Below are 54,964 nucleotides of genomic sequence, written 5' to 3'. Positions count from 1 at the left end.
CCTTGCTTCCGAGGGGCCGTCCACACATGCGCTCCGGCCGGGGAGGACGGCCGAAATCGGAGCGCCGCAGTCGGCAGATCGTGACTCCGCAAGGGGAGAAGGGGACTTCGGGGCGAAGGCAGCGACCGATCGGTGCGCCGCGATCTCGTCTCGAGCCGGTCGCCCCGCCTCACCGGCAGTTCAGATAGCGGGCGAAGACCCAGCCGAGGGGGTCGCCGCGGGTTCCGGTCATGTCGGAATCGTGGATGAAGGCCCAGGGCTTGCCGTTGTCGGCGGCCATGTCGCCCACCCGCACCCAGACGCCGTTGGCGATCTGGCCGACGACACGGCCGTTGGGGGCGGTGCGGACGTTGAGCAGTGTGCCGGTCGGGTCGGCGACGACGCAGACCGAGCCGCGCGACTGCGCCGCGACCGGTGTGGCGAGGGCGATGCCGGCGACGGCGGCGAGGAGGAGTGTCGAAATCTTCATGGCGGCCTCCCGGGAACGCGGCGGGCGAGGCGAGCCCTTGGGGCTCGGGTCGAGCGTGCCGATGCTACGCCCGCGATGCTGAGGGCGTCCAGGGTCGGGCCGGTTGGTTTCGCGTCGGGCGCGTGGTCGAGCGCAAGCAGCACGATGAGCGCAATGCGCGCCGGAGCTTCCGGTCCTCCGAGCGCTGATCGTGCTATGAGGTCGACATTCGAGGGAGGCGGCATTGCCAAAGGCAAGGCTGCCTCTTACCTTTTGTCGAGCGTTCGGAGTTTGCCGAGCATATTGGTTCGCAGCAGATAGCCGAATCGGGAGGATGAAATGGCGAAGTCGTCGGATACGACCGGTGCCAAGAACCCGAAGACTGCACGGTGGACCACGCGTGACTCCTCATCGGGACGCTTCATGGACACCACTCCGGGAGGAGGCGTCGTCAAACATTATTCAATGCCGGATGGAACGATCGTGCCTCGGCTCAAGCCCGGTGTCATCGATCGAGCGAATGCGGCATTGAGGTCGAAATGAGTGACGAAGGCGGTGGCGATCATATAGTCGGCGTGAGCCGCAGTTTGAAGAAGCTTTCAAGCGATCGTGACGATATTGTAGGCCTGATCGCCTATGGTCTTTTCAAGTATGAACAAAGCGAATGGGCCGACAAGACGCGCCCTGCGAGGGATGCCGTCGATAGGCACCACGAACAGCTGCAGTCGACCCGCATCGAAAGTTTGCGCTCCAATGCTGAATTGCGCCTGACCAAATGGGCTAATTCGCTCGAAGAGCAATGGCGAGAGCAGCAGTATCAGCTTCTAGCTCGAAATGTGTTCGAAGAAGCTTCGGATGACATCATTCGAACGGTCGAGAAGTCTTCGAGTTTCTGGAAGTCCGTCGGGGCCAGCGTCGTGGCTTGGTTCGCCAGCATCGTGCTCACTTTAGTCGTTGTTCTCATCTGGTTCGCACCATCGTTGCAAGAGATGATCAAGCGCGCGGTGAATTGACCATGGCCCAAGGCACCGGCGATCCGCTTCGCCCTCGTTCGACCGACAACGCCGTCTTCGGTCCCGTCTCCGGCGGATCGGCGGAGCCCACCTACGGCGGGGCGCTGTCGTTCATGCGGCGGCGCTATTCACGTGACCTCGCCGGCGTCGACATCGCCATCCTCGGCATTCCCTTCGATGCGGCGGTCTCCAACCGCACCGGCTCGCGCTTCGGGCCGCAGGCGATCCGGCGGGCCTCGGCGATTCTCGACGGCGATCCGCAGTATCCGTTCCACATGGACCCGTTCGAGGTGTTGACCGTCGTCGACTACGGTGACGTCTCCTGGGACTACCAGCGTCCGTGGGTGGCGCACGACTGCATCCATGCGCAGGCGAGCGAGATCCTCGCCTCGGGGGCGAAGCTCTTCTCGCTCGGCGGCGATCATTCGGTGACCTACCCGCTGCTGGTGGCGCACGCCGAGAAGCACGGGCCGCTCGCCATCGTTCATTTCGATGCGCATCAGGACACCTGGGGCGACGAGGGGTTCGCCGGGCCGGGGCACTGGACCGACCACGGGGCCTTCGTCCGGCGCGGCGTCGAGGCCGGGGTGATCGATGCGAAACACTCGATCCAGATCGGCATCCGCACGCATGCGCCGCGCGACTGCGGGCTGGAGATCGTCTGGGGCTGGGAGCTCGAGACCGACGGCATCCGGCGGGTGATCGAACGCATCTACGATCGGGTGGGGGCGGCCAAGGCCTATCTCACCTTCGACATCGACTGCCTCGATCCGGCCTTCGCGCCGGGCACGGGGACGCCGGTCGCCGGCGGGCTGACGAGCCGCGAGGCGCTCGCCATCCTGCGCGAACTCGGGCGTCTCGATTTCGTCGGCGGTGACGTCGTCGAGGTGGCGCCGCCGTACGACCACGCCGACGTGACCGCGATCGCCGGGGCGGCGGTGGCGCAGACATGGCTCGGGCTCGAGGCGGAGAAGCGGCGGCGGCGGTGAGGTCCACCGCCCCTCGGGTTCATCGCTGTTCGCCGTGGGCGGCGTAGCGTGCGTGCTCGAAGCGGGCGGCGGCGAACATGAGCTGCGCCAGTTCGACGTAGCCGAGAAGGGTGTCGGGCTTCTGGAACACGCAGTCGGCGCCACGTTCCTGGGCGGCGCCGTGGATCTCGGGTCGGTCCGACGTGGTCAGCACATAGGTCGGCAGTTTGCCGAGGCGCAGATCGGAGCGCAGCACCTCGAGGAAGCGCATGCCGTCCATCACCGGCATGTTGAGGTCGACGACGATGAAATCCGGCAGTTCTCCGACGATGTCGCCGCGGCCGACGGCGCGGATCGCCTCCCATCCGTCACCGTAACGCGACACGTAGACTGTGGTTCCGGCGAGCGCCGACGCGCGGATCAGGGCGCGCTCCAACAGATAGGCATCGTCGGGATCATCCTCGACGATCAGCACGTTCTGCGGCTTTCGCTGTTCGCCGGTCTTTCCCACGGCCGCTCCCTCCCTACGTATTCTCCCTTATAAAATGTCACATCTACGGATCACGCAAGGGAAACCGCGTGCGGGTCGCAAAAGAACCGAGCCGGGATGCAACCCTTGCGGAGTGTCGCAACGGGCGTGGCGCGCGAAAGGGAGGGAATGGGGATGGACGACATGTTCCGCCTCGCGGTCGAAGCCTGTCCGGCAGCGATGATTCTGGTCGATGCCGAGGGCGTGGTCCGGCTGGTCAACGAGGAATGCGAACGCATGTTCGGCTACGGCCGCGGCCATCTCGTCGGGGCTTCGGTCGACATCCTGGTGCCGATCGGCGAGCGAGATGGGCATCGGGCGCGGCGCGGCATCTTCGCCGGGCATCCTTCCAAGCGGCGGATGGGCGAGGGACGCGATCTGCGCGCCACGCGCGCCGACGGGTGCGAGTTTCCGGTCGAGATCGGCCTCACCCCGATCGCCGGCGTCGGGGTTCTCGCCTTCGTCGTCGACATCGCGGCGCGTGTGGATGCGGAACGCGCCATCCGCGGCTACACCGAGCAACTCGAACAGGCGAACGAGAACTTGGCGCGCTTCGCCCATGTCGCCTCGCACGACATCCAGGAGCCGCTGCGCAAGATCGCCGCCTTCGCCGACATGTTGAAGACGGCGCTCGCCGCTGCCGACACGGTCGAGGCGACCTATGCCGCCGACGTGATGGCGGCGTCGGCGCGCCACGCCCGCCGGCTGGTGCAGGACGTGCTCGCCTTGGCGACGCTGCACGAGACGCCGCTCGAGCGGCGGCGGGTTCGGCTCGCCGCGATCGTCGACGTGGTTCTGGCGGCGCTGTCGCAGACGATCGCGGAGGAGGGGGCGCGGGTCGAGGTCGACGTCGGCGAGGCGACGGCCGACGCCGATCCCGCCAAGGCGGAGCGGCTCCTCGCCAACCTGGTCTCCAACGCCCTCAAGTATCATCGGCCGGGCGAGGCGGCGGTGGTGCGGATCACCGCCCGGCGCGCGGCCGACGGTGTCGTGCATCTCGCCGTCGCCGACGAAGGCGTCGGTTTCCCGTCCCACCGGGCCGGTGAGATCTTCGCACCCTTCAAGCGGTTGCATCGTCGCGAGGATCATCCCGGAACCGGCATCGGCCTCGCCATCGTCAAGTCGATCGCGGACGACCACGGCTGGAGCATCGCCGTCGAAGCGGCGGAAGGGAAGGGCGCGCGCTTCGACGTCCGCCTCGGTTCGCCGCCGGAGGAGGGCGTCGGGCGCGGTGGTGGGTAGCCGGCGGGCTCTTCCCCTCGCCGCCGAAATCCGTCATACCGGCGCGCGGAATTTCTTCGCGAAGGATCGAGACCGATGTCCGAGACGATCAACGTCGCCATCCTCGGCGCTTCCGGCTACACCGGGGCGGAACTGCTCCGGTTCCTGCTCGTCCACCCGAAGGTGCGCATCGCCGCGTTGACCGCCGACCGAAAGGCCGGTTCGACCATGGCGGAAGCCTTCCCGCAGTTCATCGGGCTCGATCTGCCGCGTCTCGTCACCATCGCCGAGGTGGATTGGGACGGCGTCGATCTGGTGTTCTGCGCGCTGCCGCACGCCACCACCCAGGAGGTGCTGAAGACGGTGCCGGCGCGGATCAGGATCGTCGATCTCTCCGCCGATTTCCGTCTCTCCGACCCGGCGGCCTACGAGTACTGGTACGGCCACGCCCATCAGGCGCTCGAGCTGCAGAAGGAAGCCGTCTACGGCATCACCGAGTTCGCCCGCGAGCGCGTGGCGAAGGCCCGTCTGGTCGCCAATCCGGGCTGCTACACCACCTGCTCGCAGCTTCCGCTCATCCCGCTCCTCGAGGCCGGTGCCATCGATCCGGACGAGATCGTCATCGATGCGGCGTCGGGCGTCTCGGGGGCGGGGCGGTCGGTGAAGGAGGCGAACCTCTTCACCGAGGTGTCCGAGGGCTATCACGCCTATGGTGTCGGGCATCACCGCCACATGGCCGAGCTCGAGGAGGGTTTCTCCCGCGCCGCCGGGCGGCCGGTGGTGGCGTCCTTCACGCCGCATCTGGTGCCGATGAACCGCGGCATGCTGGCGACGATCTACGTTCGTTGCGTCGGCGAGGCGACGCCGCAGTCGCTCGCCGAGATCCTCGACAAGCGTTTCGCCGACGAGACTTTCGTCAAGGTGCTGCCCTTCGGCGCGGTGCCGCAGACGCGCCACGTGCGCGGCTCCAACCGGGCCTACATCTCGGTCGCCAAGGACCGCCGGGCCGGCCGGGCGATCGTCATGTGCGTCATCGACAATCTGGTGAAGGGCGCTTCCGGCCAGGCGATCCAGAACATGAACGTCATGATGGGCTGGCGCGAAGACCTCGGGCTCGAGGCGGTCGGCGTCTTCCCCTGATCGAGAACGGCATCCGCGAATTCTTCCGAGAGGGCGACGGCGAAGTCGCCCTCTTCGCGTTCGGGGGGCGTCCTCGATCGTGAACGCACGGCCCGCCGCCGGCGACGCGGGCGGTTCGTCGTCTCGGGCGGCTCGACGGGCGGGCGAGAGCGTGCCACAGATGGCGGGTTCGGTGCCCGCGTCAGTGGGAGAATCGGGAACGCGGTGGAACTCCGCGACGTGCCCAACACCGTGAAGGGGGACTTCTCCGGCCGCGCCGGCAGCGCGATCCGCCACGGGGCGAGAGCTTCGGAAGGCGCCGGAGAGGGGAGATCCTCAGTCGGGAGACCGGCCGGACACGACAGGGATCCTCGCGCGGACGGCGAGGCGACCGCGCCGCGCTTCGAGGGGTCCACCGATGCCGCGCCACTCCGTTCCGCCGCGCGCCGATGCGCCGGCGTCGCCGTATTCGTCCGTCTCCGCCGCCATGTCTCCGCCGCTCGACTTCGTCGAGGCAGGGCCCTTTCCGGAGGCCGATCGCGCCGCCGTCTACCGGGCGATCGAGACGCGGCGCGACGTGCGCAACGAGTTCCTGCCCGATCCGATCGACCCGGCGGTGCTGCGGCGTCTGCTCGAGGCCGCGCATCGGGCGCCGTCGGTCGGCTTCATGCAGCCGTGGAACTTCGTCGTGGTGCGCGACCCGGCGGTGCGCGAGCGGGTGCACGGGGCGTTCACCCGGGCGAACGCGGCGGCGGCCGATCTCTTCGGCGATGCCGCCGGCGAGGCCTACCGGCTGCTGAAGCTCGAGGGGCTGCGCGAGGCGCCGGTCCACATCGTCGTCACCTGCGATCGCGACCGTTGCGGTCCGGTGGTGCTGGGGCGCACCCACGACGCGGCGATGGATCTCTATTCCTGCGTCTGCGCGGTGCAGAACCTGTGGCTGGCGGCGCGGGCAGAGGGCATCGGTGTCGGCTGGGTGTCGATCTTCGAGAAGAGTGATCTGCGCGAGATCCTCGGGATTCCCGAGCGGATCGAGATCGTCGCCTATCTCTGTCTCGGCAAGGTCGAGAAGCTGCATTCCTCGCCCGAGCTCGAGCAACGTCGCTGGCGGGCACGGTTGGCGCTCGACGAACTGGTGTTCGAGGACGGTTGGGGACGGCGAGGGTGAGGCCTACGGGCTGCGGCACCCCCGAAACGCCGAAGGGCGCCTCGGGGCGCCCTTCGTTCGATGCTTCGTGCGATCACGCCTTGATCTTGACGTAGGAGCCGGGCGCGTCCTCGATGGGCTTGAGCTTCTTGCCGCCGGGTTTGCGGGCGGGGACCGTCTCCGGGGCGAGCGAGGTGAGCCAGGCCTGCCAGTGCGGCCACCAGGTGCCGGGCGTTTCGGTGGCGCCGGCGATCCAGTCCTCGAGCGTGCCTTCCGGCTTGCCGTTGGTCCAGAACTGGTACTTCGGCTTGCCGGCCGGATTGACCACGCCGGCGATGTGACCGGAGCCGGCGAGGACGTATTGGACGTCGCCGCCGAAGTACTTGCAGCCCTCGAACACCGAGCGCGCCGGGGCGATGTGGTCTTCGCGGGCGGCGAGGTTGTAGACCGGGACCGTCACCTTGGAGAGGTCCAGCTTCACCCCGGCGAGTTCCATGCGGCCCTGGGAGAGGTTGTTCTCCAGGTAGCAGTTGCGCAGGTAGTAGCTGTGGTTCGTCGCCGGCATCCGCGTCGAATCGGAGTTCCAATAGAGCAGGTCGAAGGGGAAGGGCTCTTTGCCCTTCAGGTAGTTGTTGATGAAGTAGGGCCAGATCAGGTCGTTCGAGCGCAGCATGTTGAAGGCGGTGGCCATCGAGCGACCCTCGAGGTAGCCCTTGGCGCGCATCTTCTCTTCGATCTGGGCGATCTGCTCCTCGTCGGCGAAGATCTTCAGGTCGCCGGCGTATTTGAAATCGACCTGGGTGGTGAAGAAGGTCGCGGAGGCGATGCGGTCGTCGCCGGTGGCGGCGCACCACGCCAACGTCACCGCGAGCAGGGTGCCGCCGACGCAGTAGCCGATGGTGTCGACCTCGCGTTCGCCGGTCGCCTTCTCGATCACGTCGACGGCGGTGAGGATGCCCTCCTTCATGTAGTGTTCGAAGCCCTTCTGGGCCTGACGCTCGTCGGGGTTCACCCAGGAGATGACGAACACCGTGTCGCCCTGGTCGACGGCCCAGCGGATGAAGCTCTTCTCCGGGTTGAGATCGAGAATGTAGAACTTGTTGATCCACGGCGGCACGATGAGGAGCGGACGCCGCCGCACGTCCCTGGTCGTCGGCTCGTACTGGATCACCTGACAGACGTCGTTCTGGAAGACCACCTTGCCCGGCGTCATCGCCAGATTCTTGCCGACCTCGAATCGGCTGGCATCGGACTGGCGGATCTTGAGGTCGCCGCCGCCGGCGGCGATGTCCTCGGCGAGCATCTTGAGGCCGCGGGCGAGATTCTCGCCGTTGGTCGACATGGTCTCGCGCAGGAGTTCCGGATTGGTCATCAGGAAGTTCGACGGGGCGAGCGCCGCGGTGATCTGCTTGACGTAGAAGTCGGCCTTGGCGCGGGTGTGCTCGTCGAGTGAGCCGGCCTCGTCGACGAGGTTCTCGGCCCAGCGCGAGGTGATCAGGTAGAACTGCTTGAGGAAGTCGAAGAAGGCGTTCTCCTGCCACTCCGGATCCTGGAAGCGCTTGTCCTTCGGATCGGGCTGCGCGACGGGGGAGACCTCCTCGCCGCCCATCCGCCTCAGGGTCGTCGACCACAGATCCATCCAGCCGTGCATCAGGCGGTTCTGAGCGGCGATGGCGCGTTGCGGATCGGCGAGCCAGTACTCGCCGACCTGCGCCAGTGTCTTGGTGACGTTGGCGATGTCGGCGCTCATGTCGAGCGATGCCTCGCCGGTCTCGCGCGGCTTCAGATAGGCGGCGGCGGCCTTTCCGGCCTGCTCGATCGCCCGGGCGAAGTTCTGCGCGAAGGCCTCCGGATCGTCGATCATGTAGCGTAGGAACGAGTTACCGTCGATTTCGGCCATGAACGTCACTTCCCCCCTGCCGGCGATTCTCTTTTCCTCGAACGAACGCGGCGCCGGCACCATGACGCATCGCTCGCGGAGACGCGACATGCGATCCGGTGACAAACCGCCGGGAACCGCTATCATCGCGCACCATCGTAACGCAGAATGCTCGCAGGTCGCGGTGAAACCGGCAACGCAGAATTCCATAGCATTTCGGTTGAGGTCGGTTCCGCGATCGATTGCCGTCGGGCTCGCCCTGATGCTCGCCGGTTGTTCGAGCGGCGACTACGCCGTGACGCCGAATCCGGTCGCGGAGACCGCACCCGTCGTCGTCGCGCCGGCACAGCCTTCGACGGTGATGCGGACCGATCTGCCGCCGCCCGCCCATACCGGCGCCGACGGCTATCCGAACGTCAACGTCGACACCGCGTCGCCGACGAGGGCGCAGGTCCGCACCGAGGAGGAGCGCGATCGGCTCGAGGCCGAGTTGATGGCACTGGGCGAGCGTCAGCGGTCGAGCGCCGGGGGAACGCCGCAGTCGGTGGTCCAGGAGTTGAAGGAACTCGGGCGCCGCTCCAAGGCCGAAGCGTTGCAGCAGATCGAATCGGGCAAGGCGCCGGGTCAGCCGTGACGGCGATGGTGGTGGCGCCGCGAACGGCCGGCGCGGAGGGCGATCGAACGGCGATCTCCCGTCGTTCGATGGATGTCAAGTTCGGCGACATCTGTTAAAAGGCGGTCCCTTCGCGACACGGGCCGCCGTCGTTCGGCCACATCGCGGAGCGATCGAGTAGGATGGCGGTTCGGCGCCGATCCGCGAAGGGCGCGGACGGAGCGAGCGCGAGAGAAGATTTCGTCGGGCGCCGCCCGGCGAGGCCACGAGAAGGTCTGGACCCATGGACGAGTTCCACAAGATCCGGCGGCTGCCGGTTTACGTCTTCGAGCAGGTCAACCGTCTCAAGGCCCAGGCGCGAGCAGCGGGCGCCGACATCATCGATCTCGGCATGGGCAATCCCGACCTTCCGACGCCGCGCTTCATCGAGGAGAAGCTGATCGAGACGATCGGCAAGCCGCGGACCAACCGCTATTCCTCGTCGAAGGGCATCCAGGGTCTGCGTCGGGCTCAGGCGAACTACTACGAGCGCCGGTTCGGCGTGAAGCTCAATCCCGACACCCAGATCGTCGCGACGCTGGGGTCGAAGGAAGGCTTCGCCAACATGGCCCAGGCGATCACCGCGCCGGGCGACGTGGTGATGTGCCCGAACCCGAGCTACCCGATCCATGCCTTCGGCTTCCTGATGGTCGGCGGCGTCATCCGCTCGATCCCGATCGAGCCGGGACCGGAGTTCTTCCACGCGATGGAACGGGCGGTCGCCCATTCGATCCCGAAGCCGATCGCCGTCATCCTGTGCTACCCGTCGAACCCGACGGCGGTGACCGCCGATCTCGACTTCTACAAGGACGTCATCGCCTTCGCGAAGAAGCACGAGCTCTTCGTGCTCTCCGATCTCGCCTATTCCGAGATCTATTTCGACGACAACCCGCCGCCGTCGGTGCTGCAGGTGCCGGGCGCCGTCGATGTGGCGGTCGAGTTCACCTCGATGTCGAAGTCGTTCTCGATGCCGGGTTGGCGGATGGGCTTCGCGGTCGGCAACGAGCGGCTGATCGGGGCGCTGACCCGGGTCAAGTCCTACCTCGACTACGGCGCCTACACGCCGATCCAGGTGGCGGCGAGCCACGCGCTGAACTCCGGCGACGATTGCATCGCCGAGATCCGCGAAGTCTACAAGAAGCGCCGCGACGTCATGGTCGACGCCTTCGAGAAGGCCGGTTTCCCGATTCCCGCTCCCACGGCGTCGATGTTCGCCTGGGCCCGGATCCCCGAGAAGTTCCGTCATCTCGGCTCGGTCGAGTTCTCCAAGCTCCTGATCGAGAAGGCCGAGGTGGCGGTGGCGCCGGGCATCGGCTTCGGCGAGCAGGGCGACGAATACGTGCGCCTCGCACTGGTCGAGAACGAGCAGCGTCTGCGTCAGGCGGCGCGCAACATCCGTCGCTTCTTCGAGACGGCCGACAAGACGTTGCACAACGTCATTCCGCTCTCGGCCTGAGGCCGAGCGTCGTTCGACCCGCCGTCTCACCCTCAGGGTCGGGGGACGTGAGCGACCGGGTCCGGGCACCACCCGGACCGCGCCGCGCCCCTCCCGCCCTTCTCACGGGATCTCTCCCATGCAGTCCACTCTTCGTCTCGGCATCGCCGGCCTCGGCGTCGTCGGTGCCTCGGTCGTCCAGGTGTTGCAGAAACATGCCGACGATCTCTCCCAGCGCTGCGGGCGCAAGGTGGTGGTCCGAGCCGTCTCGGCGCGCGACAAGACCAAGGATCGCGGTATCGATCTCACCGGCATCAACTGGTTCCAGGACCCGGTGAGGCTCGCCGAGAGCCCCGACATCGACGTCTTCGTCGAGCTGATGGGCGGCGCCGGCGGTGCGGCGGAAGCCTCGGTGCGTGCGGCGCTCTCGTCCGGCAAACACGTGGTGACGGCCAACAAGGCGCTGCTCGCCAAGCACGGCGTCGAACTCGCGCGCCTCGCCGAGAAGCGCGGTGTCAGCCTCAACTTCGAGGCGGCGGTGGCCGGCGGCATCCCGATCATCAAGACGCTGCGCGAGAGCCTCGCCGGCAATCGCGTCTCCCGCGTCTTCGGCATCCTCAACGGCACCTGCAACTACATCCTCACCCGAATGCAGGCGGAGCGGCTGTCGTTCGAGACCTGCCTCGCCGAGGCGCAGCGGCTCGGCTACGCCGAGGCCGATCCGACCTTCGACGTCGGCGGCTTCGACACAGCGCACAAGCTGGCGCTGCTCACCTCGCTCGCCTTCGGCAGCGAGATCGACGTCGACGCCATCTCGGTGGAGGGGATCACCGAGATCACCCTCGACGACATCGAGAAGGCCGACGAACTCGGCTACAAGATCAAGCTCCTGGGCATCGCCGAGCGCGGCCCCGGCGGCGGCATCGAGCAGCGGGTGCACCCGACCATGGTGCCGAAGTCCTCGGCGATCGCCCGTATCGACGGCGTCTTGAACGCTGTGGCGGTCGAGGCCGACTTCGTCGGCAAGCTGATGCTGGTCGGTCCGGGCGCCGGCGGCGACGCCACCGCCTCGTCGGTGGTCTCCGACATCGCCGACATCGCCCGCGGCACGGCGCTCTCCACCATGGGCAAGCCGGCCGAGCACATGACGCCCTACGTCGCCTCGAACGTTTCGGGGCATTCGGGCGGCTACTACGTCCGCCTCACCGTCCACGATCGTCCCGGCGCCTTCGCGGCGATCGCGACGCGCATGGCGGAGAAGGGGATCTCGCTGGAGTCGATCGTGCAGCGGGCGCGGCGGCCCTCGGCGGATGCGCCGGGCGAAGCGGCGCCGCACGAGCCGCAACCGGTGATCATGCTGACCTACCAGACCACTGAGCGGGCCATCCGCGAGGCATTGGCCCAAGTCGAAACCGACGGGCACGTCTCGAGCCCCCCGCGTTTCATCCGCATCGAGAGCTTCTGAGCGGACGGCGGAGAGACGGGGCCGAGTTCGGAGGGAGAAGGCGCCATGACCAGCAGCGAACCGACGTCCAAGCGGGCGGAGGAGAGCGGCACACTCGACCGCATCCTGACGCTGGAACTGGCGCGCGTCACCGAGCGCACGGCGATCGCCGCGGCGCGACTGCGCGGGCGTGGCGACGAGATCGCCGCCGACCGGGAAGCCGTCGACGCGATGCGCGACGAGCTGAACCGCCTGCCGATCGACGGCACGGTGGTGATCGGCGAGGGCGAGCGCGACGAGGCGCCGATGCTGTTCATCGGCGAGAAGGTCGGCTCGGGCAAGGGGCCGGAGGTCGACGTGGCGTTGGTGCCGCTCGAGGGCACGACCATCTGCGCCAAGAACCTGCCGAACTCGATCACCGTCATGGCCTTCGCCGAGCGCGGCTCGCTGCTGCACGCACCCGACGTCTACATGGAGAAGATCGCCATCGGTCCGGGCTATCCGGCGGGGCTGGTCGATCTCGACCGATCGCCGGCGGAGAACCTGCAGGCGCTGGCGCGAGCCAAGGGCGTGCCGGTCGGTGAGATCACCGCCTGCATCCTCGACCGACCGCGCCATACGCGCCTGATCGAAGAGGTCCGGGCAGCCGGCGCCTCGATCCGGTTGATCGGCGACGGCGACGTCACCGGCGTCATCCACACCACCGAGCCGACCGAGACCGGCATCGACATCTACATGGGCTCGGGCGGCGCGCCGGAGGGTGTGTTGGCGGCGGCGGCGCTCAGGTGCATCGGCGGTCAGATGCAGGGCCGGCTGGTGCTCGATAGGCCCGACAAGGTGGAGCGGGCCCGGCGCATGGGCATCACCGATCCGCGCAAGAAATACGGGCTCGACGATCTGGCGCGCGGCGACGTGCTGTTCGCCGCGACCGGCGTCACCGACGGCAACTTCCTGCAAGGGGTGAAGTTCGGCCGCAACTGCGTCACCACCCACACCGTGGTGATGCGCTCCTCGACCGGCACGGTGCGCTGGATCCGGGCGCGCCACATGATCGGTGAAAAGGGGCCGTGCTGAGGGGCACCGCGGCTCCGCGACCCGGGTGAATTCGAGGCGGATGGCTCGACGGCACGCTCCTGCGCGATGCTTCGAGACGCCGCCTTCGGCGGCTCCTCGGCATGGGGAGCTCTCATACCGGTCACGAAATTCGGACTCGTCCGAATTTCGTGAGTTTCGGTCCGACCGGTCGACGCCCGTTCGGGCTCGCCTTCGCCGATGATGTTTCGAAGAGGTCGAAACTTCATCGGCTCGGTATCACTCGGATGGAAATCTCGGACCCCTCATCCCGAGGAGGGCCGCAGGCCCGTCTCGAAGGATCGCGCAAGGACGTCGACCCGTCCCTCTCCGAAAATGTGCGAAGGTCTCCTCGGAGGAGATGGTGTCCGAAGGGGGAAGGGGGCATTCCTTCGCTTCCGCCTTCATTCCCGCACGCCGGTCGGCCAAGATCTCGGTTCCGAATCGCACGCCTGAAGGACGCCCATGCCGCCGTTCGGCTTCGCAGAAGACGAAGGACCCCGCGCCGTGCTGGGGGTGACGCGCTCGGCGTCGGGGCGGACGTGGGTCGATCGGCTCGATCCGCCCGCCGCCTCGCTCGCCACCGCGATGACGCAGCGCCTCGGCCTGCCGGAGATCGTGGCGCGGGTGATGGCGGGGCGGGGCGTCGGTCTCGACGAGGCGCTCGCCTTCCTCGATCCGACGATCAAGGATCTGATGCCGGATCCCTCCACCGTCACCGACATGGACGTCGGCGTCGCCCGCCTCGCCGATGCGGTGGAGCGAGGTGAATCGATCGCGCTCTTCGCCGACTACGACGTCGACGGTGCGACCTCCGCGGCGGTGGTGCGGCGCTGGCTGATGCAGGTCGGGCTCGACCCGATCGTCCACGTGCCGGACCGGCTGATCGAGGGCTATGGGCCGAACGTCGAGGCGATCCGGGCGCTGCGGGGGCGCGGCGCCGAGCTGCTCGTCACCCTCGACTGCGGCTCGACCTCGTTCGAGGCGCTCGCGGCGGCGCGCGAGGTCGGCCTCGACACGGTGGTGATCGATCATCACCAGTGCGGCGTCGACCTGCCGACGGCGCGGGCGGTGATCAATCCCAATCGTCAGGACGATCTCTCCGGCCTCGGCCAACTCGCCGCCTGCGGCGTCGCCTTCCTGACGCTGGTCGGGCTCGCCCGCGAGTTGCGCCGACGCGGCTTCTTCCGCACCCGGCCGGAGCCCGACCTCCTCGGCCTGCTCGATCTGGTGGCGCTCGGCACCGTCGCCGACGTGGTGCCGCTCCTCGGGCTCAACCGCGCCTTCGTGGTCAAGGGGCTCGCCGTGGCGCGCAAGCGGCGCAACCCCGGGCTCGCGGCGTTGTCGGCGGTGGCGCGGCTCAACGGGCCGATGTCGCCCTATCACCTCGGCTTCCTGATCGGGCCGCGGATCAACGCCGGCGGCCGCATCGGCGACGCGGCGCTCGGCTCGCGCCTGCTCGCGACCGACGATCCGGCCGAGGCGGAGCGCATCGCCGTCGATCTCGACCGGCTCAACAAGGAGCGTCAGGTGATGGAAGCGGCGATGGTCGAGGAGGCCGACGCCCAGGTCTTCGCCCGCTTCGGCGCCGATCCCGGGGCGATCGTCGTCGCCTCGTCGGCGGAGTGGCATCCCGGCGTCGTCGGCCTGATCGCGGCGCGGCTGAAGGAGAAATGGGGGCGGCCGGCGCTCGCCGTCGCCTTCGATCGCGGGCCGCTCGGTACCGGTTCGGCACGCTCGATCCCCGGGGTCGATCTCGGCGCGGCGATCCGGGCGGCGGTGGACGCCGGTCTGGCGCCCAAGGGCGGCGGCCACAAGATGGCGGCGGGCCTGACGGTCGAGGAGAGCCGGCTCGACGAGGTCCGCGGCTTCCTCTGCGAGCGGCTCCAGGCGACGGTCGCCACGTCGCTGGAACGGCGCGAGTTGAAGGTCGACGGGGCAATGACCGCCGGGGCGGCGACGGTCGATCTGGTCGAGATGCTGGAGAAGGCCGGCCCCTACGGATCGGGCCAACCGGAACCGCTCTTCGCCTTCCCCGCCCACCGGGTCGGTTTCGCCGACGAAGTGGGGACAGGGCACGTGCGGATGTCGATTTCGAGCGGTGACGGAGCGTCTCTCAAGGCGATCGCCTTCCGTGCGGCGAAGGAGCCGATCGGGCGGGCGATCCTCGAGGCGCGCGGTCGCGGGCTGCACGTCGTCGGGGCACTCGGGCTGGATCACTGGCAGGGTGATGCAAGAGTGCAACTGCGCGTCGTCGATGTCTGCGAACCGCGGAAGGCGACTTGAGGCCGACGTGAAATTCCGATTTCTAGGGCGCGTGATTCACCGTTCGGTAAGGGTGAGGAAACGATCCTTGCTCCCGTGCTTCTCGTGTCGGGAGTGGGGCCATGTCGGCGATTGCGGAGACTGTTCAGGTGATGGAATCGGGAATGGGACAGGCGGTCGCGGAGACCGCAGGGGGACAGGTCCACAAGGTTCGTGTATCGCGTCGCGATCGTCGGATGGTACGCACCGCGCTCGGCATCATGGCGGTGCTGGCGACGCTGGATGCGGTTCTCTATCTGGGACGCTTCATCTGACGCCGACCGTCGTCTCGGACGGACGAACGATCGCAACGCCGCCCCTCGGGCGGCGTTCGGCTTTTCGGGGGTGCGGCTTCCCGGGGCTCAGCCCGCCAGTTCGCCGAGCGCCGCGTCGAAGGCGGCGACCAGCGTCTCGACGTCGGCGCGAGTGGTGGTCGGGGCGATCAGCATCATGTTGTGGAACGGCGTGATGATCACGCCGCGCTCGATCAGATGGAGGCGCAACGCCCCCTCGATCTCGGCGTCGCCGATGCGGCCCGCCTCGCCACCGTCGCGCGGGCGGGTGGGGGAGAGCATGAACTCGACCCGGGCGCCGACCTTCGTCACCACCCAGGGCAGGCGGTGGCGGGCGATGACCCGCTCCAATTCGCCGGCGAGCAGGTCGGCCAGCGCGATCATGTGATCGTAGGCGCCGGCGGTCATGACCCGGGTGAGGCAGGCGCGCATGGCGGAGACGGCCAGCGCATTGGCGGTCAGCGTCGTGCCCATGCCGGAATAGCCGGGGGTGGCGGCGCGTGCCCGCTTCAGCCCCGCGGCGACCGCATCGGTGAAGCCGTAGACGGCGGCCGGGACACCGCCGGCGATCGGCTTGCCGAGGACGAAGAAATCGGGGTCGAGGCCGTGGGCGCGGGTGTAGCCGCCGGGGCCGGAGGAGATGGTGTGGGTCTCGTCGATGGCGAGCAGCGTGCCGGCCCGGCGCGTCAGGTCGCGCAGGCCCTCGTGGAAGTCGGGCTCGGGCAGCACCATGCCGATGTTGGTCATCACCGGCTCGGTGAGCACCAGGGCGACGTCGCCGTCGGTGAGTTCCGCCTCGAGCGCGGCGAGATCGTTGAAGGGGACGACGCGGGTGTGTTCGGTCAGATCCCAGACCTGTCCCATCAGGCCGGGGCGCAGGATGGGCCGGCCGTCGCGCAGGCGCACGTGGGTGTCGTCCACCGCGCCGTGATAGCAGCCGTCGAAGACGAGGATGTCGCGACGGCCGGTGACGGCACGGGCCCAACGGATGACGGCTCGGTTGGCGTCGGAGGCGGTCATGGTGATCTGCCACCACGGCAAACCGAAGCGGGCGGCGAGGAGGCGGCCGACCTCGGGCACGTGGACCGAGGGCAACATGCCGGTGATGCCGAGGGCGGCCTGTTCGGCGACCGCCTCGACGATCGCCTCCGGCGCGTGGCCGAACATCGAGCCGGTGTCGCCGAGGCAGAAGTCGACGTGGGTGTTGCCGTCGGCGTCGGTGAGGGTCGAGCCCTTCGCCCGCTCGAGGAACATCGGGAAGGGCAGGCCCCAATCGCTCATCCAATGGAGCGGCACGCCATCGTGCCAATGGGCCGCGGCGTCCGTCGCGAAGGCGGCGGAGCGCGGTCGACGCGCGGCGTAGGACTCCCGCTCTCGTTCGACGAGCGCGGCGAGGCGCACGAGGGACACGCCGTGACGCCTCGCGCCCGGATCGCTCTCCAAGAGGGCGTGCGGGCGGGAGTGTTCGTTCGCGGTCATGGATCACCTCGCCTTCGTGTCGGTCGGACGAATTGTGCGGTCGTCCGACAGCGAAGGCAACGGTGTCATATGGGATCCGTCGCGTCGAAGAGCCCCGGCGCGGGCGGCGCTCCTTCGGAGAGCGGATTTCGAAGTTCGGATGTGGTCATCCGAGCTTCGTGTCAGCGCAAGAGGCCGATGGCGGTCAGTGCCGCCAGGCAGAACACGAGTCCGAGTTCGAAGGCGCTGGGTGCTCCCAGGTGCCCGACGATACGCTTGAACGCTTGCACGGCCGTGACCCGCAACGAAGAGGGGAGATCCGAGCGCGGAGGCTCTTGGACGAGGTCCTACGCGCGGGGCGTGACGATAGTATGAACGCAGGCATCCGTGAAGGGGCCGTTCTCGAATAATTTCAACCGATTGCCCAACCCGAGCGAGATTCTCCGAAGCGCGTCTGCGGGGTTCGATCAGCGCGAGTGTGAATGGTGTACGATATACACCTGTAGTGGTGATTGCCGGGCGGAGGCGGCGGGCGTAGCATCGGTCTTCGAGGCATCGTGGCAACCGGCGAGGTAGGGGCGTGGCGGTCGACGAGGGCTTTTCGGTGACACCCGCGACGGCGGTGCCGACGAGCGGGCTCGATCTCGCCAAACTCGCCTCCGGCCGCGTCGTCGAGGCGCGGGTCGCCTCGCTCGCCGAAGGCATCGCGCTCGTCGCCAGCCGTCACGGCACGCTCCAGGTCGATCTCTCCCAATTCGGCGACCGCTCGCCGGCGGTCGGCGACGGGGTACGGCTGCAGGTGCAGGCGGTCGAGGGCGGCGGCAAGCCGGCGATCACCGTGGTCGAACACACCCCGGCGGTCGGCGAGGCGAGCGCCGCCCGGGCCGCCGCCGAGGATCCGGCGCTGGTCCTGGCGCAGGCGGTGCGCAACGCCGCGGCGACGCAGTCCGGCCTCGCACCGCTCTACGCCAGCCTCGCTGGTCTCGCGGCGGCGCCGCAGGGCAGCGTGCCGGAACCGGTTCGGGCGCTGGTCGCGCAATTGATGGGGGCGCGGCTCGCCGAGGGCGCGGCTCCGAGCGCGGAGACGGTGCGCAAGGCGTTCGCCGGGTCGGGGATCTTCCTCGAGTCGCGGCTCGCCGCGGGCCCGGGGCGTTCGGCCGCCCCGGCCGAGGATCTCAAGGCGGCGCTGTTCTCGCTGCGGGCGGCTCTGGAGAAATGGGTCGGCGGATCGCCGGTCGGGTCGGTCGCGTCGGGCGGCGGTGCGCCGGCTGGGCCGAGCACGGCGAAGGCGGTCGCGACGACGGCCGGCGGGGTGCCGGAGCGACCGCCGACCGCGTCTGCTCCGACGGGCGCGGCGAGCGGCGAGGGGGGGCTCGGATCCGGGCTCGGGCGTTTGGCCGGCACGGCCTACGGCGGAGGTATGGTCTCACCGCCGGCGGGAAGCGAGCGGGGAGCGACCGCGAGCGCCGCGGCGGCGAGCGGCGGTGCGCCAACGGCCGCGGGCGTGGGCGCGGCCGCGACGTCGTCGGTTCCGACCGGTCCGGACACCAGCCCGAATCGTGGCGTCACGGTCGCTCCGAGCGATCCGGCGGCGGCACGGTCGGCACCGTCGACGCCCACCGTGTCGGTGACGACGCCGTCGCCACCCTCGGCCGTGCCGCCCGCCGCCGCCGGAGCCGTCGACACGGTCCGACCGGGCGCAGGAGGGGAGGGCGCGGCTCCGCAACAGCCGGCCGTCACGTCGCCGCCGCCGCCGATCCCGTCGCCGCGGTCGCCTTCGCCGTCTCCGTCGATCCCGCCGCCGCCTTCACCGCCGCCGCTCGGGGCGGTCCCGTCGTCTTCCGTGCCGTCGTCTTCCGTGCCGTCGCCGTCCGTGCCGTCGCCGCCGGCCGGCCCGGTGTCGCCCGCATCGTCGGCGCCAACGTCGTCCCCGGCGGCGGTGCCGCTTGCAACGACACCGCTCGGCGGCAGCGTCGGCGAGGCGACGCCGGTTGCTGGCTCGCCCATCGGGACGCCCTTCGCTCCGCCGACGGTGCCGTCGCCTGCCGGATCGGCATCCCCCGGCGCGACGAGTCCGCTTCCGTCGCCTGCCGGATCGGCATCGCCCGGTACGACGGATCCGCCGGCGCCTCTCGCCGGCTCATCGCCACCCGGCCCGCCACCCCGTCTCGCGTCGGTTGCGGCGTCGCCCGCCGGAGGGCCGCCATCGTCGGCGGCGGGGCCGTCGGTCTCGCGCTTCGCCGTCGAGGCCGGATCGACCACGCCGACCGGTGGTTCGACGGACACCGGGCGCGGTCTCGGCGCCGTCGCGGCGTCGGCCGTCGCCGTGCCGCTCTCACCGTCCGATGCGGTGCGCGGCGGCGAGGTGGCGTCGGAAGGCGCGCTCGTTCCGCCCGTGAACGCCGGCTCACCGCCCGCCGTCGCGCCACCGAACCCCACGCAGGGCGAGGACGACGCGGTGACGGCGCTGTTGAAGGTTGTGGTGCGTGGTCTCGAGATCGCCGGCAGCCTGACCTCGACCCGGCCGAGCGAGGCCGGCGAGGTCGCGGCGGCGTTGGCGGCGATCGGCTCGGAGCGCGAGTTGAAGCCGCCGCCGCCGCGCCGCGGACAGGCGACGCGCGGGCAGGCGGCGCAGCCGATCGACGGGATCGGCGAGGGTGGTGTCGAGGGGTTGGCCAAGCGGACGCTGGAGCGGACCGAGGGGGCGCTGTCGCGCATCCTGCTCGAGCAGTTCGCGGCGCTCGATCGCCGGCCCGAGGATCCGACGCGGCCGACGGAGGCGGGGTCGCAACGGCAATGGACGGCGGAGATGCCGATCGCCACGTCGGCGGGGACCGGCGTGGTGCAGATGACGGTGGAGCGCGACGGCGGCCGGACGCGGTCCGGCGAGGCGTCGGCGTCGACGGGGTGGCGGGTGCGCTTCTCGCTCGACGTCGAACCGCTCGGCCCGATCCACGCCCGGATCGGGCTCTCGGGCGAGAAACTGTCGATCGGTCTGTGGGCCGAACGGCCGGACGCCGCGGCGCGGCTCGGCAGTGACGTCGGCCGCCTGCAGGGGGCGCTCGAGGCAGCGGCGATCCCGGTGGAGAGCATCCATCTCGCCACCGGTCGGCCGGCCTCGTCCACGGCGGCGGCGACCGCCGGCCGCTTCGTCGACGTGAAGCTGTAGGAGGGTTCGGTGACCGGCGAGGCGAGCGACGACGAGGCCCGACGGCTCGCGGTGGCGCTGAAATGGGACCATGACGGTGCGCCGATGGTGGTCGCCAAGGGGCGCGGCGCGGTCGCCGAGGCGATCGTCGCCTCGGCCGAGACGCACGGTGTCGCGGTCGAGGAGAACCCGATCCTCGCCGCGGCGCTGGCTCAGGTCGAACTCGACGCGGAGATCCCCGAACAGCTCTACAAGGCGGTCGCCGAGGTCATCGCCTTCGTGCTGCGCTCGGCCGGGAAAGGGTGAGCGGCCTCAGCTGCGGCAGTGCTCGATCAGCCGATCGAGGAAGACGCCGCACTTCTCCAGTTCCGATTTCTCGATGAACTCGTTGGGGATGTGCGCCTGGCCGATCGAACCCGGGCCGACGACGACGGTCGGCATGCCGCCCATGGTGACGAAGAGGCCGGCTTCGGTGCCGTAGGCGACCTTGGTGTGGTCGTTGCGGCCGGCGAGCCGCTTCGCCAGCACGGTGGCGTCGCTCTCGGGCGGGGTGTCGAAGCCGGGGAAGCCGTTGACCAGTTCGATCAGGATGCCGGTCGCCGGATCGCGGGCCTTCATCCACGGTTCGACCTCGTCGCGGGCGAAGGCGCGCAGTTCGTCCTCGAAGGGCTGGTGGTCGATGCCGGCGAGCATGCGGAACTCGAACTCGAAGGTGCAGCGCTCGGGCACGATGTTGAGGGCGGTGCCGCCCTGGATGGTGCCGACGTGGGCGGTGGAATAGGGCACGTCGTAGAGCGGATCCTGCGGGCCCTCGGTCTCGAAGCGGCGGGCGATCTCGCGGATCTTGCCGATCACGTCCATCGCCGCCTCGATGGCGTTGACGCCCTTCGGCGCCAGCGACGAGTGGCAGGAGTGGCCGTGGACGGTGACCCGGTAGCTCCATTTGGCCTTGTGGGCGACGACGACGCCCATGTTGGTCGGTTCGCCGACGAAGGCGGCGAGCGGTGTCACCGGCGCCAGTTCGTCGATGCGCTCGAGCGCGTTGCGCACGCCGATGCAGCCGACCTCCTCGTCGTGGGACAGGCAGAGGTGGATCGGCTTCTTCAGCGGTACCGCGGTCATCTCGGCGATCTTCGACAGGCAGACGGCGGCGAAGCCCTTCATGTCGGAGGTGCCTCGGGCGTAGAGGCGCGAGCCGATCTCGGTCAGCTCGAACGGGTTCGTCGCCCAGTCCTGATCCTCGATCGGTACCGTGTCGGTGTGGCCGGACAGCACGTAGCCGGGGACGTCGCGCGGGCCGATGGTCGCCCACAGACAGGCCTTGGTGCCGGTGGGGTCGAGGACGCGTTCGAAGACGACGCCGTGGCGGCCGAGAAAGTCCTCCACCCATTCGATCAGCGGCAGATTGGAGTTGCGGCTGGTGGTGTCGAAGGCGACGAGATGGGCGAGGATCTCGGTGGCGAGGTCGGTCATCGGGGCTCGTGATCGCAGGGAATCGGTCGCCGCCCGGAAAGGGCGGCGGAAACCGCACTGTAGCGGCATTCCCCCGGGTGGCGCCAGAGCCGACGGTCGGCGCGTGCGGCGGATTCCTCCCGGTCGCACGAGAGACGCCCGGTGGACCGCCGACCCGCGATCGACGCCGATCGCCTCAGGCCTCGGTGTCGAGCACCAGAGCGGTGGGGCTGGACGAATTCGTCGTGCCGCCGGTGTCGTAGGCGGTGGCCGAACTCTTCTTCTCCTGCAACTGCTTCAGGAACTCCTCGAGCAGCTTCGCGATGTCGGTCGAGGACGAGGTGGTCGACGACGCGGCGTCTTCGGTCTCCTCGCCTTCCGGCGTCGGCGGAAGAGGCCCGCCGGGGCCGCCCGGCCCACCGGGACCGCCCTGGGGCGTTGCGGAGGCGAAGAGCTCCTTCAACCCGTCGGCCTGATCCGAGGTCAGGGTGCCGGCCTCGACCCGCTCGTCGACGAGATCGGCGAGCTTCTGTCGCGTGTCCTGCGGGCTCGACGGACGGCCGGAGTCCTCCGTCGGTCGATTCGACCGCATCGCCTGGTCGATCGCATCGAGGGCGTTTTCCAGAGCGCCGCGATCGCTTTCCTGGATCGTGGCGGAAGAAATTTCCGCATCGAGCGCCTTCTGGAGACCCTCACGCGGCGAAACCATCGAGTGATGTAACCTTGTCGCCGTGACGGACGTCATCTCGTGTCCTTTCGTATCGGCGGCAACACTTCCGGGCGACCGCCGAATACGAGTTGAGGAGCACATGGTCAATCGTTCGTCGACGCATCACGTCATGCGATTTCCCTGTGTTTCCTCGGCATCGATGGATACAATCCGATACAAAATTTCGAATGCGAAACCGCGTGAATGTGGCATTCGATGACCATGACCGCGTCGCCTCACATCCTCGTCGTCGAAGACGATCGCGAGATCGCCAGCCTCGTGGCGCGTTATCTGCGCGCCAACGACTGCCGTGTGTCGTTGGCGGCGAACGGGCGCGACATGGATCTCCATCTCGCCGAGGGCCGGTTCGATCTGATCGTGCTCGACCTGATGCTGCCGGGGGAGGATGGTCTGGCGATCTGCCGTCGCCTGCGGCGGAGCAACCGCATCCCGATCATCATACTGACCGCCAAGGGCGATCCGCTCGACCGCATCATCGGCCTCGAGATGGGCGCCGACGACTACATCGGCAAGCCCTTCGATCCGCGCGAGTTGCTCGCCCGCGTCCGTGCGGTGCTGCGGCGGGTGCGCGATGCGGCCGACGCGGCGAACGAGAAGACGTCGCGGCGGCACACTTTCGAGGGTTTCACCATCGACGTGGCGGCACGGCGGCTCGCCGATCCGAGCGGTGCCGAGATCGCTCTCACCGGGGCGGAGTTCGATCTCCTGCTGGCGCTGGTCGAACGACCGGGACGGGTCCTGTCGCGCGATCGCCTGCTCGACCTCACCCAGGGACGCACCGCCGGACCGTTCGAGCGGTCGGTCGACATTCTCGTCAGCCGGATTCGGCGTAAGATGGAGCAGGATCCCCATCGTCCGGAGATCATCAAGACGGTGCGCTCGGGGGGATACATGTTCGCCGTGGACGTCGAGAGCACATGAGGGCCCTGTTCGGCCGACTGATGCCGCGCCGCATCGCCGCCCAGTCGGCGGCGGTGGTGGTCGCCGCCGTGGCGCTCATCCATCTGGCGGTCACCGTGCAACTGTGGCTCCTGGAGAACCGAGCCGAGGATCGGCGTCGGGATTTCGTTCCGGCGTGGCATTTCGTCCAGGTGGTCTCGGCGGCGCCGCGCGGGGACGAGCGCGAACGAATGCTCGCCGGTGTGAAGAAGGCCTTTCCGACCCTCGACATGACGATCTCGCGATCGCCGCCGAGCGGCGCCACCCTGACGCACGACGCGACCGATCCTCGGCCGCCACTGCCGAGGTACGCCCGGATCGACCCGGATCTTCTGGTGCTGGAGTTGGTGCCGGAGACCCCGGGCGTCGTATTTCAGGCCGCCGCCGCCGGACTTCCGGCTCCGCTCCTGCTGCCGGGTACGTATCGCTTCGCGGTCAAGCTCGCCGACGGGGACTGGATCACCTTCACCGACCGACCGCCACCGGCGCCGACGTTCCTCTTCGGCCCGTGGGGGACGACCATCGTCTTCGTCGGCCTGTCGTCGGCTCTGCTCGGCCTGTGGGCGGTGCGGGGCCTCGTCGGGCCGCTGAAGGCGCTGGCGACGGCGGCGCGTGATTTCGACATCGAGGGCGAACCGGAGCCGCTGCCGCGGCGCGGGCCGGAAGAGGTGCGGGTGGCGGCGTCCGCCTTCGAAGCGATGCGAAAGCGCATCCGCGGGCTGGTCGAGGACCGCACCCGCATGTTGGCGGCGATGGGACACGATCTGAGGACGCCGCTCACGCGGCTCCGGCTGCGCAGCGAATTCGTCGGCGACGATGCGCTCAAGGGGGAGATCCAACGCGACCTCGCGGCGATGAACGGCATGATCGAGGGGGCGCTCTCCTATCTCGCGGAAGGCCGCCATCGCGAGGCGGTCGGTCTCGTCGACCTCTCCGTCATGTTGCAGACGATCTGCGACGGGTGGAGCGATCTCGGGCGCGACGTCACCTTCGAGGGGCCGGACCATCTGGTGCGGCGGGTGCGGCCGATCGCGATCGAGCGGGCCTTCGCCAATCTCGTCGACAACGCGCTCAAGTTCGGCGAGCGCTGCGTGGTGCGGCTGGCTGCGGTGAGGGGCGCCGTCGTCGTCGAGGTCGAGGACGACGGTCCGGGGATCGCGGAGGCCGACCGCGAGGCGATGTTGCGCCCCTTCGTGCGCGGCGATGTGGCGCGCAACATGGACGAAGCCCGCGGTTTCGGTCTCGGGCTCGCCATCGTCAATGCGGTGGTCGACGGCCACGACGGACGTCTCGATCTGGAGGCGGCGAAGCCGCACGGCCTTCTGGTGCGGATCACGCTGCCGGTCGGGGGTGCTGCCGAGGGGCGGCCGAGCCGCGGCGACCAGAAGGACCCGGCCGCGCCGCTCGAGGCGTGAGGATCACGGCGGGCTCCGCTTCGACCACAACCCGCGTCCCTCGCGCTCGGCGGTGGCCCGGGCGTTCACGAGGGCCGGGTCGGCGGCGCCGGCCTCGTCGAGTTCGGCCCAGCCGTCGGCCAACATCCGTTCGGACAGTGAACGGCCGCCCCGGAGGCAGTCGATCACCGGATCGGCGGCTTCGGCGGCGCCGATCATGCGGCAGCGCAGGGTGCGGCCGCCGACGAGGGCGGCGAGGACGGCGCGGGCGCGCAGGCCGCAGGCCCAACGAAATCCTTCCGCGGTGGTGCAGATCCGGCCGGGCTCGATGTCCGCGAGACCGAAGAGGCGATGGCGGCGGCCGTCGATGCGCAGTGTGGCGGGGCCGTCGCCGCGGGCGCTTCTCACCACGGTGCGGGAGACGATCTCGGCGGCCGGCGCCGGGTCGAGGCGCTCGCGCGTGTCCTTGTCGCGATCGACGCGGGTGGGAACCGGGACCCAGATCGGCGGCGGTGTGGCGGTGGCGGGCGGGGAGGGTTCTTCGGCACTCGCCGTGGCGACGACGGCTCCGACGATCAGGGAGACGAGGTGTCCGGCGTGTCGCCCGGTGTATCGGCCGCCGGGTCCGAGACGTGAGCGACGGCTGTCCGATCCTGCGATCATGGGTGCCGCCTCGCCGGGTGATGCCCGCCGCCGGCCGTCCGGGCCTCACATGCGGGGCATTTCGAAACGCTCTCGGGTCTCGGCGCGCTGCGCCGCCGTCTCTTCGGGCGTATCGGCCAGATGCATGGCGCCGATGACCATCGCGACGAAATAGCCGACCTGCAGCGCCACCGTCACCGACACCGCGAAGAGGGCGGCCTCACCGGTCGCGACCAAGCCGCCGAGCGCGGCGACGATACCACCGATCAACACCACCAGGCAGACCGCGAAGACGGCCCGAACGTTGAAGCGCAGTCCGAGTACGATGCCGAAGAGGAGCGACAGGCTGGCGACGATCGACAATGGTGCGGTTCCTTCGGTCCGAATCGTCCGACGATTGTGACGGCGAACCTTTGAGAGGTGGTTAACGACCGGGTAACTTTTCCCGGCCCCTCCGGAGACGCGTCAGCGTAGCGGCGAGACGGCGAGGCCGGCGATCGGTTCGAGCCGGAGGAGACCGCCGGCCGGCGCCGTACAGACGGCATCGGCGCTCGAGACGGCCGGTCGCAATCCGCCGAAGACGGCGGTGATGCCGGCGGCGGCGGGAGCGGTCGCGGCGAGGACCGCAAAGATGGTGGCAATGGCGAGAGCGCTCGGTCTCATGGTCGGCCTCCGCGTTGTTCGATGCGGCGACCATGACTCGGCGAGCGTGAAGAAGATCGAAAGCCCGCCCCTCTCACCGGCGCCTTTCGGCGGCGAGGGTGAACGAGGGATGAGCGGATCCTCGTGAAATATCCGGATCGCGTCGATGCGGCGCACCGGAGGTCCGGGAGGGGGCGGGGGCGAACGGCCGACCCGCGGGGCGGGGTCCGCGGCGGCCTTTCGCGGTCGACGCGGACCCGAGGTGGGGCGAGCCCGAGCGTCACGGGCTCGCGCGGCTAGGCGTCCTCAGGCCGCTGCCGGGCCGGGCGCGGGGCCGGCGAGGGCGTCGCGGAAGGAGACGAGGCGACGCTTCTGTTCGTCCCACAGGGTGAGGCGGACGCAGGCGAAGCTGCGCAGGATGGTCAGGCCGCCGATGTCGCGCAGCTCGGGATGATCCTTCAGCACCTCGGAGAGGCGATAGAAGGGGATGCGGCTGGCGAGATGGTGGACGTGGTGGATGCCGATGTCGGCGGTCAGCCAGCGCAGCCCGGGCGGCAGCCGGTAGTAGGACGATCCGTGCAGCGCCGCGTCCTGGAGGTTCCACGTTCCGGCGTGGTCCCACGAGGTCGTCTCGAACTGATGCTGCACGTAGAACAGCCAGACCCCGATGGTGGCGGCGATCACCACCACCGGCAGATGGACGATCAGGAAGGTGCCGAGGCCGAGGCCCCAGATGGCGAGACCGGCGAGGACGGCGATGCCGAGGTTGGTCGACTGCGTGCTGATCCACGGCATGATGCCGCGGGTGAGCTTGCCGGTGGGGATGCGGTTCTGCAGCATGAAGACGAAGGACGGACCGATGCCGAACAGCACCAGCGGGTGGCGATAGGCGCGATAGACGAGCCGGCGCCAGGGCGACAGCGCCCGGTATTCCTCGACCGTCAGGGTGTCGATGTCGCCGACGCCGCGGCGATCGAGATTGCCGCAGGAGGCGTGATGGATGGCGTGGCAACGGCGCCAATGATCGTAAGGGGTCAGCGTCAGGACACCGAGGACGCGGCCGAACCAGTCGTTGGCGCCCTTGGCGGAGAAGAAGGCGTAATGGCCGCAGTCGTGCTGGAGCATGAAGACGCGCACCAGGAAGAGACCCGCCGGCACCAGCAGCAGGGCGTAGAGCCACCAGCGTTCGGTCTCGACGGCCCAAACCAGGAGACCCCAGGCGAAGGCGAGCGGCAGGACGGTGGCGGCGATCTCGGCGAGGCTGCGCGCGATGCGCGGCTCGCAGTAGCGGCGCAGCTGCTTGGCCCAACCCCGATCCCCCGGCGATGCGACCGCTTCGCTGTTCATCGGCGACATTCCTCCACTCTCCGTTCTTCGTTCTTCATCGTTCGTGGGGCGCCCCGTGCCGGCCGGCCGGCGACGAATCCGCCGGGCCGTCGGGCACAGCGGGACGACGGGTCCTTCAATGCCCCGGAGTGAGGGCCGATGTCGACGTCTTTTCGTGGCGTCACCGCCGTCAGTTCGGCGAAGACCGGTCGATCGGCTCGGCCGCGACGACGGGTCCCACCATCGTCGCAACCGGCGGATGCTCGCGCGCGGTTCTCACTTCGCCGCGCGCCGCGCCTGCAGCTCCGCCCACAGCCCGGCGAGGGGGTGGAAGGTGAAGGAGACGCGATGGCGGCCGGGCTCGAGCCGGACGGCGCGGAACAGCACGTCGGCGCGTTCCAGGTTCGCCGGCATCCCGTCGACCTCGACCCGCCACCAGCGATGCCAGACGTCATTGAGCACGAGCCAGCCGGCGCGTTCGGCCTCGACGTCGACGTCGACGCGAGTGTTCTCGTAGAGGGTGATCGAGGCGCGGCCCGGCGCGGCGCCTTCCGTCGCGGCGACCGGCCCGCCGGGCAGGGCGGCGGGCGCGAGCAGCACCTCGCGGCGCGGGTCGAAGCCTTCCGGCCAGACGCCGGAGGTGTTGATCGCGTCGAAATCGGCGGGCCGCGCGCCGTCGACGAAGAGGACGCGGGGGAGTGCGCGCGGGTTCTCGTAGACCCAGGTCTCGCCACGTCCCGGCGCCGGCGGGATGCCGGGGATGGCGGGGAAGCGGGCGATCTCGGTCAGCCGACCGGGGCCGAGCTTCTTGTCCATCGTCTCGACCGGTGCGCCAGTGACGATGAAGCGTAAGCCCAGCATGTCGACGAGGAGGCTGTCGTAGGACGGCTCGAGCGCCGAGAACTCCTTCTGCTCGGGCAGGGCGGCGTGATCGATGGCGCCGGTCGCCTTGGCGTAGAAGTCGAAGCGCAGCGGGTTGTAGCCGAGCGTGTTCTCGAGGCGGTGGACCATGCCGGCGTTGGGCCAGTGGAAGCCGACACCGGCGAGTTCCACCCGGTCGCGCCGGTCGGGGGCGCGGGTCTCGGCGACCTTCTTCTTCAGGAAGGGGATCACCGGATCGTGGGTGTCGGTCGCCAGCGCGTCGAAGGTGGCGGCCGGGTAGGCGGTCGATTCGTTGGGGCCGTTGTTCCAGGCGAGATCGGCGGTGGAGAAGGCGCCGAGGAGGACGATCGCGGCGAGCGACCCGAGGGTCGCGCCGGAGCGCACCAGATGGGCGGCGAGGGCGATCACCACGAGGGCACCGGCGGAGAACACCGCCGCGGTGACGAGCGGCTTCCACACCAGGGCGAGCCGGTCGGCATGGAGGCCGAAGGCGACGGGAAGGGCGGCGAAAACGACGACCACCAGCGCCGCCTGGAAGGCGAGGGCGACGCGTCCCGGCAGTTTCGTGTCCTCGCTCAGGCGGACGTGGACGAGCCAGCCACCGAGGAGGGCGAGGAAGAAGCCGATGAAGAAGGTCGCGTCTGCCGGGCGGCGGAAGAGGGCGATGCCCGGCATGTATTCGTAGAAGACGCGGTAGGCCGGGGTGTACCAGCCGAGCCCGTAGAGCACGAAGAAGACGGCGGCGAGCGTGTGGAAGAAGATTTCGCGACGCAGCAGCAGGCCGCGGCCGATGCCGAGCACCAGCACCGCCATCGCCGGCAGGGCGCCGGCATAGACCGCGGTCATGTTCTGGGCGAGGTAGATGTCGGTGACGCCGAAGGCGGGGCTCGGCGGTCCCCAGTAGTCGACGTCCTGGGCGCCCTGGCCGAAGAGGTCGGCGATCCCGGCGGTGATCAGCGAGGCGGGGTGGAGCGAGCCCTTGCCGGCCTCGACGAGGTCGATCGCCGGACGGTTGGAGTGTTCGGTCAGGATCAGCGTCAGGATCACCGGCACGGTGACGACGAGGAGACCGCCGACGACGCCGGCGATGCCGGGCAGGATCGAGCGTAGGAGACGCGACCAGCGGTCGGGCGCGGCGAAGATCTCGACGATCGCGTAGGCGACGAGGAAATAGAGGCCGAGCAGGGCGATCTGGTCGCGGCCGAGCGCCAGGAAGCCGGCGGCGACACCGGCGAGGAAGCCCCAGCCGATCGAGCGCCGCACGATCATCCGTTCGACGAGCAGCAGCACCAACGGGATCAGGGCGAAGCTCAGGATCTGGCCGGTGTGCTGGATGCGCCAGGCGGCGGAACCGCCGAAGGCGAAGGCGATCGCCGCGACGGTGCCGCCGGCGGCGTGCCAGCCGCGGTCGCGGAACCACAGCAGGAGGGCGAGCGCGCCGACGCCGAGTTGGGCGTAGACGGTGGCGTCGAGTGCGACGGCACCGGGATCGGGCACCAGCAGGGAGAGGATCAGGAACGCCGGTGAGAAGATCAGCGACTGCGGGTCGGAGATCTGCACCCAGCCGGCGAAGACGTAAGGGTTCCACGACACCCCTTCGCCGGCGTGCAGCGAATGGGCGAGGAAGGCCATCTGCGGCCGGAAATGCGCCTCCGCGTCCCAGGGAACGGCATAGGTGCCGGAGAGCCAGGGACGGGTGAGCACCACCCAGGCGGCGGCGATCACCACGATCGCGGCGAGGAGACGCAGGTCGAAACGCGGTCGACCGGCGGTCGCTTCAGAGGTCATGGTGGGCGCTCGGATCCACGGTGATGCCGGGGGTGTGGGAGGTGGTCGCGGGCGGGTGGTCGAAGCCGATCGCCTCGCGCACGAAATAGAGCGGCCGGCGCTTCACCTCGGAGAACACGTGGCCGACGTATTCGCCGATGATGCCGAGGCCGACGAGTTGGATGCCGGCGAAGAACATGGTGGCGACGATCAACGACGGATAGCCCGGAACGTCGGCGCCGAAGAGCAGCGTCTTGATCAGGACGTAGGCGCCGTAGACGAGGGCGCTGGCCGAGACGACCGAGCCGATCACCACCCAGATCTTCAGCGGCAGAGTGCCGAAGGAGGTGATGGCGTTGGCGGCGAGGCGCAAGAGCTTGACGAAGCCCCACTGCGAGGTGCCGACCTGCCGCTCCTCCATGATCACGTCGACGGTCGTCGTGCGGAAGCCGGCCCAGGCGAAGAGGCCGCGGTTGAAGCGATTGCGCTCCGGCATGGCGAGGAAGGCGTCGACGACCTTGCGGTCGATGGCGGTGAAGTCACCGGTCTCCCGGTCGACGCGGACTTCGCTCATGAAGTCGAACAGCGCGTAGAAGCCTTTGGAGAAGGCGTTGCGCAGGAGGCCGCCGCGATCGAGGTTCTTGCGGCGGGCGTAGACGAGGTCGTAGCCCCCCTCGCGCCAGGGGGCGAGAAGCGCGGGAATCGACTCCGGCGGGTGTTGCAGATCGCTGTCCATCACCACGACGACGTCGCCGGTGGTGCGGGCGAGGCCGGCGGTGACGGCGATCTCCTTGCCGAAATTGCGCGACAACGACACCACCTTGAGCGTCGGGATCTCGTCGCGGAAGGTCTTCAGGCGGGTGAGCGTGTCGTCGGTCGAACCGTCGTCGACGGTGACGATCTCGTAAGGGGTGGCGAGCCCTTCGAGGGCGGGCACGAGACGGGCGAACAGCCGGTCGAAACCGCGCGCTTCGTTGCGCATCGGCAGGACGACGCTCACCATCGGTCCGGGGGTGCCGTTCTGGTGCGGCGTGGCCGGAACGCGAGTCATGTCATTTTCCTTTCCACGGGACGGCGGGATGATGTATCCGGCCGAAATGGGGTGCCGACAGGTGTCGCCGGGAAGGCGGTGTCCGTCAATGGCGGCGTCCCGAGTTGGTGAAGGGGAGCGGTGGGAATGATCGTCGCGCCGCAGGATGACGGATCGACGGTGGCAGGCGCATCCGATGCGGCGCGCCCTCTCGTTCTGTGTGCCGACGACTTCGGCCTCGGCGCCGAGATCGACGAGGCGATCCTCGCCCTGATCGAGGCGGAGCGGCTCACCGCCACCGGCTGCATGGTCGCCGGCGCGCAATTCGAGGCCGACGCACCGCGTCTGGCCGCGCTTTCCGACCGCGCCGACATCGGTCTGCACTTCGCCCTCACCGAACTGTCTCCTCTCGGGCCGATGCCCGCCTTCGCCCCCGACGGCCGGCCGCAGGAACTCGGTTCGGTCCTGGCGCGCGCTCTGACGGGGCGGCTCGTCTATGCCGAGATCGCGGCGGAGATCGGGCGTCAAATCGACCGTTTCCGGGAGGTCTTCGGGCGCTCTCCCGACTTCGTCGACGGCCACCAGCACGTCCACGTGCTGCCGACGGTGCGCAAGGCGCTGTTCGCCGCCTTCGACGAGGGCCGCCTCGACCGGCGCACCACCTGGGTGCGCGACTGTCACGAGCCGGCGCTCGCGATCGTTCGGCGCGGCATCGAGGTGCCGAAGACGTTGCTGGTCTCGGTGCTGTCGGGCGGCATGGCGCGGGCGGCGGCGCGACGCGGCGTGACCGTCAACGACGGCTTTCGCGGGGTGACCGCCTTCGCCGCCGACGGCAGCTTCGGCGCGAACTTCCGGTCGTTTCTCGAAGGCGAGGGTCGGCGGCCGCTCATCATGTGCCATCCGGCCGAGCCGGGGGCGGGCGGGGCGCCGGGTGACGCCATCGCGGCGGCGCGCCACGACGAATGGACCTATTTCTCCGGCGACACCTTCCCGGCCGATCTCGCCGCCGCCGGTCTGCGGCTGGTGCGGATGGGTAGCGGGTCCGAGGGCTGAGGCATCACGCCTCGGGCGCGGCGAAGACGCGGGCGTAGAGGCTGTCGGGATCGTCGTCGGGTTCGCATTCGGCGATGCCGACGATGATCGACACGTAGACCGGGCCGGTGGCGTCGGGCACGGTGAAGGCGGTGGTCTCGATGACGCCGGCGATGCGGTGGGCGACGCGGGCGGCGTCCTCGCCGTCGGTCGCCGGCAGCACCAGAGCGAAGCGATCGCCGCCGGCGCGCGCCGCCAGATCCTCGCCGCGCACCAGCCGGCCGATCAGCGAGCCGACCTGCCGGATCAGATGGTCGCCGCCGGCCCAACCCCATTCGGCGTTGGTCTCGGCCATGTCCATCATCCGCAGACCGACCAGGGTCAGCCGTTCGCCGGTGTCGCGGGCGTCGCCGACGAGAAGCCCGAGGTGATCCATCAGGAAGCCGCGGGTGTAGAGGCCGGTCAGCGAGTCGTTTGTCGCCTGATGGCGAGCGCGGGAATAGGCCGCCTTCAGCGTCTCGCGCAGGCGATGCTCGCTCATCGCCGCTTCGACCCGGTCGGCGAAGACCCTCTCGCTCTCGTCGGCGAAGACGACGTCGCTGGCGCCGGCCTCGTGCACGGCTTCGACCATGCGCGGCTCGGTGTCGCCGGTGAGCACCACGACCGGCAGGGCGAACCACGCGGGATTGCGCCTGAGCACCTCGACGAAGTCGATCGCGTCGTCGAGCGGCAGGTTGAGCACCACGGCGTCGAAGGGGCGGCGCTCGAGATAGTCGAGCGCGGTCTCGATGGTGAAGGCGCCGACCAGGGTGGCGCGCTTCGACAACGCTTTCTCGATGGTGAAGTAGCGGATGCCGGCGCCGACGACGAGCACGTGGGCGTCGCCGAGCGACGCGGAAAGTTCGAGGTCGGGTTGGGAGAGGCCGTAGCGCTGGGCGGTGTCGAGGCGACGATAGATCTCCGCCCGCATGGTGGCGAGGCGGGTGAGCGAGCCGATGCGGGCGGCGACGTGGCCGACCGACCACGGGGCGCGGATGACGTCGGCGACGCCGATCGGCCGTTCGTCGGCGACGAGCTCGCCGTCGTCGACGGCGATCACCGGGGTGCGGCGGGTGGCGCGCAGCAGCGACATGCGGGCGGCGGCGTCGAGATAGCGGGTTCGGGCGACGTCGCCACCGGCGCCGGCGAGGTTCAACACCACGAGGTCGGGATGGCCGGCGACGGTCTGGTCGACGGTGCGCGCCAGGGGCACGGCGTGGACGTCCCACCCTTCCGCCCGGATGCCGTCCCAGAGAAGTCGGGTTTCGGGACGAGGGGATTCTTCGATGACGAGGACGCGCCCGCGATAGGACATTTGGTGACGGACTCCGGATGTTCCGCCAGAGTGCCCCGATCATGGTTAACGTCCTGTTGACGAAGCCGGTTCGGCGGATCGGCGGAAGCGGGCGATCGGCGGACGGGGCGAAGCGGCGGGCGAAGACGGAATTTCTCGGATCGCGACGTTTCGAAACGACTCGTTAAGACTCGGTTGACGGACGGCCGTGCATGATCGGGCTCCGCTTGTTCCGCGTCCCGAGGAGACACACACATGCTGCCTCAGGTTCTTCGCCGATTGGAAGCTCTTCAGGCCGATCTCGCGGCCATCGATCCTGCCGCCGACGGCGACGCCGCCGATCGTGTCGCCGTCACCGCGATGGCGCTGCGCGATCTTCTGGCGAGCGCCGGTATCGCCGACATGATGGGCGACATGGACGGCGCGGCGCGTCTCGCCGCCACCGGCGTCTGATCGACGGTCGGATCCCCATCCCCGAAACGATGCGACGGACGTGAGCGATCACGTCCGTCGTCGCATTTTCGTCGGCCTGCGCGGGCACCGACGCTCAGGGACGCGCCATCAGGTGCTGGGTCATGCCGCCGCGCAACACCCGGCCGGACGGACCGCGGGCGATCGCCGGCACGGTGTAGACCCGGCGGGGGAGGCGGGCGAGGCCGATGCGGGTCTCCTCGACCGCGGCGAGCCATGCGGCGGGGTCGAAACGGACACCGGATTTCGGTACCACCGCCGCGGCGATGCCGGGGCCTTCGAGATCGTCGACGACGACCAGCGCGGCGGCGTCGGCGACGCCGCCGACACCGCGATAGACGAGATCGAGGGCGTCGAGATCGATGGTGGTCTGACCGATGCGGACGGCGCCGTCGACGCGACCTCCGACCTCGAAGGTGGGCGGCTGGGCCGAGACGATGCGAGCCCCGAGGCCGGTCGCCATCCATCCTTCCGGGTCGCGCGAGCGATGACGGCGCTCCTGGGCGGTGGTCGGCCAGTTGAAATGCGGCACCATGGCACCGCGCAACTGAACCTCGCCACCGAGGGTGCGGTTGGGCGGCATCTGGGCGGCCCGCTGGGCCAGCGCCTTGATGCGGACCTCGACCAGCGGCGGGGCGAACTCGCTCTCGGCCGGCGCGCCGAGCACGCCGAGCGGCAGCGGGCGGGGCAGGAGCGGGTCGGTGCGGCGCCGGGCGATCAGACCGAAGGCACCGACGATGGTGACGTCGATGGTGTCGCGGCCCATCGGCATCGGCCGGTCGCCGGGCTCCTCTTCGCCGATCGCCAGAATGGCGGCATCGTTGCGGTGGAGGGCGAGGCGCTCGGCGATGCGTCGGGCGAAGCGCAGCGGCGCCAGCACGTGGGTGGCGCCGCGGGTGGCCGCCTCCTCGGCGAGGCCGTCGGTGGCGCGCGGCAGGCCGGTCACCAGAGTGGCGCCGGCGACGAGCCACGGCACCAGGGCGGCGCCGATGCCGGCGGTTCCCGTCGGCGCGAAGGGCGAGACGAGGACGCTGTCGGCGTCGATACGCGCTTCGAGCAGCGTCATCAGACCGGTGGCGATCCAGTGATTGTGCGAGCGGGGCAGGGGCGCGCGACGCGCTTCCGATGCCGGATCGGCCTCGATCTCGCCGGGTAGGGCGGCGATCTCGACGGTGAGGGCGTGATCGGCCGGATTGCCCTTGCGAACCACTTCCGCCGGAGTGCCGAGACCTTCGGCCTCGGCGAAGACCATGGCGAGATCGATCAGACCGTCGGGCACGTCGCCGCCGGCGGCGAAGACGAAGCGGATCTGGAAGAGTTCGGCGGCGACCGACCGCAGCCGTTCGCCGTGCGTCTCGCCCTCGGTCTCGGTGACGGTGAGGATCGCCTTGGCGCCGGTGGCGCGGCACAGGTCGATGGCGTCGGCTTCGCGAGCACCGAGGGGGAGGGGCGCGACGACGAGACCGGCACGCGAGGCGGCGAGGAAACCGACGACCGCATCGGACGTCGGCGGCACTTCGAAGACGATGACCGTGTCGGGCTGCAGGCCGACGGCGAGGAAGAAGGCGGCGAGCGCGTCGACACGGGTCTGCAACTCGCGCCAGGTGAGGCTCTCGGGGGCTCCGTGAGTCCAGGTCGCGCGATCGGCAAAATCGATCAGGGCCGGATGATCGGGCCGGCTCTGGGCGTTCTTGGCGACGATCTGGTCGAGGGTGACGCGGCCCCAGACACCGGACGCGGTGTGGACGCGCGACTCGTCTTCGCGTGCGACGATCATTCCTTCCCCCCGTCGGCCACCCACCAGGCCGGTAGTGTCCATCCCCATTTCGGCATGGTGGACGGATGTTCGATTCGTGTCCAATGCGCCACCCATTGCGCCGGCGCATGGAAGAGCGGCACGACGTAGAAGCCGGAGACGAGCAGGCGATCGAGGGCGCGCGCGGCGGCCACCAGATCCTCGCGGCTGCGCGAGGCGATCAACGCGTCGACGACCGCGTCGACGGCGGGAGAGGCGACGCCCGGCAGGTTGAGCGAACCTTCGGTCGCCGCCGCACGGGCGGTCCAGCGATTGATCTGCTCGTTGCCCGGCGAGGCGGAGGCGCCCCACGACCACATGGTCATGTCGAAATCGTACGTCTTGCGCCGCATCTCGTACTGGGCCGCGTCGACGGTGCGGATGCGCGCCTCGATGCCGAGAACGGCGAGGGTGCGCTGATAGGCGATGGCGAGGCGCTCGTGCTCGCGCACCGCCACCAGGATCTCGAAGGAGAGCGGTTCGCGGGTCTTCGCGTTCACCAGCTTGCCGCCGTCGATTCGCCAACCGGCGGCGCGCAGCAGATCGAAGGCGCCCTTGAGCACGGCGCGGTCGCGCCCGGAGGCGTCGGTGACCGGCGGTCCCCAGGTGCCGGCGGCGACGTCGTCGCGCACGGCGCCGGGGAAGGGGGCGAGGAGCGCCTTCTCGCGGGCGTCGGCGGGATGGCCGAAATAGGAGAGCTCGGAGCCGTCGAAATAGCCCTTCTGGCGCTCGTAGAGGCCGAAGTAGAGGTTCTTGTTGGCCCAATCGAAATCGTAGAGGCGGATCAGCGCCTCGCGCACGCGGACATCGGCGAAGATCGGCCGTCGCGTGTTGAGGACGAAGCCGGTCATGCCCTTGGGTAGGGTGGTGACGAAGGCTTCCTTCTTCACGCGCCCTTCGGCGACGGCGGGGAAATCGTAGTTCTGCGACCAGCGCGCCGGATCGCTCTCGGCGAGGATGTCGATCAGGCCCTTCTTGAAGGCCTCGAACAGCGAATTGTTGTCGCGATAATACTCGTAGCGCAGCGTGTCGGCGTTGTAGAGGCCGCGGCGAACGGCGAGATCGCGGCCCCAGTAGTCGGGATCGCGGGCGAGTTCGAGCAGGGCGCCCGGCTCGGCGCGGGTGACGACATAGGGGCCGGAGCCGATCGGCGGCTCGAGCGTCGTCTTTTCGAAGTCGCGATCCTTCCAGGCATGGGCCGGCAGGATCGGCATCAGAGCGAGGATCAGCGGCAGCTCGGGGTTCTGCGCGTCGACGAAGGTGAAACGCACCGCGTGGTCGCCGGTCTTCTCGACCTTCGTCACGTCGCGGTAGTTCGACCGCATGTAGGGCAGGCCCTTCTCGCGCAGGGTCTCGAGGCTGAAGATCACGTCCTCGGGCGTGACCGGCCTGCGATCGGAGAAGCGGGCGGCGGGGCGCAGGCGAAACTCCACCGAACGGCCATCGGTGGCGACGTCGATCGTCTCGGCGAGGAGGCCGTAGAGCGAGAAGGGCTCGTCGTAGGAGCGCTCCATCAGGCTCTCGTAGACGTTGGTGCCGCCCGAGCCCTCACGCATGCCGACCGCGGCGTTGCCCTTGACCACGAAGGGGTTCAACTGATCGAAGGTGCCCTGGACACCCATGGTGATGCGGCCGCCCTTCGGCGCTTTCGGATCGGCGTAGGCGAAGTGGTCGAAGTCGGGCGGATAGAGCGGCGTACCGTGCATGGCGATCGCCGGGCGCGGCTCGGCCTTCGCCGCGTCGACCGGCATCGCCGCCGTCGCGACGAGGCAGGCGACCGCGAGGGCGCCGGCGAGGTGTCGGCGCTCGGTCGGCTTCGGTTCGGGGGTCGCGCAGGCGACGGACACGGGCTCGAGGTTCCTCCTGATTCTGCGGCGGATGCTACCACGGTCGCGGCCGCGTCCCGGGAGCGGGGCGCGAGATCGAGGCGCGACGGCGAAAGAGCTGCGTCGACCGGCTGGAAATCCGGAGGGCGAGAGGCTATGGATCGAGCGGCGCCGGAGGTGGCGACACGGTTTCGCCGTGTTCTGCCGTCATCCCGACGCCGGGCTCCGCGAGATGCTTCGCAGGCGCGGTGGTCGGTCGTCGCGGTCGGTCGTCGCGGTCGGTCGTCGCGGTCGGTCGTCGCGGTCGATCGGCGATCGGTTGCGCCGGATGCGTCGCCGGAGAGGTGAGCGGTATTCGTCGACCTTCGAGTTCGACCGGGCGGGAGGCCGCGCGGAGATTCGGAGGCGGCCCTGTTCGAGGATCGGGATTCCATGGTTGTCAGCTACATTCGCGCGAAGGCTCCGACGCTCGTGAAGGGTCTCGAAGGCGCCGCCCTCGCCGCCGGCGCTCTGTCCACGGCTCTCCTCCTCGCCAGCGCGCCGGCCTCGGCCCAGGACGGCAAGCCGGTGCAACTGGCGCCCAAGCCGGAGAAGAAGCCGGCCGCGCCGCAGAAGCCGGCGGCGAAGCCGCAGGCGGCCCCGAACGGCAAGGACGCGAAGGGTCCGGCGGTGCCGGAGGACACCTATCCGTGGGTGAAGATCTGCCAGAAGGATGCCGAGGGTAAGAGCATCTGCCTGATCGCCAAGGAGCTGCGCGGCGCCAACGGCGAGCTGATCGCCTCGGTCGCGGTGCGCGACACCGAGGGCGAGCCGAAGAAGACGCTGCTCATCGCCGTGCCGCCGGGCATTCTGGTCCAGCCGGGCATGCGCGTCATGATCGACAAGAACAAGCCGGTCGAGGTCAAGTACCGCATCTGCTTCCCCAACGCCTGCTACGGCGATTTCGATCTCACCGATCAGAATTTCGGCGACCTGAAGAAGGGCAACCTTCTGGTCGTCACCGCGCTGACGCTGCAGCAGAAGCCGACCGGCTATCCGTTCCGCCTCGACACCTTCAAGGCGGCGCTGGAGAGCGTCGGCGTCGATCCGTCCGCCGGTCAGCAGAGCCAGGATCAGTTGCAGCAGGAATTGCAGAAGCGTGCCGAAGAGGCCGCCAAGAAACTGCAGAACGGTGGGGCACCGAAGCCGCAGGGCGGCGAAGCGCCGAAGCCCTGATTCGCCCCTCCGGGGGCTGCGACATTCGGACGCGCTGCCGGCCTCGGCAGCGCGTCTTTTCGTGTCGGATCGAGGGCCGGGCGCCCGGCCGTCGCGCCACCTTACCGCGAGTTCATTCGACTTCTCGTCGCGGCGGGTCCAATCCAGAGAGCGACTTCACGGCGGCGTGACCGCCGTGGAGAGGCCCGAACCCCGAGATGAGGCCCGCCATGTTCCGCGACTACGTCAATCGTTACGCCACGCCGTTCACCACCGGCCTCTTCGTGGTATCGCTGGTCTCCGGCGTCTTCCTGTTCTTCCATGTCGGTACGGCCGCCTTCCGCGGCATGCACGAGTGGCTGAGCATGGTGCTGATCGTCCCCATCGTGCTGCACGTGTGGAAGAATTGGCAACCGATGCTGAGCTATCTGAAGCGCGGCTGGCTGATCTGGCCGCTCGGCGTCTCGCTGGTCGCCGCACTCGGCTTCGCCGCGACCGGCGTCTTCGAACTCGGTGGCGTCGGTGGCAATCCGCAGGTGGCGATGTTCCAGGCGATCGGCAACGCCCGCATCGCCGATCTCGCCCCGGTGCTGAAGGTCACCCCGGCCGAGATCGACGCCCGTCTGGCGCGGGTCGGCGTCACCGGCGTCTCGCCCGACACCTCGCTGATGGCGGCGGCCAAGGCGGCCGGCAAGGAGCCGCGCCACGTGGTGTTCTCGGTGATCATGCCGCACTGAGCGACGACCCCTTCGAAAACGACGACGACCGCGGTGCGCCCATCGACGCGCCGCGGTCGTTCCACGTTCGGGGGCCGCGTTCGGCGGGGAGGCGGCGAGCCGGATCTCAAACCGCGATGCGGTTGCGGACCTCTTCCGGGTCGACTTCCGTCTTCGTACCGGCGATCACCACCTCGCCGCGGTCGAGCACGGCGTAGCGGTCGGCGAGTTCGCGGGCGAAGTCGAAATATTGCTCGACCAGCAGGATCGCCATGGTGCCCTTGCCGCGCAGATATTCGAGGGCGCGGCCGATGTCCTTGATGATCGACGGCTGGATGCCTTCGGTCGGCTCGTCGAGGACGAGGAGGCGTGGGCGGGTGACGAGAGCCCGGCCGATGGCGAGTTGCTGCTGTTGGCCGCCGGAAAGGTCGCCGCCGCGCCGGCGCAACATGTCGCCGAGGACGGGGAAGAGTTCGAAGATCTCGTCGGGGACGTAGCGTTCCGAGCGGGGCAGGGCGGCGAAGCCGGTCTGCAGGTTCTCCTCGACCGTCAAGAGCGGGAAGATCTCGCGACCCTGGGGGACGAAGGCGATGCCGTGGCGGGCGCGATCGTAGGGAGGCGAGCGGCCGAGGTCGCGGCCTTCCCATTCGATCGAGCCGGCGGTGATCGGCTGATGACCGGTGATGGCGCGCAGGAGCGAGGTCTTGCCGACGCCGTTGCGGCCGAGCACGCAGGAGATCTCGCCGACGTGCGCCTCGACCGAGACGCCGCGCAACGCCTGGGCGGCGCCGTAGTGGAGATCGATGTTCGAGACTTTCAGCATCGTCGTCGTTCCTGTGGCGAGGCGGGGCCTCGGGCGTTCCTGCGGTTCGACGGCCCTTCGGCCGCATGGGGAGGTCCAGCCCCCCCTCCCTGGCCCTCCCCCTCGAGGGGGGAGGGAATGGTCATGGCGGCGTCGGCCCACCATCTTTTCCGTCTCGGTCGCGGCGATGCTGCGAATGAGGGTCTGCCTGGGATGACCGCGCCTCCCCATCGTCCCTCCCCCCGGAGGGGGAGGGACAGGGAGGGGGGGCGGCCTCGCGGCAGATCGCCGAGCGGGCCCTGCCGAACCTCACCGCCCCAAGTACACCTCGATCACCCGAGGGTCGCTCGCCACGTGGTCGATCGAGCCTTCCGACAGCACGCCGCCTTCGTGCAGCACCGTCACCTTGACGCCGAGTTCGCGGACGAAGGCCATGTCGTGTTCGACCACCACCACCGACTTGCCGCTCTCATGGATCCGGCGCAGCAGGGCGGCGGTCTCCATGGTTTCGGCGTCGGTCATGCCGGCGACCGGCTCGTCGACGAGCAGGAGCTTCGGCTCCTGAGCCAGCAACATGCCGATCTCCAACCACTGCTTCTGGCCGTGGGACAGGTTCTTGGCGAGGTCGGAGCGCCGCGCCGTCAGCTTGATGGTGGCGAGCAACTCGTCGATGCGGGCCGCCTCGGCGCCGGACAGGCGATGGAACAGGGTGGCGAGGGGACCGCGATCGGACTTCAGCGCCAGATAGAGATTGTCCTCCACCGTATGGCTCTCGAACACCGTCGGCTTCTGGAACTTCCGGCCGATGCCGAGTTCGGCGATGGTCGCCTCGTCGAGCTTGGTCAGATCGATCGAGCCGCCCTCGAAGGAGACCTCGCCCTCGTCGGGGCGGGTCTTGCCGGTGATGCAGTCCATCATCGTGGTCTTGCCGGCGCCGTTGGGGCCGATGATGGCGCGCATCTCGCCCGGCTCGATGGTCAGCGACAGGCCCTTCAGTGCCTTGAAGCCGTCGAACGAGACCTTGACGTCGTCGAGATAGAGCAGGGCATTGGCGGCGAGCGCTTCGGTCATGGCGTGCTCCTGGGCGTGGGGGAACGACGGCGATGGTGGTCGCGAGAGAGACGAGGCCGAGCCCCCCCTCCCTGTCCCTCCCCCTCCAGGGGGGAGGGGACGTTGGGGAGAGGACCTTCGGATCGAAGGGCCGGGCCGCGAGAGCGGCGCTCGAGCAGATTGGTGGCCGTGCTTCTCGCTTTCCCTCCCCCCTGGAGGGGGAGGGCCAGGGAGGGGGGGAGCCTCACGGCACGGCGGTAGTTGGAGACGAGTCTCGCCATCTCGTTCACTCCGCCGGTGCCGGCGCCGCGTCGCTCGGCGGGGTCGCCTTGCGCTTCGCTCGCCATTCCGACCAGGTCCCGACGATGCCCTTGGGCAGGAACAGGGTGACGAGGACGAAGAGGCCGCCGAGGGCGAAGAGCCAGAACGAGGGCAGCACGCCGGTGAACCAGGTCTTGCCCCAGTTGACGGCGACGGCGCCGACGACCGCACCGACCAGGGTGCCGCGGCCGCCCACCGCCACCCAGATCACCGCTTCGATCGAGTTGGCGGGCGAGAATTCCGAGGGGTTGATGATGCCGACCTGCGGCACGTAGAGGGCGCCGGCGAGACCGGCGAGCATCGCCGACACGGTGAAGACGAAGGTCTTGTAGGTGGCGACCCGGTAGCCGATGAAGCGGGTGCGGCTCTCGGCGTCGCGAATGGCGACGAGCACCTTGCCGAGCTTGGAATTGACGATCGCCGCGGCGAGGACGAGGCCGAGCGCCACCAAGAGGCACGACAGGGCGAACAGCGCGGCGCGGGTGCCGTCGGCCTGGACGTTGAAGCCGAGGATGTCCTTGAAGTCGGTGAGGCCGTTGTTGCCGCCGAAGCCCATGTCGTTGCGGAAGAAGGCGAGGAGCAGGGCGTAGGTCAGCGCCTGGGTGATGATCGACAGATAGACGCCGGTGACGCGGCTGCGGAAGGCGAACCAGCCGAAGACGAAGGCGAGAATGCCGGGGACGAGCACGACCATGATCATCGCGAAGGCGAAGTGGTCGAAGCCGTACCAGTACCAGGGCAGTTCCTTCCAGTTCAGGAACACCATGAAGTCGGGCAGGACGGGATCGCCGTAGACGCCGCGGGTGCCGATCTGGCGCATCAGGTACATGCCCATGGCGTAGCCGCCGAGGGCGAAGAAGGCGCCGTGGCCGAGGGAGAGGATCCCGCAGTAGCCCCACACCAGATCGAGCGCCAACGCCAACACCGCGTAGGTGGCGTATTTGCCGAAGAGGGTGACCAGATAGGTCGGCACGTGGAAGGGCGAACTCTCCGGCAGCAGGAGGTTCGAGGCCGGGACGAGGACCGCGATGGCGAGGATGACGACGAGGGCGAGGCGCACCCGGGCGTCGAGGCCGTTCTTGAGGAAATAGCCGATCATGATTCCACCGCCCGGCCCTTGAGGGCGAAGAGGCCCCTGGGACGCTTCTGGATGAAGAGGATGATGAAGACCAGCACCAGGATCTTGCCGAGGACGGCACCGGCGAAGGGCTCCAGGAACTTGTTGACGACGCCGAGCGTCAGCGCGCCGACGAGCGTACCCCAGAGATTGCCGACACCGCCGAAGACCACGACCATGAAACTGTCGATGATGTAGCTCTGGCCGAGGTTGGGCGAGACGTTGTCGATCTGGGAGAGCGCCACGCCGGCGATGCCGGCGATGCCGCAGCCGAGCCCGAAGGTCAGGGCGTCGACGAAGGGCGTGCGGATGCCCATCGCCGAGGCCATGGCGCGGTTCTGGGTGACGGCGCGCATCTGCAGGCCGGCGGGAGTCTTCTTGAGGATGAGGATCAGCCCGACGAAGACCGCCAGCGCGAAGACCACGATCCACAGCCGGCCCCAGGTCATGGTGATGTTGCCGAGCTCGAAGGAGCCGGACATCCACGACGGCGCGCCGACCTCGCGGTTGTTGGCGCCGAAGATCGAGCGCACGGTCTGTTGCAGGACCAGCGACACGCCCCAGGTGGCGAGCAGGGTCTCGAGCGGGCGACCGTAGAGGAAGCGGATGATGCCGCGCTCCAGCACCACGCCGACCGCGCCGGAAACCAGGAAGGCGAGGGGGATGGCGATGGCGAGCGACCAGTCGAAGAGGCCCGGCGCGTGGGTGCGGATCACCTCCTGCACGACGAAAGTGGTGTAGGCGCCGAGCATGACCATCTCGCCGTGGGCCATGTTGATGATGCCCATGACGCCGAAGGTGATGGCGAGGCCGATGGCGGCGAGCAGCAGCACCGAGCCGAGCGAGACGCCGTAGACGGCGTTCTGCACCGAGGCCCACATGGCGAGCGAGGTTTCGATCGCCTTCGCAGCGGTTTCCGCTGTGTCCTTGACGCGCTTCGGGGTGTCGGAGGGCAGGCCGCGCAGGGTGGCGACGGCATCCTGATCACCGCGCGCCTTGAGGACCGCGGCGGCAGCGAGGCGGGCATCCTCGCCGGCGTCGGCCTTGTGGAGGACGATCGCGGCGCGGGCGGCCTCGAAGGCGGAACGGACGCGCGCCTCACTCTCCTTGGCCAGCGCCGCTTCGATGGTGGCGAGCGCGCCTTGATCGCGCGACTTGAACACCGCTTCGGCCGCCTCGAGGCGCTTGGCCGGGTTCGGCGACATCAGGGTCAGCGAGCCGAGGGCGGCGGCGAGGACGGAGCGGACACGGTTGTTGGCGCGGACGGGCGTGAGGCCGGCGGGCGGCGTCGCGAGGGCGTCGCCGGTCGCGGCGTCGACGACGCCGGTGGCGGTGCGGATGGCGACGGTCTTCGACGCGGTGTCGAATTCGAGCTTGCCGTCCTGGATCGCCTGGACGATCGCGGCGGCGCGCGGGTGACCGCTCGACGCCACTTCGCCGATCGCGGCGACGGTGTCGGAATAGCTGTCGGCGGTGAACTTGGCCATCGCCGCGGAGATGTCCTGGGCCTTCGCGGTCGCCCCGAGGAGGGGCAGGGCGGAGAGGAACGCCAGGATCAGGAGAGCCGATCGGGCGAGGCGGCGGACGTTGGCGTTCATGCGTCTCGGGTCCCGTGGGCGGCGTGGTCGCGAGGACGGCGCCGAAGATCTGCGAACCGACCGCGGGACGCGGTCGCCCTTCTCCCCTCGCGGGAGAAGGTGCCCCGGAGGGGCGGATGAGGGCGTGCCGCGGAGCGGCATCCCGAGCCTCGCCTCGGAGCCGGCGGTGGATGCGCCTTCGGCGCGCCCCCTCATCCGGCCTTCGGCCACCTTCTCCCGCGAGGGGAGAAGGGGAGCCGGGCATTCGCCCGGCCCGGATCTCGTCGTCACGCCGATGGGCGCGAAGGGCGGACCGGAGGCGCCTCCGGTCCGCCGAACCGCATCAGCCGCCGCACTTCTTGGTGACGGTGTTGTAGTTGCCGCACTTGAGCGACACCCAGTCGGCCTCGAGGTCCTTGGAGCCGGGAAGGAAGTCGGTCCAGGCGTCGCCGGGGACGAGGTCCTTGGTCTTCCACACCACGTCGAACTGGCCGTCGGCCTTGATCTCGCCGATGAGCACCGGCTTGGTGATGTGGTGGTTCGGGAGCATCTTGGAGATGCCGCCGGTCAGGTTGGGGGCCTCGATGCCCGGGAGCGCGTCGATGACCTTGTCCGGATCGACGGTGCCGGCCTTCTCGACCGCCTTGACCCACATCTGGAAGCCGATGACGTGGGCTTCCATCGGGTCGTTGGTGACGCGCTTCGGGTTCTTGGTGAATTCCTTCCACTTGGCGATGAAGGCGTCGTTCGCCGGGTCCTTGACGGACTGGAAGTAGTTCCACGCGGCGAGGTGGCCGAGCAGCGGCTTGGTGTCGATGCCGGCGAGTTCTTCCTCACCGACCGAGAAAGCCACCACCGGGATGTCGGTGGCCTTCAGCCCCTGGTTGCCGAGTTCCTTGTAGAAGGGAACGTTGGCGTCGCCGTTGATGGTCGACACGACCGCGGTCTTCTTGCCGGCCGAACCGAACTTCTTGATGTCGGAGACGATGGTCTGCCAGTCGGAGTGACCGAACGGCGTATAGTTGATCATGATGTCTTCCGCGGCGACGCCCTTGGCCTTGAGGTAGGCCTCTAGGATCTTGTTGGTGGTGCGCGGATAGACGTAGTCGGTGCCGGCGAGCACCCAACGCTTCACTTCGCCGCCGTCCTTCGACATCAGGTAGTCGACGGCCGGGATGGCCTGCTGGTTCGGCGCGGCGCCGGTGTAGAAGACGTTGCGCTCGGACTCTTCACCCTCGTACTGGACGGGGTAGAAGAGGATGTTGTTGAGTTCCTTGAACACCGGCAGCACCGACTTGCGGCTGACCGAGGTCCAGCAGCCGAACACGGCCGAGACCTTGTCCTTGGTGATGAGTTCGCGGGCCTTCTCGGCGAACAGCGGCCAGTTGGAGGCCGGGTCGACGACGACCGCCTCGAGCTTCTTGCCGAGGACGCCGCCCTTCTTGTTCTGCTCGTCGATGAGGAACAGCATCGTGTCCTTCAGCGTCGTCTCCGAGATGGCCATGGTGCCGGAGAGCGAGTGCAGGATGCCGACCTTGATGGTGTCGGCGGCCGCCGCGGCGCCGGAGAAGGCGCCGGAGGCGATCACGGCGCCGACGAGGGCGCCGAAGGCGCGACGGGACATGGCATCGGCAACGAATTTCGACATGGACACACTCCCCCAAGAAGCGTTCGATTTCGATCTCACGAGCTCGGGTTCGAACTCGTTGGAGGGGAGCCTGGAGCCATGTTGCGCCGCGCCCTATACGTCGTCTGACGTAGGTTCTGCCCAACGGTGCGACCTGCTCGAGAAATGGGCATCATGCTGCCTATAAATTGGGCGTGATGCTGCGACGGCGAGCGAAGTCACGGCTCAGCGCGGGGTCGCGGGCCGGAGGTGCGACATTCTTTCTGCGGTGCGCCGTTCCGTTCGCGCCCGTGCGGCGCCGGCGATCGACGCCACCGGGTCGTGGGCGTCGCCCTCGGGGAGTGAGAGGCCTCGCACGGCGGCGGTTTGCATGCTTCTTGCTGTTTCGCGGGCGGTATCGAGGAGTTTTTCCGTCGTGGCCGGTCAGCAGCGCATTCTTCCCGTCCGACGCGAATACAATCGCTGGGTCGCCAACCAGACGCTCGAGGACTATGCGCTGCGCTTCACGGCGAAGAGCGCGCGCAAGTGGTCGGCGCCGCGCGTCGCCCAGACCGCCATCGGGGCGATCTCGTTCCTGGCGCTCGAAGCGATCGGCGGGGCGATCACGCTGGCGCACGGGGTGGTCAACGCCACCGCGGCCATCCTCGCGGTCTCGGTGATCCTGCTGGTCACCGGCCTGCCGATCGCCCGGACCGCGGCGCGCTACGGCGTCGACATCGATCTTCTCACCCGCGGTGCCGGCTTCGGCTACATCGGCTCGACCGTCACGTCGCTGATCTACGCCAGCTTCACCTTCATCCTCTTCGCCATCGAGGCGTCGATCATGTCGGGGGCGCTGGAACTCGCCTTCGGCATCCCGCTGTGGCTCTCCTACATCCTCTCAGCACTGGCGGTGATCCCGCTGGTGATCTACGGCATCACCGCGATCTCGCGCTTCCAGCTGTGGACCCAGCCGTTCTGGATCGTCCTCAACATCGCCCCTTTCGCCTTCATCGCCTGGAAGGATCCGGCGCAGTTCGCGGCGTGGTGGCAGTTCGGGGGTGTGACTCGGGGCGGGGTGCCGGGGACGGCGTTCGAGGAATTCGATCTCGTCCGTTTCGGCCTCGCCTCGTCGGTGATCCTGGCCCTGATGCCGCAGATCGGCGAACAGGTCGACTTCCTGCGCTTCCTACCGGCCGAGGGCGGGAAGGCGGGCGAGGGGAGGGGCCTGCGCGCCGCGCTCGGGCGGCTCGGCCAGCGGCTCGGCACCTTCTTCGCCGGCGCCGGTTGGGTGGTGCTCGGCCTGCCCAAGCTCTTCGCCGGGTCGCTGCTGGCGGTGATCGCGCTGCGCCTGGGTGTGCCCGCGGAACATGCCGGCGAGCCGGCGCACATGTTCCAGGTGGCGTTCTCCTACATGCTGCCGTCGAAGGAGGCGGCGACGGTGCTGACCGCCGCCTTCGTCGTGGTGTCGCAGCTCAAGATCAACGTGATGAACGCCTATGCCGGGTCGCTCGCCTGGTCGAACTTCTTCTCGCGGCTGACCCATTCCCACCCCGGCCGGGTGGTGTGGCTGGTGTTCAACGTGTCGATCGCGCTCCTCTTGATGGAGCTCGGTATCTACGAGGCGCTGGAGAAGACGCTCGGGCTGTTCGCCATCGTCGCGGTGGCGTGGCTGGGGGCGATCACCGCCGATCTCGCGATCAACAAGCCGCTGGGGCTCGCGCCGCCGGGCATCGAGTTCATGCGGGCGCATCTGTGGGACGTCAATCCGGTCGGGGTCGGGTCGATGGCGATCGCCACGGCGCTGGCGCTGGCGGCGGCGACCGGCGCCTTCGGCGAGATCGCCCGAGCCTTCGCGCCCTTCGTGGCGCTGGCGACGGCGCTCGTCACCGCGCCGCTCATCGCCTGGGCGACCGACGGGCGCTACTATCTGGCGCGCAAGCCGAAGAGCGAGTGGCGGGCGCAGGACACCATCCGCTGTTCGGTGTGCGAGCATCCGTTCGAGCCGGAGGATACCGCCCATTGCCCGGCCTACGACGCGCCGATCTGCTCGCTGTGCTGTTCGCTCGACGCCCGCTGCGGCGACCTGTGCAAACCGCAGGCGCGGATCTCGGCGCAGGCGCGCGGCGCCGTCGCGGCGCTGCTGCCGGAGCGGATCGGCCGGCTGCTCAGGCCGCGGTTGGCCGAATACGTCGCGGTGCTGACGGCGATTTCGGTGGCGATCGGCGTCGTGCTCTTCGCCATCCACGCCCGCTCGGCGGTCGGCTCGGCGGAGGCGGAGGCGGCGCTGACGCGGGCGCTGTGGTCGGCCTTCTTCGTGCTCTTCATCGTCGCCGGCGTGGTCGCCTGGTTCTTCGTGCTGGCGCACGAGAGCCGGCGGGTGGCGCAGGAGGAATCGGCGCGTCAGACCGGGCTGCTGCTGGACGAGATCGCCGCCCACGAACGTACCGACGCCGAATTGCAGAAGGCGAAGGAGGCGGCCGAGGCGGCGAACTTCGCCAAGAGCCGTTATCTCGTCGGTCTCTCCCACGAGCTGAGGACGCCGCTCAACGCCGTCCTCGGCTACGCCCAGATCCTGGAGCGCGATGCGGGCGTGCCGCCGACGCGCGCCAACGCGGTGCGCGTCATCCGCCGCTCGGCCGAGCATCTCTCCGGGCTGATCGACGGGCTTCTCGACATCTCCCGCATCGAGGCGGGGCGGCTCGAACTCGCCCGCAACGAGATCCGCCTGCCCGACTTCCTCGACCAGCTCGTCGACATGTTCCGCCTCCAAGCCGAGGCCAAGGGGCTCGCCTTCCGCTTCACCCGGCCGACTCGGCTGCCGGAACTGGTGGTCACCGACGAGAAGCGGCTGAAGCAGATCCTGGTCAATCTCATCTCCAACGCCATCAAGTTCACCGATCGCGGCTCGGTCCATCTCGATCTCAACATGCGGCACGAGATCGCCACCTTCACCGTCACCGACACCGGACGGGGGATCGCCGAAGCCGACATCGCCCACATCTTCGAGCCGTTCGAGCGCGGCCGCACCGCCAAGGGGGCGCCGGGGCTGGGGCTGGGCCTGACCATCTCGAAGATGCTGGTGACGTTGATGGGCGGCGACATCCGCGTCGACAGCACGCCCGGCGAGGGCAGCCGCTTCCGAGTGCGGGTGCATCTCGGGGTGCGCGCCGATCCGGTCGCCGAGCCGGCGCCGCGGCCGCGCCGCGGTTACGCGGGGCCGCGGCGGACGATCATGGTGGTCGACGACGATCCCGATCATCGCGGCGTGGTGCGTGCGGCTCTGGAGCCGCTGGGCTTCACCGTCGCCGAGGCCGAGGACGGGCCTTCGGCGTTGACGCTGGCGGCGGAGATCCGACCGGACCTCTTCCTGCTCGACATCTCGATGCCGGGCATGGACGGTTGGGAGGTGGCGCGGCGGCTGCGCGAGGCGGGGCACGGAGCGGCGCCGATCGTCATCCTGTCGGCCAACGTCGGCGACACCGCTCCGCCGGCCGGCGCGGAGGCGGCGCACGACGAGGTGCTCGCCAAGCCCTTCGATCTCGCACGCCTCTTCGACATCCTGCAGACCCGCCTCGGGCTCGAGTGGCTCGACGCGGAGGGGCCGGAGGCGCCGCGGCCGGTCCCGCAACCGCCGCCGCCGGCCGCATCGGCTCCGGCCGTGGCCGACGCCGGCGTCGGTGCGGCTCCCGATCGGGTGGAGATCGCCGAGATGTTGCAACTCGCCCGGATCGGCTATGTCCGGGGTCTCGATCAGAAGCTGACGGCGGTCGAGGCGCGGCTCGTCGCGGCGGGGAACGGTCCCGATCCGCGCCTCGTCGAGTTGCGCCGCGCCCTGGCCGCCTTCGATCTCGGGCGGGTGGTGAGCGAACTGGAGAGCTTCGATGTCGACGTCTGAGGCCTCATCGACCCGCGACATCGTCCTGGTGGTCGACGACACGCCGGATACGCTCGGTTTCCTCACCGAAGCGTTGGAGGCGGGCGGCGCCATGGTGCTGGTGGCGACGGGGGGCGAACAGGCGCTGACCATCGTCGAGCGCATCACCCCGGACGTCATCCTGATGGACGCGGTGATGCCGGGGATCGACGGGTTCGAGACCTGTCGGCGGCTGAAGCGGCTCGCCGCCACCGCCGACGTGCCGATCATCTTCATGACCGGCCTCTCCGAGACCGAGCACATCGTCGAGGGGCTGTCGGCCGGTGGCGTCGACTACGTCACCAAGCCGATCGTGCTCGACGAACTCACCGCCCGCATCCGCGTCCACCTCGCCAATGCCCGGCGCGAACGCTCGGCGCGCATGGCGCTCGACACCGCGGGGCGCTACCTGCTCGCCACCGACGCCGCCGGCCGCATCGCCTGGGCGACGCCGCAGGCGGCGCGCCTCCTCGCCGAAGTCGGCGCGGAGGAGGGCGGCGAGACGGCGCTGCCGTCGGAGGTCCGCGCCGAGATCGCGCGTCGGTCGACGGGCGAAGGCGAGGGGGCGATCGCCCTGCCGGCGAGCGGCGAGCGGCGGGTGAGCCTCACCTTCCTCGGCCGCACCGGCGAGGACGAGTTGCTGTTCCGCCTGACCAGCGAGGAGAGCGGCGGCGAGGAGGCGGCGTTGCGCCGGCGCTTCCAGCTCACCGGCCGCGAGGCGGAGGTGCTGCTGTGGATCGCCCGCGGCAAGTCCAACCGCGACATCGGCGACATCCTCGGGCTCTCACCACGCACCGTGAACAAGCACCTCGAGCAGGTCTATTCGAAGCTCGGGGTGGAGAACCGGGCTTCGGCCGCGGTGATGGCGCTGAAGGCGATCGGGTGAGGAGTGCGGCGCCCCGCCGGCATCGCAGCGGTGACCGGCCGATTCGGAGGCGCCGGCGTGGTACGGGTGTCGTCGAGAAATCTCGGGTCAAATCGGTCGCCTCGAGTATATTTCATACGTATAAATTCATATATCGACTTCCGTCATCACGGAAATCATTCCGTTCTGCTCTCGGTGAATTCGTCGTCTGGTTGAGGCTTGCTGTGAAATTATAAAAATTACCGAAATGAACAGCGGTCGATGGCGTCGCGGGCTGCTTGGTTAACTCTACGGAAACGAAGATGGAAGTCCCATCGGATCGATCTGTGGGAGGAACCTATGCCGCGCTTCGACCGAATCGATCTGCGTAAGAAGATGATCTCGCTGATGGTCGTGAGTCTCGTCGGCTTGGGGACCATCACGGGTGTCGCCTGGCTCGGCGCGAACTCGACGAGTTCGGCCTATGACAAGGCATCGACGGCGACCGAGGAGGTGATCTCGGCGGAACGGATGCGGGGGCGGATCGAAGAGACCTCGCTCACCGTGTCGCGCTTCCTCGCCAAACCGCGATCGGAGACGGCACAAGAGGCCGAAGAGGCGTTGCGGGATGCCGGGGAGACCGCGCGGCGGCTCTCACTTTCGCCGGTCGAGACGGTGGCGCGCGAGAGCGCCCGGATCTCCACGGAGATCGAGAAGATCGCGCAGATGGTGCGCGATACCGTCGCTGTGCAGACCGAACTCGGCTTCGACGAGAGCGCCGGCCTCGCCGGGCGTCTTCGCCAAGCGGTCCACGCCCTGGAGGCGCGGATCAAACTCGCCGAGTCGTCCGGCGTGTCGATGGCGACGATCGATCGGTTGCAGGTCGAGGTGTTGATCCTGCGGCGCCACGAGAAGGATTTCATGCTGCGGGGCGGCGCCAAGTACCTCGAGGCCTTCGCGGATGGGATGAAGAAGCTCGAGGCCGATCTCGGGCGTGCCGGTTTCGACGCCGACACCGGAAGTGCGCTGACCGGGCTTCTGTCCTCCTACGGCCGCGATTTCAAGGCGTGGTCGATCCGACGGGGTGCTCTCACCGACAAGTCCCGAGACTTCTTCGCGGCGACCGAGGCGCTCGACCCGATCGCGCGCACTCTCTCCAAGAGCGCCATGGAGCGGGCCGCGGTGGCGGAAGCCACGATGCTACGGACGTCCGACAATGTGAAATTGGGCCTGATCTTCGTGTCGGTTCTGATCATCGCGCTCGAGATCGTGCTCGCCCGCCTCATCATCGGGTCGATCACCCGACCGATCGCGGCGATCGCGTCCGGTATGAAGCGGATCGGCGAAGGCGACTTCGCCGTCGCCCTGCCGACGGTGACGTCGCGCGACGAGATCGGACTGCTCGCCGATGCGGCGGTGGATTATCGCGAGAGTGCGCGCGAGCGCGACCTCTTCACCCGGAAGGCGGCCGAGGAAGCGGAGCGCGACCGGCTCCAGAAGCGCGCGATGGAGACCGCGGTCGAGATGTTCCGGAAAGGCATCTCACAGGTGCTGTCCCGCTTGACCGAGCAGACGCAGACCATGCGGGACACGGCGGAGACACTCGCCGTCGTCTCCGGCAAGGCGCGCGACGGCACCAGCTCGGCGAGCGCCGCATCTCACGTGGCGTCCAGCAACGTCCAATCGGTGGCTGCGGCGACCGAGGAGTTCGGCGCCGCGATCCGCGAGATTTCCGGTCAGGCGCAGAAGACCAGCGAAGTCGTGGCGCGCGCCGCCGACATCGCCCATGACACCGACACCGACGTGACGGCACTGGCGCAGGCGGCGGAACGGATCGGCGCGGTCGTCGATCTCATCCGCGACATCGCCGGTCAGACCAACCTTCTGGCGCTCAACGCCACCATCGAGGCGGCCCGCGCCGGGGACGCCGGCCGCGGCTTCGCGGTCGTCGCCTCCGAGGTCAAGATTCTGGCCGAACAGACCGCCAAGGCCACCGAAGAGATCTCCGCCCAGATCGACGGTATCCAGCGATCGACGACCAAGGCGGTCGACGCGATCCGCGGCATCGTCGGCACGATCCGTGAGGTCGAGGGCCTCGCCGCGGCGATCGCGGCGGCGGTCGAAGAACAGGAGGCCGCCTCGCACGACATCTCCGAGGCGATCACCCGCGCCGCCGGCGGATCGTCCCAGGTGGCACGTGACGTGGGGTTGGTCGCCGGGGCCGTCGACGAGACGGACCAGAGCGTCGGCATGGTCGGCGGCGTGGTCGAGGCGCTGTCGGCGGTGGCGGATCAACTGACTGTGGACGTCGAGACCTTCCTCGCCGACGTCCGCTCGAACCGCGCCACTGCGGCGGCTTGACGCAACGTCCGGTCGATCCACGGGTTCGCGGCGGGGGGCCGCGTTGACGCTGTGGCGAGGGATCTCTAGGTTCGGCGCGCATATATGAGCAAAACGAGATATAAGCGCCCGTGTCCCCCATCGCCCTCCTCGCCGGTCTCGCCACCGGCTTCATGCTCGGCCTGTTCGGTTCCGGCGGTTCGATCATCACGCTACCGGCGCTGATCTATCTCGCCGGGGTGGAGACCAAGCCGGCGATCGCCATGAGCCTCGGCATCGTCGGCGTCACCGCGGCGATCTCGGCGGCGACGCATTGGCGGCGCGGCAACATCAACGTGCCGGTGGCGGCGGTGTTCGGCCTCTTCGGGGTGATCGGCACCTACATCGGGGCGCGCATCGGCATCCTGGTGCCGGCGCTCCTGCAACTGCTGCTGTTCGCCGGCACCATGTTCGTCGCGGCGTTCCGCATGCTCAATCCGCGCAAGATCGAGCCGAAGGCGACCGCTCTGTTGCGCCTCGACGGCGATGCGAGCGGCAGGATGGTCTGCCTCGATCTGGGGAGCGCCGGCCACATCGCCGTCCACGGCATCGTCGTCGGCGTGCTCACCGGCGTGGTCGGGGTCGGCGGCGGCTTCCTGATCGTGCCGGCGCTGGTGTTGCTCTCCGGCCTGCCGATGAAGCAGGCGGTGGGCACGTCGCTGGTGGTGGTGGCGGCCAAGTCCTTCGCCGGGTTCGCCGGCTATCTCGGCGCGGTGGCGATCGATTTCAAGTTGATGGCGATCTTCACCGCGGTGGCGGTGGCCGGCAGCTTCGCCGGCGGCGTCGTCTCCCATCACATGAGCCCGGAGAACACCCGCAAGGGCTTCGCCGTCTTCCTGGTGATCGTCGCCACCTACATCGTGGTGCGCGAGACGCTTTGGCGGTGAGGGAGCTGGTCGTCCGATCGATGATCGGGCGCGCCGGTGCGGCGCCGCTTCAGTTCACCGCCTGACGGCGAGCGACGAAGTGGCCGTCCTCGGTGCGGGTGAAGGCCTCGTCGATCTGCGGGTGGCGCAGGGGCAAGCCGCTGTCGTCGGGCACGAGGTTCTGCTCGGAAACGTAGGCGACGTATTCGCTTTCCGCGTTCTCGGCATAGAGATGGTAGAACGGCTGGTCCCTGGAAGGACGGACGTCCTCGGGGATCGCCTGCCACCATTCCTCGGTGTTGGCGAAGACCGGGTCGACGTCGAAGATCACGCCGCGGAACGGGAAGACGCGGTGGCGTACCACCTGACCGATGCCGTATTTGGCGATCCGCATCTGCGGTTCGGCGATCTCGCGTTCTCCGATCACGATCCGGCTCCTGTTTCACCCTCCGCTCGTCGACGGGCGCCGAGGGCGGCCCGATGACGAGGGTCGGTCTTCCACAGGCCATGGAGGCCGGCGCGAAGTCAAGGTTGCGGCGCAGCACGACGGCGAGGCCGAGGCCGAACGGCGGGAAATTCTGCTGTCGTGTCGAAGAATTGCAACAATTGCCGACGGCATGCCCCGGGCGATCACTCGATGTCGGTTCGGAGATCTCCGACCCATCCGGACGTCCCTCTTCCTTCCCTCCTGGTCGGGGAAGGCGCTGCGAAGGGGCGGACGAGACGGTGCCGCGCGGGCGGCGATCGGACCATCGGCGAGCATCGTGGATCGACGAGAGGCCCAGCTCCCTCATCCGCCCTTCGGGCACCTTCTCCCGCAGGGGGAGAAGGGACATCCGCGGCGTTTCCCTTGCTCCGAGCCATGTCGGCACCGCTTCGCGCGATCACCCCGACAGCCGGCGGGGCGCGACGGAGATCGTGAGGTACCACCCGGCGGCGCGATGCGCGTCGGCGGTGATTTCCGCGTCTCGGTCCACGGCAGGGGCGGTGGTGCACCTCGCTCGCGCTCGGCGCACCGGCCGCGGGGACGCCTCAAAGCCCGTAGGCGGCGGCCAGTTCCGGGTCCTTGGAGGCGACGAGCCGCGCCAGATCGACGATGACCTTGGCCTGCTTCCAGGTGGCGTCGTCCTGCATCTTGCCGTCGATCATCACCGCGCCGGTGCCGTCGGGCATGGCGTCGAGGATC

The 54,964-nt window shown here is 69.1% G+C and carries 44 protein-coding genes, 1 pseudogene and 1 riboswitch; of the genes and pseudogenes, 23 read left to right on the top strand and 22 right to left on the bottom strand.

Going from position 1 to position 54,964, the window contains the following annotated elements; all coding sequences use genetic code 11:
- Positions 1–169 precede the first annotated feature (169 nt).
- On the bottom strand, positions 170–469 hold the full coding sequence (locus V7Q42_RS15030; protein WP_333824905.1) for a hypothetical protein: 300 nt from the start codon (positions 467–469) through the stop codon (positions 170–172).
- A gap of 518 nt (positions 470–987) precedes the next feature.
- On the opposite strand from V7Q42_RS15030, the gene V7Q42_RS15025 reads away from it, so the two are divergent.
- Positions 988–1,461 carry a hypothetical protein gene (locus tag V7Q42_RS15025; protein ID WP_333824904.1) on the top strand — a complete coding sequence of 158 codons (474 nt, stop codon included), beginning with the start codon at positions 988–990 and terminating at the stop codon, positions 1,459–1,461.
- Positions 1,462–1,463: 2 nt separating this feature from the next.
- Positions 1,464–2,450, top strand: a complete 987-nt coding sequence (gene speB / locus V7Q42_RS15020) for an agmatinase (protein WP_333824903.1) — start codon at positions 1,464–1,466, stop codon at positions 2,448–2,450.
- A gap of 19 nt (positions 2,451–2,469) precedes the next feature.
- Here the strand turns inward: speB and V7Q42_RS15015 are convergent, their stop codons facing one another.
- Positions 2,470–2,940: a response regulator gene (locus V7Q42_RS15015; protein WP_333824902.1), complete on the bottom strand. Its 471-nt coding sequence runs from the start codon at positions 2,938–2,940 to the stop codon at positions 2,470–2,472.
- Between the two features lie 153 nt (positions 2,941–3,093).
- Here V7Q42_RS15015 and V7Q42_RS15010 point away from each other — a divergent pair, with 153 nt between their 5' ends.
- The 3 genes from V7Q42_RS15010 to bluB all read left to right on the top strand — a co-directional run bounded on the left by V7Q42_RS15010 (position 3,094) and on the right by bluB (position 6,466).
- Positions 3,094–4,200 carry a sensor histidine kinase gene (locus V7Q42_RS15010; protein WP_333824901.1) on the top strand — a complete coding sequence of 369 codons (1,107 nt, stop codon included), beginning with the start codon at positions 3,094–3,096 and terminating at the stop codon, positions 4,198–4,200.
- 75 nt (positions 4,201–4,275) lie between these two features.
- On the top strand, positions 4,276–5,319 hold the full coding sequence (argC, locus tag V7Q42_RS15005) for an N-acetyl-gamma-glutamyl-phosphate reductase (protein WP_333824900.1): 1,044 nt from the start codon (positions 4,276–4,278) through the stop codon (positions 5,317–5,319).
- Positions 5,320–5,472: 153 nt separating this feature from the next.
- A riboswitch (cobalamin riboswitch) is annotated at positions 5,473–5,669 on the top strand.
- A gap of 116 nt (positions 5,670–5,785) precedes the next feature.
- Entirely contained in the window at positions 5,786–6,466 is a 681-nt protein-coding gene (gene bluB, locus V7Q42_RS15000) for a 5,6-dimethylbenzimidazole synthase (protein WP_333824909.1), read from the top strand.
- A 73-nt stretch (positions 6,467–6,539) separates the two neighbouring features.
- Here the strand turns inward: bluB and phaC are convergent, their stop codons facing one another.
- The gene (gene phaC, locus V7Q42_RS14995; RefSeq protein ID WP_333824899.1) at positions 6,540–8,345 is read right to left on the bottom strand and encodes a class I poly(R)-hydroxyalkanoic acid synthase; all 1,806 of its coding nucleotides are present in this window, start codon (positions 8,343–8,345) and stop codon (positions 6,540–6,542) included.
- A 274-nt stretch (positions 8,346–8,619) separates the two neighbouring features.
- Between phaC and V7Q42_RS14990 the strand changes: the two genes are divergently transcribed.
- The 6 genes from V7Q42_RS14990 (at position 8,620) to V7Q42_RS14965 (ending at position 15,505) form a co-directional block, all read left to right on the top strand.
- The gene (locus V7Q42_RS14990) at positions 8,620–8,958 is read left to right on the top strand and encodes a hypothetical protein (protein WP_333824898.1); all 339 of its coding nucleotides are present in this window, start codon (positions 8,620–8,622) and stop codon (positions 8,956–8,958) included.
- Between the two features lie 262 nt (positions 8,959–9,220).
- On the top strand, positions 9,221–10,432 hold the full coding sequence (locus tag V7Q42_RS14985; RefSeq protein WP_333824897.1) for an LL-diaminopimelate aminotransferase: 1,212 nt from the start codon (positions 9,221–9,223) through the stop codon (positions 10,430–10,432).
- A 118-nt stretch (positions 10,433–10,550) separates the two neighbouring features.
- Positions 10,551–11,876, top strand: a complete 1,326-nt coding sequence (locus tag V7Q42_RS14980) for a homoserine dehydrogenase (RefSeq protein ID WP_333824896.1) — start codon at positions 10,551–10,553, stop codon at positions 11,874–11,876.
- 45 nt (positions 11,877–11,921) lie between these two features.
- Positions 11,922–12,929, top strand: coding sequence for a class II fructose-bisphosphatase (gene glpX, locus V7Q42_RS14975; protein ID WP_333824895.1), 1,008 nt, complete (start codon positions 11,922–11,924; stop codon positions 12,927–12,929).
- Between the two features lie 462 nt (positions 12,930–13,391).
- Positions 13,392–15,212, top strand: coding sequence for a single-stranded-DNA-specific exonuclease RecJ (gene recJ, locus V7Q42_RS14970; protein ID WP_333824894.1), 1,821 nt, complete (start codon positions 13,392–13,394; stop codon positions 15,210–15,212).
- A 101-nt stretch (positions 15,213–15,313) separates the two neighbouring features.
- On the top strand, positions 15,314–15,505 hold the full coding sequence (locus V7Q42_RS14965) for a hypothetical protein (protein ID WP_333824893.1): 192 nt from the start codon (positions 15,314–15,316) through the stop codon (positions 15,503–15,505).
- An 87-nt stretch (positions 15,506–15,592) separates the two neighbouring features.
- Here V7Q42_RS14965 and V7Q42_RS14960 read toward each other — a convergent pair whose 3' ends face one another.
- Positions 15,593–17,002, bottom strand: a complete 1,410-nt coding sequence (locus tag V7Q42_RS14960) for an aspartate aminotransferase family protein (protein WP_333824892.1) — start codon at positions 17,000–17,002, stop codon at positions 15,593–15,595.
- A gap of 559 nt (positions 17,003–17,561) precedes the next feature.
- Here V7Q42_RS14960 and V7Q42_RS14955 point away from each other — a divergent pair.
- Positions 17,562–20,150 (top strand): flagellar hook-length control protein FliK, encoded by a 2,589-nt coding sequence (locus V7Q42_RS14955; protein ID WP_333824891.1) that lies wholly within the window; start codon positions 17,562–17,564, stop codon positions 20,148–20,150.
- 9 nt (positions 20,151–20,159) lie between these two features.
- Positions 20,160–20,435: an EscU/YscU/HrcU family type III secretion system export apparatus switch protein gene (locus tag V7Q42_RS14950; RefSeq protein WP_333824890.1), complete on the top strand. Its 276-nt coding sequence runs from the start codon at positions 20,160–20,162 to the stop codon at positions 20,433–20,435.
- Between the two features lie 6 nt (positions 20,436–20,441).
- Here the strand turns inward: V7Q42_RS14950 and argE are convergent, their stop codons facing one another.
- Together argE and V7Q42_RS14940 are read right to left on the bottom strand one after the other, a co-directional pair.
- A complete protein-coding gene (gene argE, locus V7Q42_RS14945) occupies positions 20,442–21,602 on the bottom strand; it encodes an acetylornithine deacetylase (protein ID WP_333824889.1) in 1,161 nt (386 codons plus the stop codon).
- 175 nt (positions 21,603–21,777) lie between these two features.
- The gene (locus V7Q42_RS14940) at positions 21,778–22,290 is read right to left on the bottom strand and encodes a hypothetical protein (RefSeq protein WP_333824888.1); all 513 of its coding nucleotides are present in this window, start codon (positions 22,288–22,290) and stop codon (positions 21,778–21,780) included.
- 216 nt (positions 22,291–22,506) lie between these two features.
- Here V7Q42_RS14940 and V7Q42_RS14935 point away from each other — a divergent pair, with 216 nt between their 5' ends.
- Positions 22,507–23,232 (top strand): response regulator, encoded by a 726-nt coding sequence (locus V7Q42_RS14935; protein ID WP_333824887.1) that lies wholly within the window; start codon positions 22,507–22,509, stop codon positions 23,230–23,232.
- Entirely contained in the window at positions 23,229–24,665 is a 1,437-nt protein-coding gene (locus tag V7Q42_RS14930; protein ID WP_333824886.1) for an ATP-binding protein, read from the top strand. Before V7Q42_RS14935 ends, V7Q42_RS14930 begins: the two co-directional genes overlap by 4 nt.
- A gap of 3 nt (positions 24,666–24,668) precedes the next feature.
- Here the strand turns inward: V7Q42_RS14930 and V7Q42_RS14925 are convergent, their stop codons facing one another.
- The 6 genes from V7Q42_RS14925 to V7Q42_RS14900 all read right to left on the bottom strand — a co-directional run bounded on the left by V7Q42_RS14925 (position 24,669) and on the right by V7Q42_RS14900 (position 30,954).
- Positions 24,669–25,307 carry a thermonuclease family protein gene (locus V7Q42_RS14925; RefSeq protein ID WP_333824885.1) on the bottom strand — a complete coding sequence of 213 codons (639 nt, stop codon included), beginning with the start codon at positions 25,305–25,307 and terminating at the stop codon, positions 24,669–24,671.
- Positions 25,308–25,352: 45 nt separating this feature from the next.
- Entirely contained in the window at positions 25,353–25,649 is a 297-nt protein-coding gene (locus V7Q42_RS14920) for a hypothetical protein (RefSeq protein WP_333824884.1), read from the bottom strand.
- 102 nt (positions 25,650–25,751) lie between these two features.
- Entirely contained in the window at positions 25,752–25,949 is a 198-nt protein-coding gene (locus tag V7Q42_RS14915; protein ID WP_333824883.1) for a hypothetical protein, read from the bottom strand.
- Positions 25,950–26,234: 285 nt separating this feature from the next.
- Entirely contained in the window at positions 26,235–27,284 is a 1,050-nt protein-coding gene (locus V7Q42_RS14910; protein ID WP_442958209.1) for a fatty acid desaturase, read from the bottom strand.
- Positions 27,285–27,530: 246 nt separating this feature from the next.
- A complete protein-coding gene (locus V7Q42_RS14905) occupies positions 27,531–29,924 on the bottom strand; it encodes a hypothetical protein (RefSeq protein WP_333824881.1) in 2,394 nt (797 codons plus the stop codon).
- Positions 29,914–30,954, bottom strand: a complete 1,041-nt coding sequence (locus V7Q42_RS14900) for a glycosyltransferase family 2 protein (RefSeq protein ID WP_333824880.1) — start codon at positions 30,952–30,954, stop codon at positions 29,914–29,916. The genes V7Q42_RS14905 and V7Q42_RS14900 overlap by 11 nt, the downstream gene beginning before the upstream one ends.
- A 126-nt stretch (positions 30,955–31,080) precedes the next feature.
- Here V7Q42_RS14900 and V7Q42_RS14895 point away from each other — a divergent pair, with 126 nt between their 5' ends.
- Positions 31,081–31,986, top strand: coding sequence for a ChbG/HpnK family deacetylase (locus V7Q42_RS14895; protein ID WP_333824879.1), 906 nt, complete (start codon positions 31,081–31,083; stop codon positions 31,984–31,986).
- A 4-nt stretch (positions 31,987–31,990) separates the two neighbouring features.
- On the opposite strand, the gene V7Q42_RS14890 is transcribed toward V7Q42_RS14895, so the two are convergent.
- On the bottom strand, positions 31,991–33,319 hold the full coding sequence (locus tag V7Q42_RS14890) for a diguanylate cyclase domain-containing protein (RefSeq protein ID WP_333824878.1): 1,329 nt from the start codon (positions 33,317–33,319) through the stop codon (positions 31,991–31,993).
- A 234-nt stretch (positions 33,320–33,553) separates the two neighbouring features.
- Here V7Q42_RS14890 and V7Q42_RS14885 point away from each other — a divergent pair, with 234 nt between their 5' ends.
- Entirely contained in the window at positions 33,554–33,751 is a 198-nt protein-coding gene (locus V7Q42_RS14885) for a hypothetical protein (protein ID WP_333824877.1), read from the top strand.
- Positions 33,752–33,845: 94 nt separating this feature from the next.
- On the opposite strand, the gene V7Q42_RS14880 is transcribed toward V7Q42_RS14885, so the two are convergent.
- Together V7Q42_RS14880 and V7Q42_RS14875 are read right to left on the bottom strand one after the other, a co-directional pair.
- Positions 33,846–35,546 carry a class I adenylate-forming enzyme family protein gene (locus tag V7Q42_RS14880; protein WP_333824876.1) on the bottom strand — a complete coding sequence of 567 codons (1,701 nt, stop codon included), beginning with the start codon at positions 35,544–35,546 and terminating at the stop codon, positions 33,846–33,848.
- The gene (locus tag V7Q42_RS14875; protein WP_333824875.1) at positions 35,543–37,411 is read right to left on the bottom strand and encodes an extracellular solute-binding protein; all 1,869 of its coding nucleotides are present in this window, start codon (positions 37,409–37,411) and stop codon (positions 35,543–35,545) included. The genes V7Q42_RS14880 and V7Q42_RS14875 overlap by 4 nt, the downstream gene beginning before the upstream one ends.
- A gap of 450 nt (positions 37,412–37,861) precedes the next feature.
- Here V7Q42_RS14875 and V7Q42_RS14870 point away from each other — a divergent pair, with 450 nt between their 5' ends.
- Together V7Q42_RS14870 and V7Q42_RS14865 are read left to right on the top strand one after the other, a co-directional pair.
- The gene (locus V7Q42_RS14870) at positions 37,862–38,605 is read left to right on the top strand and encodes an invasion associated locus B family protein (protein WP_333824874.1); all 744 of its coding nucleotides are present in this window, start codon (positions 37,862–37,864) and stop codon (positions 38,603–38,605) included.
- A gap of 209 nt (positions 38,606–38,814) precedes the next feature.
- Entirely contained in the window at positions 38,815–39,321 is a 507-nt protein-coding gene (locus V7Q42_RS14865; protein ID WP_333824873.1) for a DUF4405 domain-containing protein, read from the top strand.
- A 106-nt stretch (positions 39,322–39,427) separates the two neighbouring features.
- Here V7Q42_RS14865 and urtE read toward each other — a convergent pair whose 3' ends face one another.
- From urtE to urtA, 5 genes are all read right to left on the bottom strand, one after another.
- On the bottom strand, positions 39,428–40,123 hold the full coding sequence (gene urtE / locus V7Q42_RS14860) for an urea ABC transporter ATP-binding subunit UrtE (RefSeq protein WP_333824872.1): 696 nt from the start codon (positions 40,121–40,123) through the stop codon (positions 39,428–39,430).
- Positions 40,124–40,411: 288 nt separating this feature from the next.
- Positions 40,412–41,173, bottom strand: a complete 762-nt coding sequence (urtD, locus tag V7Q42_RS14855; protein ID WP_333824871.1) for an urea ABC transporter ATP-binding protein UrtD — start codon at positions 41,171–41,173, stop codon at positions 40,412–40,414.
- A gap of 265 nt (positions 41,174–41,438) precedes the next feature.
- A complete protein-coding gene (gene urtC, locus V7Q42_RS14850) occupies positions 41,439–42,572 on the bottom strand; it encodes an urea ABC transporter permease subunit UrtC (RefSeq protein WP_333824870.1) in 1,134 nt (377 codons plus the stop codon).
- On the bottom strand, positions 42,569–44,188 hold the full coding sequence (urtB, locus tag V7Q42_RS14845) for an urea ABC transporter permease subunit UrtB (protein WP_442958208.1): 1,620 nt from the start codon (positions 44,186–44,188) through the stop codon (positions 42,569–42,571). The genes urtC and urtB overlap by 4 nt, the downstream gene beginning before the upstream one ends.
- A gap of 322 nt (positions 44,189–44,510) precedes the next feature.
- On the bottom strand, positions 44,511–45,791 hold the full coding sequence (urtA, locus tag V7Q42_RS14840; RefSeq protein WP_333824907.1) for an urea ABC transporter substrate-binding protein: 1,281 nt from the start codon (positions 45,789–45,791) through the stop codon (positions 44,511–44,513).
- 418 nt (positions 45,792–46,209) lie between these two features.
- On the opposite strand from urtA, the gene V7Q42_RS14835 reads away from it, so the two are divergent.
- The 4 genes from V7Q42_RS14835 (at position 46,210) to V7Q42_RS14820 (ending at position 53,799) form a co-directional block, all read left to right on the top strand.
- Positions 46,210–49,671, top strand: coding sequence for a hybrid sensor histidine kinase/response regulator (locus tag V7Q42_RS14835; protein ID WP_333824869.1), 3,462 nt, complete (start codon positions 46,210–46,212; stop codon positions 49,669–49,671).
- Positions 49,658–50,575, top strand: a complete 918-nt coding sequence (locus tag V7Q42_RS14830) for a response regulator transcription factor (RefSeq protein WP_333824868.1) — start codon at positions 49,658–49,660, stop codon at positions 50,573–50,575. Before V7Q42_RS14835 ends, V7Q42_RS14830 begins: the two co-directional genes overlap by 14 nt.
- 318 nt (positions 50,576–50,893) lie before the next feature.
- Positions 50,894–52,894 (top strand): methyl-accepting chemotaxis protein, encoded by a 2,001-nt coding sequence (locus tag V7Q42_RS14825; RefSeq protein ID WP_333824867.1) that lies wholly within the window; start codon positions 50,894–50,896, stop codon positions 52,892–52,894.
- Between the two features lie 110 nt (positions 52,895–53,004).
- Positions 53,005–53,799: a sulfite exporter TauE/SafE family protein gene (locus V7Q42_RS14820; RefSeq protein WP_333824866.1), complete on the top strand. Its 795-nt coding sequence runs from the start codon at positions 53,005–53,007 to the stop codon at positions 53,797–53,799.
- Positions 53,800–53,848: 49 nt separating this feature from the next.
- On the opposite strand, the gene hspQ is transcribed toward V7Q42_RS14820, so the two are convergent.
- Both hspQ and V7Q42_RS14810 read right to left on the bottom strand, forming a co-directional pair.
- Complete coding sequence (hspQ, locus tag V7Q42_RS14815; RefSeq protein ID WP_333824906.1) at positions 53,849–54,187, bottom strand: heat shock protein HspQ; 339 nt, start codon at positions 54,185–54,187, stop codon at positions 53,849–53,851.
- A 623-nt stretch (positions 54,188–54,810) separates the two neighbouring features.
- Positions 54,811–54,964 (bottom strand): annotated as a pseudogene (locus V7Q42_RS14810) (CoA ester lyase); the annotation flags it as partial.

Origin of the sequence: Pinisolibacter sp. (assembly GCF_036782435.1) — a bacterium.
GTDB lineage: Bacteria > Pseudomonadota > Alphaproteobacteria > Rhizobiales > Ancalomicrobiaceae > CALBKH01.
This window is presented reverse-complemented; position numbering and strand designations above follow the sequence as displayed.

Excerpts from the sequence above, each read along its gene's own strand:
- V7Q42_RS14910 (WP_442958209.1), bottom strand. The coding sequence starts at position 27,284 with ATGTCGCCGATGAACAGCGAAGCGGTCGCATCGCCGGGGGATCGGGGT.
- V7Q42_RS14980 (WP_333824896.1), top strand. The coding sequence starts at position 10,551 with ATGCAGTCCACTCTTCGTCTCGGCATCGCCGGCCTCGGCGTCGTCGGT.
- V7Q42_RS14915 (WP_333824883.1), bottom strand. The coding sequence starts at position 25,949 with ATGAGACCGAGCGCTCTCGCCATTGCCACCATCTTTGCGGTCCTCGCC.
- V7Q42_RS14905 (WP_333824881.1), bottom strand. The coding sequence starts at position 29,924 with ATGACCTCTGAAGCGACCGCCGGTCGACCGCGTTTCGACCTGCGTCTC.
- V7Q42_RS14925 (WP_333824885.1), bottom strand. The coding sequence starts at position 25,307 with ATGATCGCAGGATCGGACAGCCGTCGCTCACGTCTCGGACCCGGCGGC.
- V7Q42_RS14880 (WP_333824876.1), bottom strand. The coding sequence starts at position 35,546 with ATGATCGTCGCACGCGAAGACGAGTCGCGCGTCCACACCGCGTCCGGT.
- V7Q42_RS14885 (WP_333824877.1), top strand. The coding sequence starts at position 33,554 with ATGCTGCCTCAGGTTCTTCGCCGATTGGAAGCTCTTCAGGCCGATCTC.
- V7Q42_RS14895 (WP_333824879.1), top strand. The coding sequence starts at position 31,081 with ATGATCGTCGCGCCGCAGGATGACGGATCGACGGTGGCAGGCGCATCC.
- urtB (WP_442958208.1), bottom strand. The coding sequence starts at position 44,188 with ATGAACGCCAACGTCCGCCGCCTCGCCCGATCGGCTCTCCTGATCCTG.
- V7Q42_RS14940 (WP_333824888.1), bottom strand. The coding sequence starts at position 22,290 with ATGGTTTCGCCGCGTGAGGGTCTCCAGAAGGCGCTCGATGCGGAAATT.
- bluB (WP_333824909.1), top strand. The coding sequence starts at position 5,786 with ATGTCTCCGCCGCTCGACTTCGTCGAGGCAGGGCCCTTTCCGGAGGCC.
- V7Q42_RS14935 (WP_333824887.1), top strand. The coding sequence starts at position 22,507 with ATGACCATGACCGCGTCGCCTCACATCCTCGTCGTCGAAGACGATCGC.
- V7Q42_RS14965 (WP_333824893.1), top strand. The coding sequence starts at position 15,314 with ATGTCGGCGATTGCGGAGACTGTTCAGGTGATGGAATCGGGAATGGGA.
- V7Q42_RS14830 (WP_333824868.1), top strand. The coding sequence starts at position 49,658 with ATGTCGACGTCTGAGGCCTCATCGACCCGCGACATCGTCCTGGTGGTC.
- phaC (WP_333824899.1), bottom strand. The coding sequence starts at position 8,345 with ATGGCCGAAATCGACGGTAACTCGTTCCTACGCTACATGATCGACGAT.
- argE (WP_333824889.1), bottom strand. The coding sequence starts at position 21,602 with ATGACCGACCTCGCCACCGAGATCCTCGCCCATCTCGTCGCCTTCGAC.
- V7Q42_RS14865 (WP_333824873.1), top strand. The coding sequence starts at position 38,815 with ATGTTCCGCGACTACGTCAATCGTTACGCCACGCCGTTCACCACCGGC.
- V7Q42_RS14960 (WP_333824892.1), bottom strand. The coding sequence starts at position 17,002 with ATGACCGCGAACGAACACTCCCGCCCGCACGCCCTCTTGGAGAGCGAT.
- urtE (WP_333824872.1), bottom strand. The coding sequence starts at position 40,123 with ATGCTGAAAGTCTCGAACATCGATCTCCACTACGGCGCCGCCCAGGCG.
- V7Q42_RS14890 (WP_333824878.1), bottom strand. The coding sequence starts at position 33,319 with ATGTCCTATCGCGGGCGCGTCCTCGTCATCGAAGAATCCCCTCGTCCC.
- glpX (WP_333824895.1), top strand. The coding sequence starts at position 11,922 with ATGACCAGCAGCGAACCGACGTCCAAGCGGGCGGAGGAGAGCGGCACA.
- recJ (WP_333824894.1), top strand. The coding sequence starts at position 13,392 with ATGCCGCCGTTCGGCTTCGCAGAAGACGAAGGACCCCGCGCCGTGCTG.
- V7Q42_RS15010 (WP_333824901.1), top strand. The coding sequence starts at position 3,094 with ATGGACGACATGTTCCGCCTCGCGGTCGAAGCCTGTCCGGCAGCGATG.
- V7Q42_RS14825 (WP_333824867.1), top strand. The coding sequence starts at position 50,894 with ATGCCGCGCTTCGACCGAATCGATCTGCGTAAGAAGATGATCTCGCTG.
- V7Q42_RS14900 (WP_333824880.1), bottom strand. The coding sequence starts at position 30,954 with ATGACTCGCGTTCCGGCCACGCCGCACCAGAACGGCACCCCCGGACCG.
- V7Q42_RS14930 (WP_333824886.1), top strand. The coding sequence starts at position 23,229 with ATGAGGGCCCTGTTCGGCCGACTGATGCCGCGCCGCATCGCCGCCCAG.
- urtA (WP_333824907.1), bottom strand. The coding sequence starts at position 45,791 with ATGTCCCGTCGCGCCTTCGGCGCCCTCGTCGGCGCCGTGATCGCCTCC.
- urtD (WP_333824871.1), bottom strand. The coding sequence starts at position 41,173 with ATGACCGAAGCGCTCGCCGCCAATGCCCTGCTCTATCTCGACGACGTC.
- V7Q42_RS15025 (WP_333824904.1), top strand. The coding sequence starts at position 988 with ATGAGTGACGAAGGCGGTGGCGATCATATAGTCGGCGTGAGCCGCAGT.
- speB (WP_333824903.1), top strand. The coding sequence starts at position 1,464 with ATGGCCCAAGGCACCGGCGATCCGCTTCGCCCTCGTTCGACCGACAAC.
- V7Q42_RS14985 (WP_333824897.1), top strand. The coding sequence starts at position 9,221 with ATGGACGAGTTCCACAAGATCCGGCGGCTGCCGGTTTACGTCTTCGAG.
- argC (WP_333824900.1), top strand. The coding sequence starts at position 4,276 with ATGTCCGAGACGATCAACGTCGCCATCCTCGGCGCTTCCGGCTACACC.
- urtC (WP_333824870.1), bottom strand. The coding sequence starts at position 42,572 with ATGATCGGCTATTTCCTCAAGAACGGCCTCGACGCCCGGGTGCGCCTC.
- V7Q42_RS15030 (WP_333824905.1), bottom strand. The coding sequence starts at position 469 with ATGAAGATTTCGACACTCCTCCTCGCCGCCGTCGCCGGCATCGCCCTC.